The sequence below is a fragment of the Deltaproteobacteria bacterium genome (assembly GCA_029860075.1).
Classification (GTDB): domain Bacteria; phylum Desulfobacterota; class JADFVX01; order JADFVX01; family JADFVX01; genus JAOUBX01.
Genome location: JAOUBX010000014.1, coordinates 1 through 57,671, shown reverse-complemented (window position 1 = coordinate 57,671; position 57,671 = coordinate 1). Strand labels below are relative to the sequence as shown.

General features: G+C 44.5%; 48 protein-coding genes (1 of these 48 running past the window's edge). 33 read left to right on the top strand and 15 right to left on the bottom strand.

What is annotated here, in order from left to right:
* From OEV42_06520 to OEV42_06455, 14 genes are all read left to right on the top strand, one after another.
* Positions 1-371, top strand: partial view of a TetR/AcrR family transcriptional regulator gene (locus tag OEV42_06520; protein MDH3973917.1) — the 3' portion only. It extends 196 nt beyond the left edge of the window; 371 of the gene's 567 nt are visible here — the last part of the coding sequence; its start codon lies off the left edge, out of view; the stop codon is at positions 369-371.
* A 1-nt stretch (position 372) separates the two neighbouring features.
* Positions 373-2,715, top strand: a complete 2,343-nt coding sequence (locus tag OEV42_06515) for an efflux RND transporter permease subunit (protein ID MDH3973916.1) — start codon at positions 373-375, stop codon at positions 2,713-2,715.
* A 1-nt stretch (position 2,716) separates the two neighbouring features.
* Positions 2,717-3,496, top strand: a complete 780-nt coding sequence (locus OEV42_06510; GenBank protein MDH3973915.1) for an outer membrane lipoprotein-sorting protein — start codon at positions 2,717-2,719, stop codon at positions 3,494-3,496.
* Positions 3,460-4,728 carry a hypothetical protein gene (locus OEV42_06505; protein MDH3973914.1) on the top strand — a complete coding sequence of 423 codons (1,269 nt, stop codon included), beginning with the start codon at positions 3,460-3,462 and terminating at the stop codon, positions 4,726-4,728. Before OEV42_06510 ends, OEV42_06505 begins: the two co-directional genes overlap by 37 nt.
* A gap of 188 nt (positions 4,729-4,916) precedes the next feature.
* The gene (locus OEV42_06500; protein ID MDH3973913.1) at positions 4,917-6,248 is read left to right on the top strand and encodes a TolC family protein; all 1,332 of its coding nucleotides are present in this window, start codon (positions 4,917-4,919) and stop codon (positions 6,246-6,248) included.
* Positions 6,249-6,357: 109 nt separating this feature from the next.
* Complete coding sequence (locus tag OEV42_06495) at positions 6,358-7,425, top strand: efflux RND transporter periplasmic adaptor subunit (protein MDH3973912.1); 1,068 nt, start codon at positions 6,358-6,360, stop codon at positions 7,423-7,425.
* A 10-nt stretch (positions 7,426-7,435) separates the two neighbouring features.
* A complete protein-coding gene (locus OEV42_06490) occupies positions 7,436-10,543 on the top strand; it encodes an efflux RND transporter permease subunit (GenBank protein MDH3973911.1) in 3,108 nt (1,035 codons plus the stop codon).
* A 207-nt stretch (positions 10,544-10,750) separates the two neighbouring features.
* Positions 10,751-10,951 (top strand): 30S ribosomal protein S21, encoded by a 201-nt coding sequence (gene rpsU / locus OEV42_06485; protein ID MDH3973910.1) that lies wholly within the window; start codon positions 10,751-10,753, stop codon positions 10,949-10,951.
* Between the two features lie 11 nt (positions 10,952-10,962).
* Positions 10,963-11,304 (top strand): hypothetical protein, encoded by a 342-nt coding sequence (locus tag OEV42_06480; protein MDH3973909.1) that lies wholly within the window; start codon positions 10,963-10,965, stop codon positions 11,302-11,304.
* A gap of 28 nt (positions 11,305-11,332) precedes the next feature.
* Positions 11,333-14,125, top strand: a complete 2,793-nt coding sequence (gene ileS, locus OEV42_06475) for an isoleucine--tRNA ligase (GenBank protein ID MDH3973908.1) — start codon at positions 11,333-11,335, stop codon at positions 14,123-14,125.
* Positions 14,118-14,621, top strand: coding sequence for a signal peptidase II (lspA, locus tag OEV42_06470; protein ID MDH3973907.1), 504 nt, complete (start codon positions 14,118-14,120; stop codon positions 14,619-14,621). The genes ileS and lspA overlap by 8 nt, the downstream gene beginning before the upstream one ends.
* Positions 14,621-15,403, top strand: a complete 783-nt coding sequence (gene lgt / locus OEV42_06465) for a prolipoprotein diacylglyceryl transferase (protein MDH3973906.1) — start codon at positions 14,621-14,623, stop codon at positions 15,401-15,403. The genes lspA and lgt overlap by 1 nt, the downstream gene beginning before the upstream one ends.
* A 402-nt stretch (positions 15,404-15,805) precedes the next feature.
* On the top strand, positions 15,806-17,200 hold the full coding sequence (locus OEV42_06460) for an alpha/beta hydrolase (protein ID MDH3973905.1): 1,395 nt from the start codon (positions 15,806-15,808) through the stop codon (positions 17,198-17,200).
* A gap of 320 nt (positions 17,201-17,520) precedes the next feature.
* Entirely contained in the window at positions 17,521-18,576 is a 1,056-nt protein-coding gene (locus OEV42_06455) for a hypothetical protein (GenBank protein ID MDH3973904.1), read from the top strand.
* A gap of 349 nt (positions 18,577-18,925) precedes the next feature.
* On the opposite strand, the gene OEV42_06450 is transcribed toward OEV42_06455, so the two are convergent.
* Positions 18,926-19,129 (bottom strand): hypothetical protein, encoded by a 204-nt coding sequence (locus OEV42_06450; GenBank protein ID MDH3973903.1) that lies wholly within the window; start codon positions 19,127-19,129, stop codon positions 18,926-18,928.
* A 162-nt stretch (positions 19,130-19,291) separates the two neighbouring features.
* Complete coding sequence (locus OEV42_06445; GenBank protein MDH3973902.1) at positions 19,292-20,029, bottom strand: hypothetical protein; 738 nt, start codon at positions 20,027-20,029, stop codon at positions 19,292-19,294.
* A gap of 258 nt (positions 20,030-20,287) precedes the next feature.
* Here OEV42_06445 and OEV42_06440 point away from each other — a divergent pair, with 258 nt between their 5' ends.
* From OEV42_06440 to OEV42_06380, 13 genes are all read left to right on the top strand, one after another.
* Positions 20,288-21,127, top strand: coding sequence for an HAD-IIB family hydrolase (locus tag OEV42_06440; protein MDH3973901.1), 840 nt, complete (start codon positions 20,288-20,290; stop codon positions 21,125-21,127).
* A gap of 9 nt (positions 21,128-21,136) precedes the next feature.
* Positions 21,137-22,465, top strand: a complete 1,329-nt coding sequence (locus OEV42_06435) for a hypothetical protein (GenBank protein ID MDH3973900.1) — start codon at positions 21,137-21,139, stop codon at positions 22,463-22,465.
* Between the two features lie 64 nt (positions 22,466-22,529).
* The gene (locus OEV42_06430; GenBank protein MDH3973899.1) at positions 22,530-22,763 is read left to right on the top strand and encodes a glutathione S-transferase N-terminal domain-containing protein; all 234 of its coding nucleotides are present in this window, start codon (positions 22,530-22,532) and stop codon (positions 22,761-22,763) included.
* A gap of 83 nt (positions 22,764-22,846) precedes the next feature.
* Positions 22,847-23,224, top strand: a complete 378-nt coding sequence (locus OEV42_06425) for a diacylglycerol kinase (GenBank protein ID MDH3973898.1) — start codon at positions 22,847-22,849, stop codon at positions 23,222-23,224.
* Positions 23,225-23,232: 8 nt separating this feature from the next.
* Positions 23,233-23,919 carry a uracil-DNA glycosylase gene (locus OEV42_06420; GenBank protein ID MDH3973897.1) on the top strand — a complete coding sequence of 229 codons (687 nt, stop codon included), beginning with the start codon at positions 23,233-23,235 and terminating at the stop codon, positions 23,917-23,919.
* 159 nt (positions 23,920-24,078) lie between these two features.
* Positions 24,079-24,612, top strand: a complete 534-nt coding sequence (locus OEV42_06415) for a hypothetical protein (protein ID MDH3973896.1) — start codon at positions 24,079-24,081, stop codon at positions 24,610-24,612.
* Positions 24,613-25,023: 411 nt separating this feature from the next.
* Positions 25,024-25,683 carry a hypothetical protein gene (locus tag OEV42_06410; GenBank protein ID MDH3973895.1) on the top strand — a complete coding sequence of 220 codons (660 nt, stop codon included), beginning with the start codon at positions 25,024-25,026 and terminating at the stop codon, positions 25,681-25,683.
* A gap of 295 nt (positions 25,684-25,978) precedes the next feature.
* A complete protein-coding gene (locus OEV42_06405) occupies positions 25,979-26,944 on the top strand; it encodes a hypothetical protein (protein MDH3973894.1) in 966 nt (321 codons plus the stop codon).
* Between the two features lie 271 nt (positions 26,945-27,215).
* The gene (locus tag OEV42_06400; protein ID MDH3973893.1) at positions 27,216-28,484 is read left to right on the top strand and encodes a bifunctional folylpolyglutamate synthase/dihydrofolate synthase; all 1,269 of its coding nucleotides are present in this window, start codon (positions 27,216-27,218) and stop codon (positions 28,482-28,484) included.
* A gap of 408 nt (positions 28,485-28,892) precedes the next feature.
* On the top strand, positions 28,893-29,459 hold the full coding sequence (locus OEV42_06395; GenBank protein ID MDH3973892.1) for a M23 family metallopeptidase: 567 nt from the start codon (positions 28,893-28,895) through the stop codon (positions 29,457-29,459).
* Between the two features lie 122 nt (positions 29,460-29,581).
* Positions 29,582-31,102: an SLC13 family permease gene (locus OEV42_06390; protein ID MDH3973891.1), complete on the top strand. Its 1,521-nt coding sequence runs from the start codon at positions 29,582-29,584 to the stop codon at positions 31,100-31,102.
* A gap of 298 nt (positions 31,103-31,400) precedes the next feature.
* The gene (gene proC, locus OEV42_06385; protein MDH3973890.1) at positions 31,401-32,216 is read left to right on the top strand and encodes a pyrroline-5-carboxylate reductase; all 816 of its coding nucleotides are present in this window, start codon (positions 31,401-31,403) and stop codon (positions 32,214-32,216) included.
* A gap of 11 nt (positions 32,217-32,227) precedes the next feature.
* Positions 32,228-34,363 (top strand): acyl-CoA dehydrogenase family protein, encoded by a 2,136-nt coding sequence (locus tag OEV42_06380; protein ID MDH3973889.1) that lies wholly within the window; start codon positions 32,228-32,230, stop codon positions 34,361-34,363.
* Between the two features lie 173 nt (positions 34,364-34,536).
* On the opposite strand, the gene OEV42_06375 is transcribed toward OEV42_06380, so the two are convergent.
* Together OEV42_06375 and OEV42_06370 are read right to left on the bottom strand one after the other, a co-directional pair.
* Positions 34,537-35,076, bottom strand: a complete 540-nt coding sequence (locus OEV42_06375) for a TlpA family protein disulfide reductase (GenBank protein MDH3973888.1) — start codon at positions 35,074-35,076, stop codon at positions 34,537-34,539.
* Between the two features lie 49 nt (positions 35,077-35,125).
* Entirely contained in the window at positions 35,126-35,533 is a 408-nt protein-coding gene (locus OEV42_06370; GenBank protein MDH3973887.1) for a rhodanese-like domain-containing protein, read from the bottom strand.
* 816 nt (positions 35,534-36,349) lie between these two features.
* On the opposite strand from OEV42_06370, the gene OEV42_06365 reads away from it, so the two are divergent.
* From OEV42_06365 to OEV42_06350, 4 genes are all read left to right on the top strand, one after another.
* The gene (locus tag OEV42_06365) at positions 36,350-37,126 is read left to right on the top strand and encodes an AraC family transcriptional regulator (protein MDH3973886.1); all 777 of its coding nucleotides are present in this window, start codon (positions 36,350-36,352) and stop codon (positions 37,124-37,126) included.
* A 516-nt stretch (positions 37,127-37,642) separates the two neighbouring features.
* Positions 37,643-39,211: a hypothetical protein gene (locus tag OEV42_06360; protein MDH3973885.1), complete on the top strand. Its 1,569-nt coding sequence runs from the start codon at positions 37,643-37,645 to the stop codon at positions 39,209-39,211.
* 191 nt (positions 39,212-39,402) lie between these two features.
* Positions 39,403-40,836: a S8 family peptidase gene (locus tag OEV42_06355; protein ID MDH3973884.1), complete on the top strand. Its 1,434-nt coding sequence runs from the start codon at positions 39,403-39,405 to the stop codon at positions 40,834-40,836.
* A gap of 2 nt (positions 40,837-40,838) precedes the next feature.
* The gene (locus OEV42_06350) at positions 40,839-41,885 is read left to right on the top strand and encodes a peptidylprolyl isomerase (protein ID MDH3973883.1); all 1,047 of its coding nucleotides are present in this window, start codon (positions 40,839-40,841) and stop codon (positions 41,883-41,885) included.
* A gap of 9 nt (positions 41,886-41,894) precedes the next feature.
* Here OEV42_06350 and OEV42_06345 read toward each other — a convergent pair whose 3' ends face one another.
* Together OEV42_06345 and OEV42_06340 are read right to left on the bottom strand one after the other, a co-directional pair.
* Positions 41,895-42,233 (bottom strand): transcriptional regulator, encoded by a 339-nt coding sequence (locus OEV42_06345; GenBank protein ID MDH3973882.1) that lies wholly within the window; start codon positions 42,231-42,233, stop codon positions 41,895-41,897.
* Positions 42,234-42,253: 20 nt separating this feature from the next.
* On the bottom strand, positions 42,254-42,433 hold the full coding sequence (locus OEV42_06340) for a hypothetical protein (protein MDH3973881.1): 180 nt from the start codon (positions 42,431-42,433) through the stop codon (positions 42,254-42,256).
* A 239-nt stretch (positions 42,434-42,672) separates the two neighbouring features.
* On the opposite strand from OEV42_06340, the gene OEV42_06335 reads away from it, so the two are divergent.
* On the top strand, positions 42,673-44,814 hold the full coding sequence (locus OEV42_06335) for a TonB-dependent receptor (protein MDH3973880.1): 2,142 nt from the start codon (positions 42,673-42,675) through the stop codon (positions 44,812-44,814).
* A gap of 40 nt (positions 44,815-44,854) precedes the next feature.
* Here OEV42_06335 and OEV42_06330 read toward each other — a convergent pair whose 3' ends face one another.
* From OEV42_06330 to OEV42_06310, 5 genes are all read right to left on the bottom strand, one after another.
* Complete coding sequence (locus tag OEV42_06330) at positions 44,855-46,804, bottom strand: glycosyltransferase family 39 protein (GenBank protein MDH3973879.1); 1,950 nt, start codon at positions 46,802-46,804, stop codon at positions 44,855-44,857.
* A 91-nt stretch (positions 46,805-46,895) separates the two neighbouring features.
* Positions 46,896-47,666 (bottom strand): sulfate transporter CysZ, encoded by a 771-nt coding sequence (gene cysZ, locus OEV42_06325; protein MDH3973878.1) that lies wholly within the window; start codon positions 47,664-47,666, stop codon positions 46,896-46,898.
* Between the two features lie 330 nt (positions 47,667-47,996).
* A complete protein-coding gene (locus tag OEV42_06320; GenBank protein ID MDH3973877.1) occupies positions 47,997-49,343 on the bottom strand; it encodes a sodium:alanine symporter family protein in 1,347 nt (448 codons plus the stop codon).
* A gap of 181 nt (positions 49,344-49,524) precedes the next feature.
* Positions 49,525-50,298 carry an AMP nucleosidase gene (locus OEV42_06315; GenBank protein MDH3973876.1) on the bottom strand — a complete coding sequence of 258 codons (774 nt, stop codon included), beginning with the start codon at positions 50,296-50,298 and terminating at the stop codon, positions 49,525-49,527.
* Between the two features lie 32 nt (positions 50,299-50,330).
* Positions 50,331-50,456, bottom strand: a complete 126-nt coding sequence (locus tag OEV42_06310; GenBank protein ID MDH3973875.1) for a hypothetical protein — start codon at positions 50,454-50,456, stop codon at positions 50,331-50,333.
* Between the two features lie 328 nt (positions 50,457-50,784).
* Between OEV42_06310 and truA the strand changes: the two genes are divergently transcribed.
* A complete protein-coding gene (gene truA, locus OEV42_06305) occupies positions 50,785-51,522 on the top strand; it encodes a tRNA pseudouridine(38-40) synthase TruA (GenBank protein MDH3973874.1) in 738 nt (245 codons plus the stop codon).
* Positions 51,523-51,709: 187 nt separating this feature from the next.
* Here truA and OEV42_06300 read toward each other — a convergent pair whose 3' ends face one another.
* From OEV42_06300 to OEV42_06285, 4 genes are all read right to left on the bottom strand, one after another.
* Positions 51,710-53,779, bottom strand: a complete 2,070-nt coding sequence (locus tag OEV42_06300; protein ID MDH3973873.1) for a hypothetical protein — start codon at positions 53,777-53,779, stop codon at positions 51,710-51,712.
* A 314-nt stretch (positions 53,780-54,093) separates the two neighbouring features.
* Complete coding sequence (locus tag OEV42_06295) at positions 54,094-55,551, bottom strand: ATP-binding protein (GenBank protein ID MDH3973872.1); 1,458 nt, start codon at positions 55,549-55,551, stop codon at positions 54,094-54,096.
* Positions 55,552-55,685: 134 nt separating this feature from the next.
* Complete coding sequence (locus OEV42_06290) at positions 55,686-56,312, bottom strand: MEDS domain-containing protein (protein MDH3973871.1); 627 nt, start codon at positions 56,310-56,312, stop codon at positions 55,686-55,688.
* A 630-nt stretch (positions 56,313-56,942) separates the two neighbouring features.
* A partial coding sequence (locus OEV42_06285; protein MDH3973870.1) for a hypothetical protein occupies positions 56,943-57,671 on the bottom strand: 729 nt, incomplete at its 5' end.

Below are 57,671 nucleotides of genomic sequence, written 5' to 3'. Positions count from 1 at the left end.
AGAAAAAGACCATTTCCGACCCTGTCGAGCGGTTTGAAGTGCTTGTCGTGGAAATCACCCGCCTCCGGTCGTCTATGAATAATCGCTTCCCCGCCGATATCAAACAGGATATTCCCGACTTGTGGCGAGAGATTGAACGATTCCGGCAAGTGCAGATCATGAAAAATATTGCTGAAAATCTGGAAGAGGGAATTAAAAAGGGGAGAATCAGAGAGGGCCTTAATACGCAGATTGCCACCAAGCTTTATCTCGCCGCTATCCAGTCGATTATGCAGCCCGACCTCCTTGAACAAATGAATATTTCCGTAGAAGAGGCGCTTTCAAATATTAGTTCCATTTTTTTAAATGGCGTGAAGAAAAAGGAGACCTAATATGAAAAAAGTAAATCACTGGGTCATTGCGCATCCCAAAACGGTTTTGCTCATGCTCCTCATTTTGACAATCTTCATGGCAAGCCGTCTGCCTGGGCTTCGCAGTGAAACTAACCTTGAAGCCATGTTTCCTGATGATCACCCCACCGTCACTTATAACGACCAGGTAGAAGAGTGGTTCGAGGTAAAAGATTCCATCGTTGTCGGTATTTTTAACAAAGGAAAATCGGGGATTTACAATGGGGAAACCCTTGCTCTTATCAGGGAAATCACCGATGGGTTGCGCGATATGGACGGCATTCTCAATCGTAAGAAGTCCGATGTTGTGAGTCTTGCCTCCCTCGATAATGTTGTGGGTACGGATTTCGGCATGGATGTTACCCCTTTCATGAAGGAAGTTCCCGGGACGGCAGAAGAGATTAGCGCCCTTAGGGCTGCCGTGGAAGACAATGAAATGGTTAACGGCACTATTGTCAGTCGTGACGGTACGGGCGCCATTATTATGGCCATGATCGAACGTGACGACAAACAGGTAGTCATGTACCGCAAGGTAAAGGAACTTATCGGTTCTCTCGACAAGGGTGAAACAGAGGTTGTTCTTGCCGGACGGCCGGTAATAGAAGGGGTTTTTGCCGCAACCATGCAGCATGATATGCCCAAAATGATGAGAATAACCATTCTTGTTATTCTTGGCGTCCTGCTTTTTACCTTCCATACCTTGAGAGGTGTCTTCCTTCCCATTATTCTTGTCATTATTACTCTCCTCTGGACATTCGGCACCATGGCTATCTTTGGAGTGCCCATTTATACGGTTATGACCATGATGCCCGTCATCCTCCTTGCCGTGGGTTGTGCAGATGCCATTCATATTCTCAGCAAATATTATGATGAGGTTATTCATCATCCCCATGAGAGCAAAGTGACTGTTGTCTATAACACCATGGAGGAACTGGCTCCGCCCGTTATTATGACTTCCATAACGACTATGGCCGGATTTCTGTCGCTTCTCTCGTCAGAGCTTATGCCCATGCGTTTTTTCGGTCTCTTTGTTGCAACAGGGATTTTTTATGCCCTCATATTAAGCATTACCTTTCTGCCTGCCACACTTTCCTTGTTGCCGCTTAAAGTAAGCACCAGGAAGAAGCGGCGTTTTGAGGAACATGGATCCTTTACCCATGTGGACTATGCAGGGAAGTTACTGGGTCTGCTGGCCCGAATTATAAACACCAGACCGGGTTTCATGTATGTCGTCACCTTTATTTTTATTGCCCTGGGCGGTTACGGCCTTGCCCAGATAAAGGTTAGCGCTTCTTTGGTGAAACAGTTCAATGAGGAACACCCTGTCCCCCGGGCTGATGAAAAACTCAACAGTCATTTCGGCGGAACCAACCTTCTTAACATTGTTGTTGAGGGGAAAGAGGCCGAAGTCATCAAGAATCCAGCCATACTCAAGGGAATGGACTCACTGCAGGCTTTCATGCTGGAAGATCCGGACATTGGTGAATCGATCTCTATTGCCGAGTATTTAAAGCGCATGAACCGTGTCCTTAATGAAAACAGGAAGGAAATGTTCAAGGTGCCTGAAACCCGTGATCTGGCGGCCCAGTATCTCTTCCTCTATTCCATGTCAGGCGACCCGACGGATTTCGATTCCGTCGTCGATTACAATTATCAGAAGGCCAATATACGTTTCCAGATCAAGACCGATGAGAGCAGCGTCATTAAATCCGTGCTCAACCGTGCCGATGAAGGGATAGCAAAATTCTTTCCCGGAAAAGATGTGACCCTTAAAAAAGCCGGTACCGTTGCTATTAGTGATGCCTTTATAGACCTCATTATCAGCGGACAGATATGGTCCATTTTTCTATCTATAATTCTTATTTTTATTCTTACCGCTATTGAGTTTAAATCAGTTGTTGCCGGGCTTTGCTGTATTATTCCCATATCGGTTTCGGCCTTTTTTAACTTCGGTTTTATGGGGTTTATCGGCATTCCCCTCGATGTCTCCACGGCGCTTACGGCAAGTATGGCTATCGGTATCGGTGTCGATTACGCTATTCATATGGTCAATAAATACCGGCTCGAAGCGAGAGGCGGCAAGTCACCCCACGAGGTGACAAGGACAACGCTTCTCACGGCGGGAAGGGCCATTTGGTATAACGCGCTTGTCGTGGCTCTCGGCTTTCTCGTTCTTCTTTCGGCTAACCTTGTGCCCCAGCAGAAACTCGGCATGATGATATCCTTAACCATGATGACCTGTTTCGGGGGAGCGGCCATGTTTTTGCCCGTTCTTCTTAACCGCTTTAAACCGGCCTTTGTTTATGGTCAAAAAAAGGAGGCATGAAATGAAAAGAATTATTGTTCTCTCCGTCATAGCGTTTTTCCCCCTGACTGCCTGGAGCAGTGAACTTTCGGGGCTTGAAGTCGTCAAAAGGTGGGATGAAAGGGACGAAGGGAAAGACCTTACCTCAAAGTCTACCTTTAAGCTCATTAATTCAAAAGGCCAGGAGCGGATAAGGAAGACGAGGCGCTACTGGATAAATATGAAGGAAAAGGGCGGATTTGAAGAAAAATCGATTATCTTCTTCGACCGGCCCTCGGACGTAAAGGGAACGTCGCTTTTAAACTGGAGTTATCAGGATGCCGGCAAAGATGACGACCAGTGGCTTTACCTTCCGGCGCTCAGGAAAATAAAACGTATCGCCGCTTCAGACAAGGAAAAATCTTTTATGGGAAGTGATCTCACTTTTGACGATATGGGGGACAGGAAAGTTGAGTCCGATGAGCATAAGCTTTTAAGGGAGGAGGCACTTGACGGCAGGCCCTGTTATGTCGTAGAGATGACTCCCGGGAATAAAAAATATATGTACAGCAGGAAGGAAAAGTGGATCGATAAGGAAACCTTTGTTGATTACCGCACGGATTTTTATGATCGTAAGGGACGCTTTTTAAAGAGGCAACGCATTGACTGGAAAAAAATCGGCAATGTATGGGTTGTAACGAAGATCTATGTGAAAAATGAGCAGACCGGTCACAGCACATCCATCGAGATTGAGGATATTAAGTTAAATACGGGCCTCAAAGAGGGGTGGTTTACAAAGAGAAAAATGGAATCGGGCCGGTAGTGAAGAAAGCGTCTTCTATCTTTATTGCATTTGTATTGCTGCTTCCCGCCTCATCGGATGGGGAAACGGAAATATTCGGCCGTGCCAGGTTGGAGGGTGCCTGGGAGACGACATCCGGGACGGTTCAAAAAAATGAGCAGAACATTGATGTGGAGATCAAAAGTTATTTGGGAGAACATATTTCTGTAAAGGCCTTTTTGCGCGGACTTTATGAGACAGAACTTGAAGAGGATATTCATTCCGAAGGGGACGTGAGGGAACTTTATATTGATTATAGTGGTGACAATTTTAAAGCCCGTTTGGGGAGGCAGCAGGTCGTCTGGGGAAAAACGGATGGTCTCAAGTTGCTCGACCTTATCAATCCGCAGGATTTCAGGGAATTTATTCTCGATGATTTTATCGACAGCCGCATTCCTCTCTGGATGGTGAGGGGGGATATTTATGTGGGAGATGATACGCTTCAGTTGCTCATTATTCCTGATTACCGGCCCAATGATATTGCCCGATCAGGTGATCGCTTCGAGCCTGCCTATTTGAAGTCGATACGCGCGCTGCCTCTTATTCACGCCGAAGAAGAAGAGCCGGGGGGGACTTTAGCTGACAGGGAGTACGGGATTCGATACAGCGGTTTTGCCCGGGGATGGGATTACACGCTTAACTACTTCCATTCATGGGAAGATAACCCTCTCTTTTTTCGTGAAACTATTGGCGGTAATCCTGCTATTGTCAGGCGCTATAAAGAGAGCGATATGTATGGCGGTTCCTTCTCTAATGCTTTTGGCAGTTTTGTCATTCGTGGAGAATCAGCCTATAACAGGGGCAGGTATTTTTCAACGGCAGATCCTCTCGATGCAGACGGACAGGTGAAGAAAGACGAGGTACGGGGTGCTATCGGTATTGATTATACGAAGGGAGACTGGCTCATATCGGGGCAAGTCTTTGAAAGTTATATCCGGGACTATGATGACGGTATTGTCTTCGATGAAGCTTCAACGACGCTTTCCCTGCTTGTGAATGTAAAATTTCTCAATGAAATGCTGGAGCTTAAACTGCTTGATATTTACGGAACAAAGGACAAAGATAATCTGGCAAGGTTGAGCGCTGTTTATTCTCTGACGGACAGGTGGAAGGTACATCTTGGTGGAGCTGTCTTCAGCGGACCTGATGATTCCTTCCTGGGGCAGTTTGATGAGGCCGACAGGGCGGAGCTGGAGATTACCTGCAATTATTAAGTTTTAAAATCTATTTGCAACGCAGAGAAGGCAGAGGGTGCGGAGAAAAGTAAAAAGAGCGTAAAAAAATTAAGTCACAGACTCCTGATTAGCAGGTATTGTTGAATTAACATTAGTTTTTTTGTTGTTCTTCGCCAAGTCCGCCGATTCTGCCGTTAAACTGCTGTTTTCAGGAATAGAGGTTCCCATTGGCACCATTTGTCAAATCATCAAAAGCGCTCACGCTTTGTTTTATTCTGGCGATTTCTTCTTTGGTCCCTTCTCCTGCAAAAGGTGAAGGGCCCATCGTCTTTGACCTTGGAGACTGTATTGCCAGGGCCCTTGAACATAACCGTAAAGTGGAAGCAGGGCATGAAACAGTGAAAAAAGCCTTTGCCCGGATAAAGGAGACAAAGGCGCTTGCCTGGCCGGAAGTAAAGGCCAATGCCGATTATACCTATGTAGGTGATGTTAAGAATTATGCCTTCGGCCCCAATGCCTTTGCCATGGAACAGGATAATTACCGGCTGGGTCTTACTCTTGACCAGAAACTTTACGCTCCCGAAGTTTTTGAGGCCGTCAAGGCGTCAAAGAGTTATGCCGGCCAGGCTGAAATGGAGTTTGAAATTATCAGGGCCGATGTAGTGACGGAGGTGAAGAAGGCCTATTATTACTACCTTTATACAAAGACCATGATCGTTGTCACTGAAGAATCGGTAGCCCAGCTTGAGCGGCATGCAAGCGATGTTAAGACCCGTTACGAAGTGGGACTGGCTACTGATTTCGATGTGTTGAGGGCAGAAGTGCAGCTTGCCAATTCCATTCCGGCGCTGACGCGAAATAAAAATGCCTTTGTTCTGGCTGAAAAGAACCTCAAATCTCAACTGGCCATGGAAAAGGAGGAAACTGTTCTCATTGAGGGCGCGCTTCAGTACGCTTCCATGGAAATAACTATTGATGAGGCGCTGGAGCTTGCTTTTTCAAAAAGGCCGGAAATTGCCTTCCTCGATTATTCCATAAAAAATCTCGAACAGAGCGTTGAAGTAAGCCGCAAGGAGGCCTACCCCTCTCTCTCCATGAACGGCTCCTACAGTTACGCCAATGATGATATGGACATAAGGGGAGAGGCCCAATGGGGAACGAGCTGGACTGTCGGGCTCAGTCTTAAGGCAACCCTTTTTGACGGTTGGGGCAATAAGGCGAGGATTGCACAGAAAAGCAGTGATGTTAAAAGGGGAAAGATAGAAAAAAATGAACTCATGAGCACTATCGACATTGAAGTGAGAACAGCGCTGAGTCGTATGGCGGAAGTGAGGGAATTGATTCAGTCACAGGAAAAAAACATTGAAAATGCCGCCAGGGCCTTTGAAATTGCCGAGACAGGTAATCTCAATGGTGTTGTTAGTGAACTTGAAGTTCTTGATGCGCAACTGGCGCTGACACAGGCGAGAAGCAATTACAAAGAGGCCGTTTATGACTGGCTTATAGCACGGACGGAGCTGGAAAGGGCCATGGGGACGGTTTTGTTAAATTGGCAATAGATCTTGAATAATTAAAGATAAACAGCCCCCGCCTGAGTTTCCCTTGCAAAGGGAGAAAGAGGATGTCAAATTTGGGGGGACAGGTAATGCCGGAAAAGGAGAAAAACTTATGTTCTTTACCCTGAATGATAAATATAAATTCCTGCTGGCAGGAATTTTTCTCTTCAGCATGGTTGGCTGCAAGGGGGATGACGGAGAAAAGAGCGCAGCCCCTGAGGAGGAAAAGGAAAAAAAGGCGCCTCTTGTAAAAGTGCTTACCGTCGGGGCGGCAGACTTTATAAAGAAGGTTGAATTTGTCGGTTCCTGTCGGGCAAAGACTGTGGTGATGGTAAGTTCCGAAGAACCGGGGCTTGTCAAGAGGACCTACTTCGATAAGGGAGAGAAGGTAAAAAAGGGGGCCATCCTTATTGGCCTCGATGATGCGTTGCTTAAGGCATCACTCAAGGAACTTGAAGCTTCCTATGAAATAGAGCGCCTTAACCACGAAAAGCTGCTCGCTTTAAAAAAGGGGAGAGGGGCGGTAACCGACTTTGATCTGCGAAATGCGCTTCTCAAAACGGACATGGCCGGAGCAAGAGTTGAAAATCTCAAGGCCCAGCTTAAAAAGAAAAAAATCTTCAGCCCCATTGAGGGGGTGGTTGAAGTGAAGCATGTAGAGGAAGGGGAATATGTAACACCGGGCAAGGCCGTTGCAACCCTTGCCGACCTTTCAACGGTCAAGGTCGAAGTGGCTATTGCCGAAAAGGACCTTTCCTATTTTACCGTCGGTACTGTAGCTGAAGTTGTTTTTAATGCCTATGGGGGGGAGGTCTTTAAAGGAACCATCGACTATATTTCTCCCCAGGTAGAAAGAAAGGCCGGTACTTTCCTCGTTGAAATAACGCTCAAAAATGACAAAAACCGTTTCAAGCCGGGCATGATGGCCCGGGTAAAGCTCGTCAAGGAGCGCTGTGAAGATTGTCTCCTTGTTCCCCAGGATGCTATTTTGGACGATGTGAAAGGGAGGTCCCTCTTTATTGTTACGAAAGAGGGCGTTGCTGAACGAAGGCCTGTTCTTCTTGGAGAGATGGAAAACGAGCGTATTGTCGTTATTTCCGGTGTAAGTGAGGGAGAGAGGGTCGTCGTTGTTGGCCAGCGCAATCTTCTCCCCGGCGAAAAGGTTAGTATCGTCCAATAGAGGGTGTGAATTGTTTATAACCGATATTTCCATAAAACGTTCGACGGCCGTCTTTGTCATGGTTTTCATCATTATTGTGACAGGAAGTTCGTCTTATATGAGTCTGCCCAGGGAAGCTTCGCCGGACATAACCATTCCCGTTATTATTGTATCGACGCCTTATTTTGGCGTATCTCCTTCCGATATGGAGACGCTTGTTACTCAACCCATCGAACAGGAACTCAAAAACATTGGCGATGTGAAGGAGATCACTTCCTCCTCCAGTGAAGGCATATCGTCTATTACCATCGAATTTGAACCGAATACGGATATTGACAGCGCCCTGCAAAAAGTCCGGGACAAGGTGGATGTGGCAAAAACGGAGCTTCCTGATGATGCGGAAGAGCCCGTCATCCAGGAAATCAACTTCTCCGATTTTCCCGTTATGATTGTCAATATTTCCGGTGATTACGGGCTTGAGAGACTAAAGGGGATTGCTGAAGACCTTGAGGACAAGATTGAAGGCATTACCGGTGTTCTCAGTGTAACTGTAACGGGAGGCCTTGAAAGGGAAGTCAAGGTTAATCTGGATCCTGAAAAACTTCGCTATTATAACCTGTCGGTGAAAGATGTTATCGACACCATCAAAGATGAAAACCTGACTATCCCCGGCGGCAGTATCGATATTGGAAGCTATAAATACCTCGTCAGGGTTCCGGGAGAGTTTGAAGCGACAAGCATCATCGAAAATCTTATTCTTAAAAGTATCGATGGCCGTCCCATTTATATGCGGGATGTGGCTCATGTAATGTACGGATTCAAAGAACCGACCAGTCATGCAAGATTAAATGGAATTCAGTGCGTTTCCCTTTCCATTACAAAAAGGAGTGGCGAAAACCTTATCCGTATGGCTGATGAGATCAAGGAACTGCTTGAAACTGAAAAAGAGAAGTATCCTTCGGGCGTCACCTTCTCCATTACGGCCGATGCGTCTAACGATATACGCAAAATGGTCGATGATCTGGAAAATAATATTATTTCCGGCCTCATTCTCGTATTGCTTGTTCTTCTTGCCTTCCTGGGGTTCAGGACCTCTCTCTTTGTCGCTCTGGCGATTCCCTTTTCCATGTTGATTTCCTTTTTTGTCCTTCAGTCACTTGGCTTTACTCTTAACATGGTTGTCCTCTTCAGTCTCATCCTGGCGCTGGGAATGCTTGTCGATAATGCCATCGTTATCGTAGAGAATATCTACCGTCACGGGGAAGAGGGGCTTGACATGACAATGGCGGCAAAAAGGGGGACTTCGGAAGTGGCCATGCCTGTCATTATCGCCACTATTACCACGTTGTGCGCCTTTTTTCCCATGATTTTCTGGCCCGGTATTATGGGAGAGTTTATGAATTATCTGCCCAAAACCCTTATCGTTACCTTGTCGGCATCACTCTTTGTGGCCCTTGTCATTAATCCTGTTTTTTGTGCCAAGCTGCTCAGGGTAAAAAAACGTGAAGGTTCCATCGGTGACCGGTCTGATCATAAGGTCCTTGTCCGCTGGTATAAGGTATCTATCACCTATGCTCTCAAGTACCCCCTTGTCACTCTCCTTGTTTCCGTCATGACCCTTGTTGTCGTAGTCATCCTTTATATATTTCTCGGCAAGGGGGTAGAATTTTTCCCTGATACGGACCCAAGCAAGATATTTATAGAGATTGAAGCGCCGCTGGGCACGAGGCTCGATGTGACCAATGAAATAACGAGATCGGCTGAAAAAGGTGTCGGCAACTATCCCGATATTAAACATTATGTGGCCAACAGCGGCGTTTCTACAGGAAAGTTCGACATGGGGGGAAGCAGTGACGGGGGGCCTGCCAACAAGGCAAGGATTTCCGTTGACTTTGTCGATATGGAAAAAAGGAGCAGGTCTTCCGAGCTTACTTCCGACGATATCCGGAAAAATGTGATGAAAATTTCCGGCGCCCTTATTAAGGTGCAAAAAGAGAGGCACGGTCCGCCCACGGGCGCTCCCGTAAATATAGAAATTTCGGGTGATAATTATGAAAAGCTCGGTCAATTGTCTGAATCGGCCATGAAAATAATTGAGAACGTTGCCGGTGTTGTTGATTTAGATGATGATTACAAGGTAGGGAACCCCGAAGTAAAGATCTGGATAGATAGGGAAAAAGCGGCCCTTTATGACCTGACGACGAGGAAAATTGCCAATACGATCCGCACGGCCATCAGGGGAACAGAGGCTTCTACGTACCGTGAATTTGAAAATGAGTACGATATTACGGTCCGTTTCAGGGAGGAAAAACGTTCCTCAATACAGGATATTAAAGATATCGTCATTGCACATGAAGGCAGGCAGGTTCCACTTTCCAATATAGCGAATATTGAGCTTTCCAGCGGTCCCGGAAGCATTATGCGAAAAGACCTGAAACGGGTGGTCACAGTGACGGCTGATGTTGAAGGACGCCTCAAAACGAAGGCTTTGGCCGAAGTGCAGGAGAAGCTAAAGAAACTTGGCCTTCCGGCCGGTTATTCTATTGACTATACGGGGGAGCAGGAAGAACAGAAAAAGGCGGAAGATTTTCTAAAAAGGGCCTTTGTTCTTGCCGTCCTCATGATTGCCTTCATGCTGGTCCTCGAATTTAATTCCCTTGTTACCTCAAGCATCATCATGTTTTCCGTTATCCTTTCCATGATAGGTGTTTTTGTGGGGCTCATTATTACGCAGACTCCTTTCGGTATTATTATGACCGGTATCGGTGTTATTAGTCTGGCGGGGGTAGTCGTAAATAATGCCATTGTTCTCCTCGATTATGTGATTCAGTTGAGAGAGCGGGGAATTGAAAAAATGGATGCCATTATAACAGCGGGTATGACGAGGTTGAGACCGGTCCTGCTTACGGCTGTCACAACCATATTGGGGCTTATTCCCATGGCGACGGGTTTTTATTTTGATTTTAAAAAGATGCACTGGATAACAGGGAGTGAAAGTGCGCAGTGGTGGGGGCCCATGGCTGTGGCCGTCATTTTTGGCCTCGCCTTTGCCACAGTGCTTACCCTTCTTGTTGTACCTGTTCTCTATCTTGTCCTCGATAATTTATCGGAAAAAATGAAGAAAATGCTCAAACCATGATAAAGTAGTACAAAAATAATTGATAAATGTGAATATCTTCCTTGACAAGAGGAGCGCTGATCAGTATAGTACTCTTTTGTTTTGTTTATAAGGGGACTGGTTTGTCTTTAATCCCCGGGGTGAGAAGGTCGGGAATTTTCCTTTCAGTTTCTATGTTTAGCTAAATAGTAAAACGATCAATTATCTGGGAAAGTAGGTGAGGTATTTTTGGAAGTAAGGGTACAGGATAATCAGCTCGAAAGAGCTTTAAAAGATCTTAAGCGTAAATTGGCCAAGGAAGGCGTTATGAAAGAACTCAAGAAAAGACGCTTTTATGAGAAGCCTTCAGTAAAAAAGAAGAGAAAGCAGAAAGAAGCAAGAAAAAGAAGGCTCAAGACGACCTACCGTCCGTCATTTAATAACAGATAGTTTTCTTTTTTATGAAAAATACCGAAAAGGGCAGAGTTAATCTCTGCCCTTTTCTTTTAAGGGGAAAAGTTGTTTTTGACTTATGGTTTGCAATTACCTTGAAAATAGCCACTTTGTTGAAGGTCGGCTTTGGTTCAAGGGTAATATGTCTCATTACAAGCCCATCCAATCTCCCCTTTGGTAAATGGGAGGAGCAACGTTCCCTCTCTTTACCAAAGGGGGGATTAGGAGGCGTTGGCTTTGCCACCGGGTTATTGACTTTTACATGTTTTGAAAGGATAACCTTATTAAGCTTGAATGAGCCGCTATTTATCTTGACAAATTCGCTCGTTATGTTACTTTTAGTGGTTTAAATTCCAGTCGTTACGGAGGTATTTTTTTTTGGATTACAAAGAGACTCTCAATCTTCCCGGGACAGACTTCCCTATGAAGGCAAACCTTGCCAACAAGGAGCCTCTTACACAGGAGAAGTGGGAAAGTATCGATATATACCAAAAACTGAGGGAGAGCTCGAAAGGAAGGAAGAAATATGTCCTTCACGATGGCCCGCCTTATGCCAATGGAAATATTCACATTGGTCATGCAGTAAATAAAATCCTCAAAGACATCATTGTCAAGTCGAGACAGATGGAGGGCTATGATGCGCCCTATATTCCCGGTTGGGACTGTCACGGTCTTCCCATTGAGTTGCAGGTAGAAAAAAAGCTGGGCAAGAAAAAGCATGATGTCACCAAGAGTGAGGCAAGAAAGCTCTGTCGCGATTATGCCGAAAAGTATGTAGGTATCCAGCGTGAAGATTTTAAACGTCTCGGCGTTTTTGGTGAGTGGGATGCGCCTTATCTCACCATGAGCTATGACTATGAAGCAACTATCGTGAGAGAACTTGGAAAGTTCATGGAAAGCGGCTCTCTCTATAAAGGGAAAAAGCCTGTTCACTGGTGCGCTTCCTGCCGGACGGCGCTGGCCGAGGCGGAAGTCGAATATGACGACCATGAGTCACCTTCTATCTTTGTAAAGTTTCCTGTAAAATCTGATATTTCAGCCAAAGTGCCTGAACTAAAGGGGAAAAAGGTATCCATCGTTATATGGACGACAACACCCTGGACCATTCCTGCCAACATGGCAGTTTGTCTCCACCCTGATTTTAACTATGCTGCTGTGGAAGTTGCAGGTGAAGTCCTTGTCGTTGCAGAAGACCTGGTTGAAAAGTGTATGGCTGATTTCGGTATGGAAGGCTATTTGACGGTAACGGCCTTCAGGGGGAGCGAAATTGAGAATGAAGTCTGCAATCATCCCTTCCTGGAAAGGGATTCCCTTGTAGTCAGTGGGAATCACGTTACTCTCGAGGCCGGTACAGGCTGTGTTCATACAGCGCCGGGTCATGGTCATGATGACTATGTGGTGGGCCTCAAATACGGCCTCGATATATATAATCCTGTCGGGAATAACGGTGTTTACAAGGATGACGTTCAATTTTTTGCCGGTGAACATGTATTCAAGGCCAATCCGCTTGTGGTGGAAAAGCTGAAAGAGGTGGGAGCCCTTATTTGTGTTAACAAGCTGTCTCACTCCTATCCGCACTGCTGGCGATGCAAAAAACCGATACTCTTCAGAGCAACCGACCAGTGGTTTATTTCTATGGAGAAAAATGATCTCCGTAAAAAAGCGCTTCATGAAATCAACAAGGTTGAGTGGATTCCTTCCTGGGGAAAGGGGAGGATTTACGGTATGGTGGAAAACCGGCCCGACTGGTGTCTCTCAAGGCAAAGGGCCTGGGGTGTGCCTATTACTGCTTTCAGGTGCAAAGCTTGTGAAGAGATGATCATGGATAAAGAAGTTATCGGGCATATTGCCCAAATGGTAGAGAAAGAGAGCGCCGACGTCTGGTTTGACAAAGAAGTTGCCGAACTTCTTCCTGCCGGCTACAAATGCCCTTCATGCAGCGCGACAGATTTTGAAAAGGAAGAAGATATTCTCGATGTCTGGTTTGACTCCGGTGTGAGCCACAGTGTCGTTCTTGAACAGCGGGAAGGCCATAGCTGGCCGGCCGACCTTTATCTTGAAGGGAGCGATCAGCACAGGGGATGGTTCCATTCATCGCTGCTGGCCTCTGTCGGCACGAGAGGAAAAGCGCCCTACAAAGCGGTCCTTACCCATGGTTTTGTCGTTGACGGCGCGGGCAAGAAAATGTCCAAATCCTTCGGGAACGTTATTGCGCCTCAGGAGGTAATCAAGAAGTACGGCGCCGATATTTTGAGGCTCTGGGTGGCGGCGGAAGATTACCGTGATGACATCAGGATTTCCGAAGAGATCCTCAAACGTTGCTCCGAAGCCTACCGCAGGATAAGAAACACGGCGAGATACATACTGGGCAACATCGATGATTTTGACAATACTAAAGATATGCTTCCCTATTCAGAGCTTGAAGCGCTTGACAGGTGGGCCCTGCATAGACTGAACCTGCTTACGGGGAAAGTTCTTAATTCTTACGAGACCTTCGAGTTTCACCAGATCTATCACTCGGTGCATAACTTCTGCTCCATCGATATGAGCGCCTTCTACCTCGATATACTGAAAGACAGGCTCTATACATCGGGCAAAAGATCGAAGGGTCGGCGTTCGGCCCAGACCGTCCTCTTTGAGATACTTAACGCCATTGCAAGGCTTATTGCGCCTGTTCTTGGTTTTACATCGGAAGAGATCTGGTCCTATATACCTGACTATGAGGGCAAGGAAGAATCAATTCATCTTGCAGCCTTTCCGCAAGTCAAAGAGGCGTGGAACGATGAAGCCCTGGGTGAAAAGTGGGAGCGTCTTATCGGTATCAGGAGTGATGTTTCCAAGGCCCTCGAACTGGCAAGACGGGAGAAGGTTATTGGTCACTCTCTCGATGCCGCTGTGCTCATTGATGCAGATGAAGAGACTTTAAGCTTTATTAAAGGTTTCGAACCCGAGCTTAACAGGATATTTATCGTTTCAGCAGCTTCGGCAGGAATCGGGGAAGGTGAGCCCACTTACGTAAGTGAAGAGATTGACGGATTAGAAGTCTACGTCTCTTCCGCTTCCGGTGAGAAATGTGAGCGCTGCTGGAACTATGATGATCAAACGGGGTCTAACGAAAAAGGGTTGAACGTTTGTCCCAGATGCTACGAGGTTGTCGAAGGGATTGGATAAAAAATATATACCGCTCTTTACCTTTGCGCCGGTTATTATTATTCTGGACCAGTTGGTAAAGATCTACGTCGATAAAACGATGCACCTCTATCAGTCCATCGAGGTGCTGGAGAATTTTTTTCATATTACCTACATCAGGAATAAGGGGGCGGCTTTCGGTATTCTTTCAGGAGCAAACGAGAGTTTGAGGGTTCCCTTTTTCCTCACTGTTTCAGCCATTGCCGTTGTGGTCATTATTTACACAATTTATACTTACAGGGAAGAGTCACCGCTCTTCCCCTTTGCCATGGCAATGATTCTCGGTGGTGCTATAGGAAATGTGATAGATCGCATCAGGCTCGGTGAGGTTATCGACTATATTGACGTTCACTGGTATACCCACCACTGGCCTGCCTTTAACGTTGCCGATTCGGCCATTACCGCAGGTGTAGTGCTGTTAATCATTAGCATGCTTTTTGAACATAAAAAGGCGGAAAGTGAAGAGGAGAATAGCTGATGCAGCCTATCATATTCCAGATTGGTGATTTTGCCGTCAGGGGATACGGCCTCATGGCGGCCCTTGGTTTCATGGCCGGTATATGGATCGCTTCCCGTGAAGCCCAAAGGCTCGGTGAAAATAAGGAGCGCATCATGGACATGGCCTTTTACATGGTCCTGGCTGCCATCATCGGTTCCAGGGTGCTTCACGTTATGGTCGAGTGGAAATATTTTTTACAACATCCCGGGGAGATTGTAAAGATATGGGAAGGGGGGCTTGTTTTTTACGGTGGTCTCGTCGGCGCCGTCATGGTTGGCTCTTACTATATCCGGAAGCATTCCATGGCTTTCTGGAAAACAGCTGACATTTTTGCCGTCGGTATTCCGCTTGGTCATGCCTTTGGTCGATTCGGCTGTTTTATGGCTGGTTGCTGCTACGGTTACGCAACCGATCTTCCCTGGGCTGTCGAATTTAGCGATACCAATTCTCTGGCGCCTCTTCATGAGCATCTGCATCCAACCCAGTTGTACAGTTCACTTAATAACCTCACTATTTTTGCCCTTATCTTTCTCATGAGAAAAAGCAAAAAAATTGACGGACAACTTGCCCTCACCTATGTTTTCCTTTATTCTGTTACGAGAGGAATTATCGAGTTATTCCGCGGTGACGACAGAGGAACGATTTATGGAGGCTACATTTCCACGGCACAGGGGATAGGCATTGTACTGGCGATTTCGGCCATTGTTGCAATGGTCTATCTCGGTAAAAAGGCCGCTGTAAAGAAGAGCTCATCTGCATAATATTTATTGTCCCCACCGTTTACTGAGTTCGTCGAAAACCTTGTGTTCCTTTGACCCTGTTTCTTCGAGCGCCTTTGCGAGTCCTCACAGGGATAACAAGCTCAGCTACTCTCGACATTGTCGAGTATTCACAATTACTGCGGGCGTAGGGGGAGAAATCTTTAAGATCTCTCATTACATTCGAGACAAGAATTTCTCATTTTATCCCGAGGGCACTTGTCACTTTGTTCGGGCGCACTCGAAATGACGGCGCCTGATGATTAATATATACTGGAAAGAGCAGTCGGGCATGAATTTATAGTGTAACCTGTTGCTTGCCCGGCGCTCAAATAACCTTAGCTTAAGCAACAGGTTAAGAGGGCATTTTATAGTGATTTGTAACTGCTTAATAAAGGGTCCAGATTGAGACTGACAATACTCTCTACTATAATCTTTTTCTTTTTGACTGCTCTTGTTTCCCTGGCCCAATCCCCCTCTGCCCCTATTCCGGTGGAAAAACCGGGGTCCGCCATTAAAAAAACTTACGTCACCGAACCTGTCTTTAACGGCCGGGTTTTCATGGTGGAGGCAGGAAAAAAAGGGAATGAAACCATCGTCCTTATTCACGGTATCGGTGATGAAGGGGCGCGCAACTGGGAAAAGATCATTCCTGTCCTTGCGCCGCATTATCATGTTGTTGCCTTCGACCTCCCCGGTTTGGGACGTTCTGAAAAAAATAACCGCCTCTATTCACCAAAAAATTACGCCAACTTTGTCAAATGGGTTATCGATACCTATGCCGATGGTTCCGTTATCCTCCTTGGCCATTCTATGGGGGGCGGTATTGCGCTCCGCTTTGCCGCCGATTACCCGGAGAGCCTCTCCCGCCTTGTACTCGTCGATGCGGCAGGGATCCTCCACAGGTCGGTCATGACAAAATATATGGCTGGATTTTCTCCTAAAAATGGTTGGCAGCAGCTCTTTTCAGAGCCATTTAACGTATTAAATGAGGCCATAGACAATGCTTTTGACCGGCTCGAAGCAGACGGTCTTCCTGTCGATCTGAATTTCATATTGAATAATTCCGTTCTCAGAAAAGTTTTTTTCCAGTCCAACCCCAAGACTATTGCCGCTCTGGCTCTTGTGCAGGAAGATTTCAGCGCTGCACTTGATTCAATAAAAACACCGACTAATATTATATGGGGCCAGGAGGACCAGATAGCGCCGCTAAGAACGGCAAAGCTCCTGGCTGCCAAAATCCCTGGTTCGCAACTCGATGTTATCGGCGGGGCCGGCCATGTTCTGATAGTTAATAAAAGTGATCTCTTTAACAGGGTGTTGCTTGATGCCCTCTCTCATCCCGTCATGGCAAGTGAATATTCAAAAGCGTTTCCACAGCCGGGAGGTAGAAATGGCTGGTGCGAGGATGGGAGAGGGACCGTTTTTTCCGGCCCCTATGACCGGATAGAGATAAAAGGTTGTAAAGAGGTCAGCCTCGATGGTGTTTCTGTGAAAGAACTTTATATAGAAGATTCCAGGGTAACCATTGAAAACAGCCTTGTTAAAAGTAAAGGCACAGCTATTACCGTGAAAAATTCAAAAGTGACGGCAACTGCTCTGACTATCGAGGGAGAGCTTGCCATCGACGCCTCCGGCAGTAATCTTGACCTTGCCGGCGTAACTATCACTGCCGGAAAGTATGCCGTAAAAACAAGGAACGTCTCTTTTATTCTTTTTTCCGTGAGCTATATTTCAAGTCCCCCTTCAAGTGGATATATGCACGGCCGCCAGGTGGTAACGCCTGACAATCCGTTGTGATTTTTTCCGCAAAGCAGCCGGGAGCACAAAGGAAGGCTGCAAGAATGCAGGGTAGAATAAACAAAGCATTTCCCCCTTTGAGCTAAATAATCCCTCCTGTAAAGATGTTCCGGCAGGACGCCTCCATAATCTGTAGCGCAATAATAAATGCTATATCAGGCAAAAATTGTTTACATAGAAACCCGGTTGCGGTATAAAATGTAACGAATGTTTTGAGGGGGTAATAAAATGGGTGAAAAAAATATTGCCTGAACAATAAAAAGTTTGGACCGGTAACGGTTTCGGGCTTTTTGGGTGTTTAAACAGCAGCCACTAACCCTATGGATATTTTTGACCTTATTAAGGAACTTCGCAAAGGCGAGCCCAATATTGAGAAAGCCGCAAAGGTAATGAAAGTATTGGGGGGGATTTGTGTCGGTGGGGCCCTATGTAATTATACGTTTTACTACATTGGGCCATTTGAAGAGAGTCCCTTTAATTTCTCCCCCCTTTTTCCTTACCTGGCTTTAACCGGTTTATTGTTTCTTGGCGGTCTTTTCCTTTATTCCTCCAAAGCGATAAAAGCGCTGGATCCACAGGGCAAAAGGGTTGGCCAAGTGGCCGTTATTTTATTGCTTGCCCTTTTTATCGGGTTTATGTTTTTTGCTTTTCCCCTGGATCAACTTCCTTTGGATCATGAAGGTGTGTCACTGTTTTTTACAGTTTTTGTGGTCATCTTTATTGTTCAGTTCGGAGTGCCTGCCTACTATGGCGTTCGTTATCTGGGGCGTCTCCCGACCAGTAAAAGCCGCTTTGGTACAGATGGTTTAGGAAGCGGCCATATTGACAGTACAGTTGAAGAGGAAAGTCTTCGCAGCTCTTCAAAATCGAAAGAAAAATATTGTGATGCCCTCTTGCCCTTTGGTGTTCCCGGTACTTTTGCTTTAATTATTGCTGTTCCCTTTATCTCAGTGTTTGCAATTGAAAGGCATAGCGGTTTGCAGCAAATGCCGATTATGATTGTGCCTGCTGTCTTTTTTATTTTATTTATATCAATAATCTATAATTTTTTCCCTTCACCCTTTCAAAAGAAAAGAGATAAGATTGCATCATTTACCGGTGGTGGCTCGATATTTTTATTTAACGGCAGTTGGCCCTTTTTCAGGCTTTTGATCTATCATGATGGCCTTGAAATACGCGTAATGTTTCACAGGTTTTTCATACCCTATGACAAAATAGAAGCGATGCCGGAAAAAACAGGTTTTTTCAGCAGGGGCATACTGATAAAATCAAATCTGCCCGACCTTCCCTCGGGTATTCGTTATCAGGGTTTTGGAATGAAAAAAGTAGTACAGCTAATTGCTGAAAAGCGGTGTAAATTTAAAAGTGAAGATTAGCCGGGTAAGGCGTGCTTTGTGCATTAATAAAAGTAGGCTCTGAACAGGCTTTACCCGGTTTTGTTTTAAAAAAAGATCAATATTCTCCTGGAATACTTCCCCCAATTCGGTGCTGTTTTGAGTGTTTGCTTTGTTTAGCCCGGAAAGTCGGCAGAGTGCGCGCTGATGCCTGTCTGTTGAACAATAAAATTTACACCGGCTCCTCTCGTGGGTGCCTGCTTTTCTCCTCCGGCAGATCAAGCATGCACAATACAGGATATCAATAGGTGTCATTATTCTTTACACTTGCCTTTGATTCTTCTTTCAACGTGTCAACAGGGGGCGTCATACTGCGAAAAGTATTATAAATTCAGTCAGTTAAGCCATTTAGCGCTTTTGGCATGCTAAGTGCAATTCTAACTTGGTAAAACTTGATGATCTGCTTAAGAGGTATATGAAAAAGCTTATCCAACATCACCTGAATTCCATGCATGTCTATTGCCTTCTCATCAAAATCGGCATAAACAGGAAGCAAGCATTGATGACGGCCAAAAGATGGGAAAAGGCCTTTCATAATTTCATTTATTAAGATCAGTTTCCCGCCTTAAATTTATAATTGTTTATAGCAATAAATTCTCTCGGCGATCACTTGTTTTATGGCCAGCCCCATAAACACCGGGGTTGTTGATGGTGGAGCGGGCCGGAGAGATAAGGTTTTGCAAATGGTGAAAAAAGGTTATCCATTTTTTACTGCCTTTAATTCTCGTTTGAATTCATCAACAGAGATATGCCCTTTTTTTACAAGCACCCTGATAAGCGCCAGCAGGTCCTTGCTTTTTCCGAGCTCCTTTGATGTCTCTTCAGCTTCCATTGTTTCTTTGGGAGCGCTTTCGTTAACGATGACCATTTCTTCCTGTTTTAAGGTTTTTACTCTGGAAGACAGGGGCTTGATCTCTACCCAGTTTCTTTCAAAATAGTACCTGTCTATGGCGGCTGCAATTTGTGAATCCGTTCCGATGACGGGATTCACCCTGTAGCCTGTAAGGAAGGATATTTCATCAATAACGATAGTATTGGTTGGGTCGGACATGGCAAGAAAGAGGATGTTTGCCTTATCATTCGTTCTTTTTTCAATGGGAATGACGTGGTATTGTTTGGCAATTTCCAGCGTTATTATTGAATAAACGTTTTTATCAAACTTTATTTTTGTCAGATCCGTACAGGGGAGTTCAAGTTGCCGTCCCAGAAATTTAAGGAGCGTTACTTCAGTGATATAGTTCAATTTTACAAGGTTTGCGCCCAGCCTTCCACCCCATTGCTTCTGCTTTTTAATGGCCGCTTCAAGTTGGCTCTCATTGATGAGGCCTTTTTCAATGAGCATTTCTCCCAATCTTTTTTTGCCTGATAAATACCCCCTGTTTTCATTAGGAGCAGTCCATTGGGTTTTTTCTTCCTTTTTGTTCTCTTCCGACATTACTTCTCCATATTGTTATTTTTCCCGGGGAGATATTTTAAAATATACTTTATAAAGCCCCTAAAGTAAAAGGAACAAAAGTATTCATTTCCTGCAATCCGGACAATATTATGAGGAAGCAGCCCGTTCCCGGCGCTTTCATCAATCATTCCGGATTCGGCTTTTAACTCCTGCTCCTTAAGTAATTGTTTATCTATTTAATTTTGTTATCTTTCTTCAAATTGACATCTATGAGTTATTGATATATGTTAGTAAACAATGAAACTGATAATAACAGATCTTGACGGGACCCTTCTCGATCATAATACCTACTCTTTTGAAGCCGCCCGGACGGCGCTTGACAGGGTAAAGCAACTTTCCGTGCCCCTCATTTTGTGCAGCAGTAAAACGCGGGACGAAATAGTGCTTTACTGTAATAAACTCGGGATGAAGCTGCCCTTCATTTCTGAAAACGGCGGCGGCATTTACCTGCCCAAGGGTTTTTTGTCGGTGGAGTTTGAAGAACGCATTCAATATTCTTCAAAAGATAAAGAGTATTTGCTTATTGAAATGGGGACGGGCAGGGATGAACTGAGAAAGGTTTTTCTCCATGTGAGGGAAGCAACGGGCATTGATGTGAGGTCTTTTAGTGATATGACTGTCGATGAAGTGATGGGGCTTACCTCACTCCCGGAAAATGAAGCCGTCCTTGCCATGGAGAGAAGTTTTACAGAACCTTTTATCTTTTCTTCCGGTGATGATACCCTGATAGGGGAGCTTGTTGCCCGGTTTAACGGCAGGGGGCTTACTGTCGTTAAAGGGGGCCGCTTTTATCACCTCATGGGGAACACTGCTGATAAAGGAACTGCCGTAAAAAAGATCAAAGGAATTTTTTCTAAAATCGCCAGGGGCAAGGTTATGACAATGGGCCTTGGAGACAGTGAAAATGATCTTTCAATGTTAAGCGCCGTTGAAAGGCCTGTCATTGTGAGGAAATGGGATGGAAGCTGGATGGAGGCTGAGGGGACGGAGAACTTTGTAAAAACAGAGGGAATTGGTCCCGTCGGCTGGAATGATGCGGTTCTCAAGTTTCTCGATGGTAATTATTTATCAGCCTAGAGGGCCCTTTTGATTGATTATGAAAAAGAGATAGGCCATCATTTTGATATCATCAGACAATGTCTGTATAAAAATGATGAAAAGGGCCACAAGGTACTTATGGCGACAACACCCGGTTCGAGGTATCCCTATTTTTATCCTCGGGACGGGGCCTGTGCAACTCACCTGTTCAATAAATTATCGGGTTCTCATTTTTCATTTGCCGACGAGTCTTTTGAACTGCTCAAGGGCGTCGCCTCATTTACCCTTCATATACAGCGTGATGACGGCTACTGGGGACAACGCTATGATCCTGACGGCACCGACAAAGGGCTGTATATCCAGGAAGACAATGTTGCCCATGGCATGATTATTCTTGCCAACTATGTTCTTGCCTCTCTCGACAGGGGAGAGAAAATCAAGAGTTTAAAGAATATTACCGATGCCATCAACAAGGCGGCCCTCTTTGCGCTCAAAAATTATTTCAGACGTGAAATCAATCTCTTCTTTTCCACAACATCCATCCATGAATCAGCCATTGAAAGGGGATATTCACTTTGGGTAAATTTTTCCTATCTCAGGGCCTTTCATCTTGCAGAAGTTATTCACGAGCATATAGGGAAGACGAATATTTCCAAAGAAATCCTCGACTTTGTTCCCTACTTCGAGAGAAATATTCACAAACTTCTTATTCATAACGACCGCTACATAAGAAGGATCACGCCGGAAGGAGATTATGACTACAAACCTGATATAACACTCATGAGTCCCTATTATTTCGGATTTCATAAAGAGAACAGTAAAGTGCTCAAAAATACCATTGAATTCATGGCCAACCATCTCTGGGACCCTGAACTCGGTATGCTTCAACGCTATCTTCCCTTTACGGAAGACGTTCACACACATATACATGCAGGTAACGGGCCCTGGCTGCAGTATACGGCCATGCTTGCCAGGTATTACTTCAGGGTTGGAGAGGCCGCTCTTGCCGACAAGATACTCAATGAGATTGATAACTACAAAACGAAAGAGGGATTTATTCCGGAACATTTGAGCACCTATCAGCGCTTTGAGGAATTCATGGCGCTCGAATGGGAGACGGGTCTTGATTTCGATAAGGAATTTTACAGGGAAATTATGGTACCCAATGTTCCCTTTGATTATATCCTTGAAGAGCTGAATAATATGAAAGGGAGCTATGGCCGGATCAGAGAGCGGAAAAAAAAACAGCCTCATGACAAGCATATCGTCTTTGCCGTTCCTCTTATGTGGTCTCATGTGGAATATGCCAAGGCTCTCTACACGAGAATGGAAGTTGAATCGCACGGAACCTACTGGTCCAGGGAGTCTTCCAAATAAAGCTGAATCCTCGTGGAACCCGCTTTATCCAATAAAAAAAGAGATTAAATATGGGAGGTTTATTATGTCAATGATTCTGTATCACTTTGAAAGCTGTCCTTATTGCGCCAGGGTGAGGAGCGCCGTTAAGGAACTTGGTATTGAGCTTGAAATGAGGGACACAAGGGAAAATGATGCTTACAGGGAGGAACTTATGGAACTTGCCGGGCGCACACAGGTGCCCTGTCTTGTCGTTGACGGCAAGCCGATGCATGAATCAGATGATATTGTCCATTACCTGAAAAAAAATTTCGGTTGAGTTTCTAATGGCATTACTATAAATATAAAGGGCTCGCTTTTTTTTGCCGGGCCTTTATTTTTTTTTATCAACGGAATTTATTGATGCATAAGGGGAAAGCTGAAAACAGGGGACTCAAAAGGCCTCTTCTTGCCACGCGCTATACCATGGCAGGGCTAAAGGCGGCATGGAAGCATGAAGAGGCCTTTCGCCTTGAATTGGCAGCGGCTGCCCTCATGGTTCCTTCCGCCTTCTGGTTAGGGCAGACGGCGGTCGAAAGATCGCTCCTCATCGGTTCCTGCCTCATTGTCCTTATTACGGAACTGCTCAATTCTTCTATCGAGGCTGTTGTCGACAGGGTAGGGACAGAGCATCATGAACTTTCAGGCAGGGCAAAGGACCTCGGTTCAGCCGCCGTTTTTTGCAGCCTTGTCATGACGGTTTTTATCTGGTTAATGATTAGTGTTGAGCGGTTCTTTTAATTACTCAAATGAAAGCAAAAAGAGACCACTTTATTAATCTCCTGAAAGATTTCTCCTCCCCCGGGGTTTTTAACCCCTGGAATGATGTGGATGCCGAAAACGATATTAGTGGTGAATCCCCGTTGATCAGAACCGGTCATCTCCATGCCTATCTCACGGAACGGACAGGAAAAGCGAAATACATCCTCATGGGAGAGGCCATTGGTTACCAGGGGGGGCATTTTAGCGGCATAGCCATGACTTCTGAACGGATACTTCTCGGTCACATGAAAGGAAAGGGGATTGGGGCGGAAGACGTCTTTACTTCCATTTCTCCAAGACGAACGAGCAGGGAGTCTGTCCGTCCCAACGGTTTTACGGAACCGACGGCATCCATCGTCTGGGGTTCTCTTTTAAACATGGGTGTTGCACCGGCAGATTTTGTCATCTGGAACACTTTTGCCTGGCACCCCTACAATCCGGCAAAAGGAATGCTTAGCAACCGAAAACCGACTGATGATGAGCTGGCTTCAGGGATTCCTGTCCTTAAGGCTTTCCTTTCCGTTTTTCCTGAAGCAAAGGTTATTGCCGTGGGTAAGGTGGCGGAAAAAGAGCTTGAGAGCCTGGCTATCGATTGTCTTGAAGTAAGGCACCCGGCAAACGGTGGCGCAGGTAAATTCAGGCAGCAGATCGGGAAGATTGTCTCGGGGAAATAAATAGTAATAAAATATTGCTTCTGTCCTGGAATTATCTTTCTTGACATTTTTTCTCTTTCTTTTATACTTTTTTATAAAAATGTGGGCTTGTTTTGTTTGCATTGAGTAAGATAAGGCTGTTTAATATCTTCAATGGATTCTGAATTAAGGGGGAAAAGGATGACTCGTTTTTTTGCATTGCTCCATAAGTATCATCAATGTTTTGTTTCCGAATGTGCAAAATGGATCAGAGGCTTTCCTCCCTGGATGGTCCGCTCTCTCCTTGCTTTTGATATTGTCATGGCTTTTTTTAACCCTTTCTGGGGGTGGTGGCTTTTGTACCGCTGTACGGGAGAGCGCTATTCGCTTCGAAGGTATATTCCTGTTTACATCAACTATGTCAGGTATTGCTGGCAGCATATTACGCATGGAGATAAAGATACGGGTTTTTTCAAGACAGACTGGTTTGCAGAGCCGAGAAGTGAACCGCTCTTAGCGGGAGCAATGGCTTTGACGAGGGAGAATCCCTGCGCAACGTGTATTAATTGCTGTACCACTCATTGGGCCAAAAAACCGGCTCGCTGCCCATTCCTGTCTGCTGATGGTTTCGGGTGCCGTGTTTATAAGTCAAATTTCTGGGACTATACAAACTGTGGCCGCTTTCCCCATTCACAGGGGGCGATTGAAGCCTATCAATGCCCCAGGTATTCCTGACAGCTGATGTGTAAAGATTATCTCATAAGGTGAATTTTTTGATTGATCTTTTTGACCTTAATTGGCGGCTGCGTTTTTTCCGGGGGCAAAAGTTTATTTCCCCTATTGTTTCCTTGGAAGGGAGATGCTGCTTTCTTTCTTTTATTCAACCTCGTTATTGATGGTTTTTGGTGCACTGATGGAGAGATTTGAGGGCATCCCCCTTTTTGCCTTAAGGGGCTCATTATTAACAGAAAAACGATGGAAGATCTTCAGGATCAAAGGGATGTGTAAGGAAAGCCGGCTATATTCAGCACTGACCTGGGGGCGTTGCTGAATCCTGCAAGTTATTTTGATAAAGTCAAAAATAATGATTGCACTATCAGTCATTATCGGTTATGTTAGCGCATACTAACTTAACGGGGTGTTGGAATGAAGTTTTCACTATTTAACAGGTCTCTTCTTTTTCTTACTTTAAGTTTTGTCATCCTTTTTGCCTGTGGCCCTCGCCATTATACGCAGGAGGACTTAAAGGAACTCAATACAAAAGAAGTTCAGGGAATCATTGTAGAGCAGAAGCGCGGCTATTTTGTATTGAAGGATGAAGCCGGTCAGGAAAAAATATACAGAACGGGACGTGTAACACAGTATATTCCCCGGAACTATGTTCCGCAGGCAGGGGATAGCGTCAGGGCTTCAATACAGGAAGTGTTGAAGTACCTCGAACGCCCCCAGGTTGACAAACGGGTGGTTTATCAGGTGGAGGCCTTGCAGGTAGCGGAAGAAAACAAAGCCATACCAAACCCTATTAAGGGCAGAATTACAGGTTTTGCTCCTGATGCGGGGGGCTACTCCAGAAGTCTGTTTTTGGATATATCGGCGGAAAGCCCGTTAATTATGCATATTTCTTCCTGGGAAACGGAAGTGGATGTTTATGGCAGGACGGGCTTTGCAAAAAATATAAACTGGAAGGCATCCATTGATAAAGACGTCGAAATTATTGCCAAAAGAGAACCTGCCAGGTGGCGTAGCGGGTATATTTATGTCGCTGAAAAAGTAAGTTTTTTAAATGTCGATGATCAACCTGAATGATGCTTAATCAAATGCTATTTTTCCTCTCTCAGGATAATATCATTGTCTGACGTCGCTTTGCAATTGTAAGATAAATAATCCAAAAAACGGTCATTTCGACCGGGAGGCCTCTGAGAGGCACGAGGAGATATCCTTAAGATCTCTCACTGCATTGAAGACAAGGATTTCTCCTTTCACTACAGGGGGCGATTTGCTGCAATTGCCTGATCGGAGAGCGCTGATTCTTAACATGTTTATCTGAAATTACATACTCCCCTCCTTTTATCAATTTCAAATCTATGTTATAAATATACCCATGAAAGGGATTTCGAATAATATCCTGAAGGGCGCTGCCATTTTTTTTCTTGTCATTTTTATCGTCCTTTCCGGAACGGGGCATTCGGACCGGCTTATAGGAAAGCTAGGCATGGAGCGGCTCAATGCTGCTAATGAAGCCTATCTCCAAAACTCTTTTGACAGAGCGCTTAAGGGGTTTATGGCGCTGTCGGCCCTTAAGATGGGGCTGGCTGTTATCAAGGACAGCGAGGCGGGGATTTCTATCGGTGTGAGCACACAGCTCAGGATAGGGGGACTGGTCCAGTCTGCTTATGATTATGTGGATATTGCCTGGAAGACGCTTCTTGCCGGGACGGGGGTACTGCTTGGAATGGGCTATATTCTCGATGCGCTGGCAATTATTGACGGCCCCTTTTTGACGGTGACCCTCTTTATTTTGCTTGTTACGCTTCTATTCAAGTGGTTTTTGCCGACTGCCGTCAGGTCATACCGCTTTTCAAGGGATATGGCCCTCGTTATGACCGTTATTACTCTCTCATTATATCTTGTTGTTCCTTTTTCCCTTTCAGGCGCCGCCCTTCTTTCCACTTACATTACGGCCCCTTCCATAAATGAGGCACAGGCCAACATGGATCTTATGAAGAAAGAGCTTTTCCCTGAAAATGTGCCTGCTTCTGATAAAGGACTTTATGAAAGACTGAAAGGGGCCAAGGAAAGGCTGGAAGAAGTGGCCTCCTATTTGAAAACCAGGGCGAAAGAGATGACAGTATGGGTTATCAAAATTATTACGGGTTATATTTTTGACTGCATTGTTTTTCCCTTACTGCTCTTTATCGTTCTTTTCAAACTCGTGAAGTCAGTTGCCCTTTATGGCTTTGGCGTCAACAGGGAGGAAGATTTCAGGCAAGATCTTTATGATATGCTTGAGCAGCATTATGTGAAGAGGGGAGCGGGTGGGCAGCTTCAGTCAATCGATACGGATTGATAGAGGTTTCTCGGGTTTTTAACGATAAATACTTTATTCGAGTTTCGCACAACCTTGAAATATAAACTGTCCGGAATGCATATTTTTAATTAAGAAACGTATTTTCTTGCAAAGTCCCTTCCCGCTTTTACTTATGAGGGCCATAAAGCCTTTGGCAAAGGGGCGTTGTAAGGACTCTTTCTTACCTGCTGCAAAGAAAATCCTCTATCTTCTCATTAAGCGTTTATGTCAAAATAAATAAAATACTCACATGAAACAGGCAATGAAAAAAATGGCTATAGACAAGATGGACCAGATGCAGGTAGATCTCGGTCTGGAGAGAATGTATCAAATCATGAAACGCCTTGGCAATCCTCACAGGCAATTCAGATCTGTCCATATTGCCGGGACTAACGGTAAAGGGTCGACAGCTGCTTTTATTGCCAATACATTGAAAGAAGGGGGCTATAAAACAGGCTTTTACACATCGCCTCATCTGGAGCGATTTAATGAAAGGGTGCAAATCAGCGGGGATTTAATTTCTGATGATGAAGTAGAAACAATCTCTGCCGAGATTAAAAATGCGGGTAAAGGAGTCCCTGGCGGAGAACCTACCTGTTTTGAATTTATGACGGCCCTGGCTTTCCTCTACTTTGCGAGAAGAAAGGTGGATATAGCCGTTATCGAAGTAGGGCTCGGCGGGAGACTTGATGCGACAAATATAATCACTCCCCTTCTATCTGTTATAACGCCTGTTGCCCTCGATCATGCCGACTATCTTGGGAGTGACCTGCAGACCGTAGCCGCTGAAAAAGGGGGGGTTATTAAAAAGGGGGCGCCCCTTATTATGGGGAGGCAGGAGAGGGAGGTGGAAGAGGTACTCAGAAAGATTGCCGCCAAAAATGATTCAGAGGCCTTTGTTCTTCATTCCGACTTTGATTTCAGGGTATCGGAAAATGAGGAATTTGATTTCAGGGGGATAGATCGGAATATTAACGGCTTTCAAATCTCGCTCTATGGCAGGCATCAGGTGGAAAATGCGGCCCTTGCCCTTGCAGCTCTGCAACTTCTTTCCCGTTACGGTTACCCCAGTAATGAGAAGACATTGAAAAGAGGCATGAAAGAGACTTTCTGGCCGGGAAGATTTGAGGTGCTGTCATCTAATCCTGCTGTTATTCTGGATGGCGCTCATAATCCTGCCGGGGCGGCAAGACTGGCAGAGGCGCTCAGTGAAAAGTTCGGGGGGGATAAAGGGGTGCTTGTAGCCGGTTTTATGGATGACAAGGATTATTACGGTATGTTGACGGAACTTGTCCCCCTGGCATGGGACATAATACTTACAAGGCCCGATCAGAAAAGGTCCTTTGATCCAGAGGCGGGGATAGACAGGGTGAGGGGAATTGCCGGGATTTCGCGTGTACAGGTTATTCCTGCTATGAAAGATGCAATAAATAAAGGAATTATGCTTGCAAAAGATAAGAGGTTTATTATAATTACAGGCTCGCTTTATGGTGTGGGAGAAGCAAGAGGGATACTTAAAGAAGCGTATTTTCCTGTTTAGGAAAATAAAAAACATAAGGAGCATATTTTGAATTTTAATAAAACAACCTTGATTTCCCTCTTTTTACCGGCAGTAATATTCTTTATTATTTCGCCGGCTCATTCGGCTGCTTTTGATGTCAAGGGTCTTGAAAATGGTGTCAGGCCCGGCGATGTTACTCTTGTTACCGTTAGAAGTTCCAGTGAACTCGACTGGGTGACGGGAAGGCTTGAAGGAAAAAAGCTTTACTTTAAAAAGGAGGGTCCTTTTATTTTTACCACTCTCATTGCTTTTCCCATGGATAAAAAAAGGGGGGAATACAAGCTTTACCTGAGAGCATCCGGTAAGGAGGCCGAGCTGGCAAAAACTGTTATGCTTAATGTCATGAAGAGAGACTACAGGCTGGAAAGATTAAAGCTTCCCAAAAATATGGTAGAGCCCGGTGAAAAGCAGCTCGAAAGAATCAGGCGGGAAAACCGAGCCCTTTTTAGTGTTAAAAGATATATCAGCAAAAAAAGGTACTGGGAGGGTGATTTTATTCGCCCCGTTAAAGGAAAGATTGCCGGCAACTTTGGCGTAAGACGTATCCTTAACGGCGTCAGCAAGAGCCCCCATTCAGGGAATGACGTAAGGGCCCCTGCCGGCTCGAAGATCAAAAGTCCCAATGACGGCAGGGTCATTTATGTGGATAACATGTATTATGGCGGCAAGACGATCGTTATCGATCACGGCCATGGTCTTTCAACGCTCTATATGCATCTTTCCAAAATATTCGTTAATCATGGCCAGGAAATTAAAAAAGGGCAGATCATCGGTCTTGTCGGGAGTACGGGCAGGTCTACGGGACCTCACCTTCACTGGGGGGCTTACCTCTACGGAGAGAAGGTCGACCCTGCTTCTCTCCTTGGCCTTAGTGTTGATGAGGTTATAACAGCCGAATTTCCTGTTCCCGGGAAAAGAGAAAGGCTTTCCCATGAACAGCTTGGGGGGAACTGAGAGGCTGCCATACTTTTCCTTGTTGGTCTTTATGCCCTTGAGGGCAAAACAAAGCCACGTTATTAAGGCGTGGGTTCTTTATTTTATTTAGATGTTAATTTGGGGAGGAGAGCGGTAAGGTGTTGTCTGTTAATGAGAAGACGGTAAAAAAGGTATTCCTTGTTGGCGGGCTCCTTGCCTCCCTGGCCCTTCTCTTCCGGGGAGACCTCGATCCCGGGCATCCCGAAATAACAAAAATGGCTGCCGTTGCCCTTCTGATGGCTATCTGGTGGATATCAGAGGCCATCCCGCTGGCGGCAACGGCCCTTGTTCCTGTTGCTCTCTTTCCTCTTCTGGGCATTCTGCCCGGCAAGAAAACAGCGGCCCTTTATTTTAACGATGTTATATTTCTCTTCATTGGCGGTTTCATTGTAGCCCTTGCCATGCAAAAATGGAACCTTCATAAAAGAATAGCCCTGAAACTCATTCTTTTTATCGGACTTAGCCCCAGGCGGATTGTGCTGGGCTTTATGGTTGCAACGGCTTTTCTCTCCATGTGGATATCCAATACGGCCACGACAATGATGATGGTGCCTATTGCGGCAGCCATTATTCTTAAACTGGAAGACAACCTGAGCAGTAAGGAGGTACGCAATTTTTCCCTTGCTCTTTTGCTTGGTATTGCCTATTCGGCATCTATCGGGGGATTGGCAACGCTCATCGGCACACCGCCCAACCTTTCATTTGCCAGGATCTACAGCATCAATTTTCCTAATGCGCCGGAAGTGACCTTTGCCGCATGGTTTTTCTTTGCCCTTCCTCTTTCTCTCCTCTTTTTTGCTGTTGTCTGGACCTTTCTCGTTTCACTTTTTTGCAGGTCTGGAACTTCACTTGAAGTCGATAAAAACATACTCCATGAAGAGTACAAAAAGCTTGGTCCCGCCGGTTTTGAAGAAAAGGTGATTTTCACTGTCTTTCTTACCATGGCCTTTCTATGGCTAACAAGAAAGGGGATAAATTTAGGTGAATTTTCTTTACCCGGCTGGAGTCTTTTTGTTCCTGAGCCCAAGTTTATTGATGACGGTACGGTGGCCATCTTTATGGCCCTTCTCCTTTTTATTATCCCGTCCAGGAAAGAGGAGGGCGGCGGCATAATGGACTGGGGGGCGGCAAGGGACCTTCCCTGGGGGATTGTGCTCCTTTTCGGAGGAGGCTTTGCGCTGGCAGGCGGCTTTAAGGAGTCAGGCCTTTCCCTGTGGCTGGGGAATGCCCTGGCGGGACTTGAGGCGCTCAATCCCATTATCCTTGTCATGATTATATGCCTTGCCGTTACCTTTCTTACAGAGCTTACTTCCAATACGGCAACAACGGAGATGATTCTTCCCATCCTTGCCGGTGTTGCAGTCGCAATAGAAATTAATCCCCTTCTGCTCATGATTCCTGCAACACTTTCCGCTTCATGCGCTTTTATGCTTCCCGTCGCCACGCCTCCCAATGCTATCGTTTTCGGCACAGGACGGATAAAGATCTATGAAATGGCCAGAGTTGGATTAATACTTAACCTTATCGGTGTCATACTCATTACTATTGCCATATTCACAACAGGCAAGGCCGTTTTCGGTATCGACCCGGCTGTGTTTCCCCAGTGCTGTTATACAAAATAATGCCTTAATGGGAATGCAGCCATGTACTGATTTACACAGATAGATTATGATCAATAGAGATTTAAATTGCAGTGAAAAATACCAATCCGATTCGTTTAAAGGGCAGGAATAGATAGAGAGTGTTAATTTATTAATAATTTTTGAAGAACGTCTTTTTCTGATCTTCTTTATGCTCTTTACTTCTTTGCAGTAATTCCGGATTTTAATAAATAAAATTTTTTTAATTGAAAGGGCATTTTCCAGAAGGTATAGTTGAATTTATAAATTAATGGTTTTTATATAGAGGAGAGACGTTTAGATGCTTCAGGGAAAGAGATTGGGATTTATAGGCGCAGGTAATATGGCTGAGGCCATTATGCGGGGTGTCCTCGATTCGGGCAAGGTAAAGGCCGCTGAGATAACGGCCGGTGACAGCAATTTCGAGCGGCTCAATGTTATTGTCGAAGGCTTTGGCATAGAAGGGCACAACAAAAATTTTGAAGTTGCAAAAAAAGCGGACATTATTATTCTTGCCGTAAAACCACAGGTCATGGATAAAGTCCTTGCTGACATCAAGAATGAAATATCGGGTGACAAACTTGTTATCAGTATCGCCGCAGGCGTCAAGCTTAAAACGCTGGCAGCGGGACTTAAAAAGGGTGCAAAAATAGTGAGAGTCATGCCCAATACACCGGCCCTTGTTCTGGCAGGCATTTCCGCCATATGCCCCGGCGAGGGCATCGATGACGCGGATAAAAAAGCCCTCTTTGCCATCTTCGATGCTATCGGAGAGTCAGTCCTTCTCGATAATGAGGGCCTTATGGATGCCGTAACAGGGCTTAGCGGCAGTGGTCCCGCATTTGTTTATACCTTTATTGAGGCCCTTTCTGACGCAGGGGTCAAGGTGGGTCTGCCGAGGGATATTTCAACTCGCCTTGCGATGCAGACCGTTTACGGTTCAGCAAAGGTGGTAAAAGAACTGGAAAGGCACCCTGCCGAATTGAGAGATATGGTGACTTCCCCCGGCGGGACGACTATTGCAGGTATGGGCGCACTGGAAGAAAAAGGTTTTCGGGCGGCAGTAATATCAGCTGTTGAAGCTGCAACAAAAAGGTCTAAGGAACTTGGAGAATAGGAGAGGCTGTTATGGTGGAAGAAAAAGATAGCGAGATTTCTGAGGCTGAAGAAAGAAGGGCCCTTGAAGTAACGGAAGAGGCGCGGGAAGAGGAGTGGGCCAATCCGAGCTTTGTTGGTGATCTTTTTATGGGAAAGCTCAATATGGATGCCATTATGCCTTTCCCCGAACAGAGTGAAGAAGACAAAAAGGCCGGTGATGAGTTAATTGCAAAGCTTAAACCCTTTCTTGCAAAGGAACTCGATGCTGATGAGGTCGACAGGACGGGGGAAATACCCTCCAAAGTGCTTGAAGGCTTTAAAAAGCTGGGACTTTTCGGTATCAAGATCCCCGTGGAATATGGAGGTCTTGGTCTTGGCCAGTATAATTACGGAAGAATTATCGAACTTATCTCAAGCCATTGTGGCTCGACGGCTGTCTTTCTCTCGGCCCATCAGAGTATCGGTGTGCCCCAGCCTCTCAAGATGTTCGGTACGGATGAGCAGAAGAAAAAGTTTCTTCCCAGACTTGCAAAGGGGGCAATTTCGGCCTTTGCCCTGACCGAACCCGGCGTGGGATCAGATCCTTCCAAAATGACGACGACAGCAACGCCCACCAGGGACGGAAAGCATTTTCTCATTAAGGGCCAAAAACTCTGGATATCGAACGGTCCCATAGCGGATATTCTGATTGTCATGGCCCGCACGCCTACTGACAATCCTGAAAAAACGAAGATTACGGCATTTATCGTTGAAAAGGGGATGGAAGGTTTTTCGGTCAAACATCGCTGCTCTTTCCTCGGTCTTAACGGTCTTAATAACGGCTTGCTTGAATTTCAGGATGTCAGGGTTCCCCGGGAAAATATTATTATGGGAGAAGGAAAGGGGCTCAAGCTCGCCCTTATGACCCTCAATACGGGGAGGCTCACACTCCCTGCCGGAAGTTCGGGAGTGGCAAAACAGTGCCTTGCTATCGCCAGGAAATGGGCCAATGAACGTCATCAGTGGGGTGCACCAATTGGCAGGCATGAGGCTGTTGCTGAAAAGATTACTGCTATTGCTTCTGATACATTTGCTATCGAATCGGTGGCCTGGTTAACATCCGCCATGGCTGACAAGGGTGTGGCCGATATCAGGCTGGAAGCGGCCATGGCGAAGCTTTTCAGCACGGAACGCCTCTGGTCGATTATCGATGAGACACTCCAGGTTCGGGGTGGTCGCGGTTATGAGACGGCCGATTCCCTTCGCGGCAGGGGGGAAGAGCCCATGCCTGTGGAACGCATGCTAAGAGATGCAAGAATAAATACCATTATCGAGGGGACGACGGATATTATGCATCTCTTTATTGCAAGAGAGGCCCTCGATCCCCATATGAAGATAGCCAGGCTTTCACCCCTTACCGGCAAGATGGATATGGTTGCAGCGGCAAAGTATTACGTCAAGTGGTACCCCCGGCTCTGGGCGGTAAGAAACCATGTTCCCGAAAAGCACATGATGGCAGGCTTGCTCTACCCCCACCTTAAATACGTGGAAAGGGCCACAAGGCGTCTTGCCAGGACCCTTTTTCATGTCATGATGCGCTACCAGGCAAAGCTTGAGAAAAAGCAGCGTGTTCTTGGCAGGATTGTCGATATGGGAACAGAGATTTTTGCCATGGCTGCCGCCATATCGAGGGCGCAGATGCTTTACAGCAGAAACAGGAGCGACAGAACACCCCTTGAACTGGCCGATGCCTTTTGCAAACGGTCAAGAAGGCGCATCAGATCTCTCCATATGGCCGTTTATTGCAATGATGACGCATCGGAATACGAACTTGCAAAGAAGTTTCTCCATGGTGAATTCAGCTGGCTTGAAGAGGGGATAGTATCTACATGGCGCAGTGAAGTAGAAGAGAAGAAAGCTGAAGCAAAAGCGGCAGCTGCAAAGAGTGTAAAAAAGATGACTGTAAAAGGCGCCGTCAAGGAAGAAGCCCTTAAAAAGCAATCTGACACAAGGAAGACAAAAAAAGAGACGGCCAAAAAGGCGGCTCCCAAGATGGGTGAAAAAAAAGGGACTGTTAAAAAGAAGCCTGCCGCGCCGAAGTCAAAAAAGGCTCCTGTCAAAAAGGCGAGTAAAGAGCCTGCCACCGGTAAAAAATCGGTTGAAGAGGGGGAGAAGAAGGAAGGCTAAGGCTTTTTTCTGAAGTAGAGGTTATACATTAAAAAAGGCCCGGTGGCGCTTGATTACCGGGTCTTTTTCTGTTGCTGACAGGCTAACCCGCAGGATTCATATTCCCTTATTTAAAATCTCCCTTCCCTTCCTGGATTTTAGACGTCCTCTCTGGAAAGGGGGCTTTAGGGACTTTAGAGCAACTTTTCTATCCTCGCCAGATTTTCAGGACTCATAAGGTCTTCCTTGTCGTAGGCTATGTAGTTTATGATGCCCTGCCTGTCGATGAGGAAGGTAATGGGAATATTAATGACTTTATAACGTTCGATACCCTGGTTCTGGTCATCGAGCAGAACGGGGTAAGTGATTCCTTTTTCTTTGACAAAGTCGATAATCTTGCCCGATGGAACGTAATTGAGGTTATCTGCATTAAGGGCCACGGAAGTAAAACCTCTGCCTTTGTATTTCTCATGTATCTTCTCAAGGGTCACCATATTTTGTACGCAGGCGGCGCTCTTTTTTTTCCAGACCGTCATGAAGATCACATTGCCCCTGTATTTAGAAAATGAGATGAACCTGTTTTCCATCGTCCTTGCTTCGAAGTTTGCTGCCCGGGCGCCGGGAAGAAGATAGGGTTTTAAGTGGTCATAATTTTTACTCTCCCTTTTTTCCCCGCAGGCAAATAAGAGGGGAAAAAGAAGCATTAATGCAGATAGTACTCTGACGGTTTTCATTGCTTGCTTTCGTTTTTATGTTTTTTAAATCAGAGTAAGGAAGAAGAGGCTACTCAACTTCATAACCGAGTCGTTTCCACTCCCTTATTCCGCCTGTCATGTTATGGATTTTCTTGAAACCCTGGCCTGTCAGGTAATTGCTGACTCTGCTGCTTCTGCCACCTACCTTGCAGTAGACGATTACATTCTTTTCACGATAGGCCTCAATCTCGCTGATTCTGGCTTCAATGACGCTGATAGGGATGAGTACAGAATTTTTTATATGTTTGTCCTTTTTATATTCACCGGCTGTTCTCACATCGAGAATGAGCAGGCTTTCTTGTCCCGAATTAATCATTTTCCTTGCTTCGGTGGGTGAAATATTCTTATATCCTCCGGCCATGCATGCAGTTCCCGTCATTACAAAAGCGATAACCAGCAGCGTGAACCCTATTGGCTGACAAGGTCTATTGATCATGACTTTCTCCTTCTTAAAAGTGATTAAACTATTGTACTAAATGACTCCAGGAAGTCAATTGAATAAAAAATGATTGCCGGGATTTTGTTCTTCTTTTATAAATGGGGGAAAGCATATATTTACTGGCTGAAGAAGGTGATAGTGAAAGATTAGTCATTGCAAAAGTGTTGCAAACGGCAAGATATGTCTTGACAAAATTGTTTTTCTGGAGGTATGTTCTTTTCAAATAGCGAGATTTTTTTTATTTGAATTTGTAAAAAAAGTTTTGAGAAAAGAGGACTTTCCGGTGACTGTCCCTGCTTTGCCTCTGACTCTGCACCTGGAAATAGTAAGGTTCTTCTTTTTGTTGAAAAGGGGCTGGTGGCGGGGAATATCAGGCTAAGTGGAAGTTTTGGCAGACATGGAAGCGCGTGACGGTTGTGCACCTGTAATTTAGTAAAGGGGCCGGCCGCTGGATACCGGTTCAGGCACATGCTATAATAAATATATATTGTCTTGACAGGGGCGCATTCACTTTGGCATACGGTGCATGTGACTCTCAAAGAGCGGCAAATATAAGCGTCCCTGCTGTGAGACCAGGCTATAATTTTTTAGGGGGGGGTACCTTCCCTCCCCTTTTTTTCGCTCTTTCTATGGATACATCTGGAACATTAAGGAGTATTTTGTTTCCCTTTGTTGCAACTATAGTTTATTTTTGCGCATTCTGCTTAGGTATTGATTGTGGCAATATTCTTCTTAAAAAGCAGTATGTGGCAAGAATTGTTGTTTTAAGTGTGGAATACTTTGGTATGAACCCGGAAAAAATATAAGGATTTAGTGGAAAATAACTTTTATTTCTGGAATAGCTCTATGGAAGATGCTTCGAAAACGGCTTTGCTGATAGGTTCGGATATTAAAATAAAGTTCGAAGGCCTGGATATCGCATTATGTGATTTCAATATGATTTTTGTGTCTGAACAGATTGAAGCCAGAGATCTCTTCGTGCTAAATGAAATTGATGTCGTATTGCTTGATCATGATGGTGATCAAAAGTCAACCGATTTACTCCGCTTTTTCAAGTCCATCAAACCTTCAGTTCCTGTTATTGTTACGACAGATCAGGGGAGTGAGTCTCTGGCAATCACAGTTTTCAGGAGTGGCGCCTGGGATTATTTTAATAATCCTCTCGATGCGGACTGTTTGAATGAAAGTGTTAACACCGTGCTGGACTTGAAAAAAGGGCGCGCCAAAAAAAAGGTATATAAAGGCCTTGATGGCCTTGACAGAGCAATTAGTTACATCAATGACAACTATAAATCAAACCTTACATTAACCCGTGTTGCAAGGGAAGCCGGCATGAGCACTTCACACTTTGAGCGGGTATTCAAAGCAAGAATGGATATGACCTTTGTGTCCTATGTGAATGATTTACGAATAATTATGGCCAAGGACCTTTTAGGGCATGAAAGTTTCTCTATGAGTGAAATTGCTTTTGCCTGCGGTTTTACCAACCAGTATCATTTTACACGGACATTCAAGAAGATCGCAAAGCAAACACCTTCCTCGTTCAGGAAATCTCTCAAAAAAAAGATTCAAGGCCCTGCCGTTAAATAGTGTCAATTTGTCAAGGGTGCGCAAACTCTAAGTCAATCTTCAGGCTTACTTGTCTGACACAGAGCGCGCTTTTCCCTGTAAATTTTTGAAGAATGGTTCTGTGCAGAATATTGTCAATACCTGCTTTGTTGAGATTGCAAGAACCCCCTTTTCCCCTGAATGTGAAGGGATCCCTGTTCATCATCCTTTTTGAATGGGTATTTTATGGGTAGTAATAATATTGATCAAAAAAAAAGCAGAAACGGTCAAGAAATTTACTCTGAAGAATGATATATGTTTGTAAACGTCAATATTACGCTGGTAATTGACAGGCAGAACTGTGTTATGTACTTTTCTCGCTGAAGGCACAAATAGCCATTTCAATTACTTGCTAATAATATAAAAAAACTATAAAAGGAGGTGGTGGAAATAGTAATGCCTTTCTCCGGTGCGAGGAGAATATCAACAAAGGCATTTGCAATTATCGCACTTAACTTGTTTTTTTATTTTTTTAACTCTAGAAAGGAGCAACAAACTATGAAAAATATTATTTTGGCAATTTTGGCGATTGCTATGCTCGCGGCAGCATCCGTGTCTTATGCTGATATTCCGCCGCCGCCTGTTAACCAGGACCTGGGTCTTCCCGATGGTAACTTTGACAACCTCGTTGAGGCGCAGTGCGAGGCCTGTCATGTCGATAGGGCGTTAAGTAATTTCAGCTCATTTGACCAGCTCGACGTTCCTTCAAGGCACCACGCCACTATTGCAAGGGATAATAACGAGTGTATGGATTGTCATGATCTTGTTTACAATCCTGTCACCATGTCGACGGAACTTGATATTTTCAGGGATTGCCAGCACTGCCATATAGATGGTAGGCCCGGTCTGGATGGTGTTATCGGCAATTATTCAACCTGGATACTCGTTCCCGGTTCGCCTCACCACAGGACACCCTTTGCCAAAGCCAAGCAGTGCTATCGCTGTCATGGAAGCACCGTTAACAATGCGGAAACGATCACCCATGATATTCCGACTTACGCCAAGACGATGGTTACACCCAATACATGCAGGGATAACCTGGGTCAACCGGGGATTGAGCAGTGTAGTCAAACGGAAATAGATAATCATGATTATAACAGCTGTCCCATTAAAGATCCTGTGACCGGTCAGTGTATCGGTGGCTGTCAGTCATGTCATAAGGCGGGTACTGTAGCCGGCTATGTTATCGGTGAGAATGATTCAAACCACCATAATACGACCCTTGGTATCAATGATGACAATGAATGTAAATTCTGTCATGGTAACGCGCTTCTCGGGGAAGATATCCTCGATATTAGAAAGTGTGAAGAGTGCCACGGTATCTCTACACTGCATAATATCATGGTTAATTACACCGGTAACGCGGGTAGTCATGGTTACGGACATGTCGGTACGAGCCAGGATTGCGCCGGATGTCATGGCTACTTTGCCCAGTACGATATCGCTCCCGGGGCGGGCGCTTATGTGCCTCAAATCAATACTGTCAGCAATTTACGATTTGCTGTCGGAGTGGCGGCGTCCATAACCATCGAAGGGCTTGGCTTCATCAATGACCTCGATTTATCCGAATTTGGTGGTCCTGTGGTAAACTTCTCTTCCGACGTAGTTATCGATGATTTGGCCGGCAATGCAATTACCATTGCGCCTGACAGCATAACGAATACCGTCATAACAGCGACGGTTCCCGGTACGCTTGCTGCAGGTACTTACTACCTGTACCTCAGCAAAGCTGACAAGGTAAGTGGTATGTATGCCATCACTGTCGATGAACCTGTTGTCGTGACCAGCGCAACGCAAAGTGGTTCGGACATTATCATCACCGGTTCAAATTTCGGTCCGGCGCCTGAGCAGGGTTATGTTTCTGCTATAGGTGTCTATGTAACAAAAGATGGTGTTACTGAAAAGGCCGATATTGTTTCATGGACTGCAACAGAGATCATTGCAAGGTCAACTCTTGGTTGTGGTGATATTACAGTACAAACCGTTCTTGGTACGGCAACAGGCACTGCTGCTTGTGAAACCAAAGGTAATAAAGGCAAGGGAAAAGGTAACGGCAAGAATAAGTAAGTTTTAGTTGTTGTCGATGCTTTAGTATCTTACTTTGTTCTTATGTGATCTACTTTTAGTGTGGGGAGGCCTGTCCGGCTCCCCACCCATTTTTTTAAATCAAACATATCTTTGCATTACAGGAAAGGCAAAAGGTTTTTCTTATGAGAAATTATAATAACAAAAAAAAGTATTTCTTTTTGACAGTTATTTTGTTTCAATTTGTTTCTATGCTTTTCTCTCCCTCTCTTTTTGCCGGCGAAAAACCGGTAATCGTTGTTTTTAAAGATAAGCCCGGATTAAAGGAAACCGGTAAAATCAAAAATCATAACGGCAAGATCAAGCGCATTCATTCCTTTGTAAAGGCTGTTTCTGCAACCTTGCCGGAAGCAGAGATCTCAAAACTTAAAGATGATCCCCTTATTGCCTATATACAAGAAGATGTCCTGCTTTCACTGGTTTCTCCCCTGTCGGGAGATGAGCTTGGGAATTCATGGGGGGCAGAGCATATAGGCGCATTTGCAGTTCATGATAACGGTGTCAGGGGCAAAGGGGTTAAAATTGCGGTCCTCGATTCAGGGATAGATTATATGCATGCAGAATTGGCCGGTAATTATAAGGGAGGTTATGATTTCGTCTTTGATGATAATGACCCTTATGATGATGGTTATAACAGTCACGGGACCCATGTGTCGGGGATCATTGCTGCTGCCGCTAACGGTACAGGCATTGTTGGTGTCGCTCCCGAGACATCGCTTTATGCCGTAAAGGTACTTGATGGCGCTGGTTTTGCGTCGCTTAGTAATATTCTGGCAGGAATTGAATGGGCCATAATGAATGGAATGGATATTATTAGCATGAGCTTCGGCACTACTTTTCAGGTTCAATTGCTTGAAGAGGCCTGTAACAGCGCCTATGAAAAGGGTGTGCTTCTCGTTGCTGCAGCAGGTAATAACAGGGGTGGGGCCGTTAGTTATCCCGCTAGTTATGCCTCTGTGGTGGCTGTTTCGGCCATTGATATTGATCATAATATTTCCAGTTGGTCTGCTATCGGTCCCGAAGTGGAACTGGTTGCACCGGGCATAAATATCCTGTCAACAATGACAGCTGAAAAAGGGAATTATGGTTATCTTCATGGCTCTTCTCAAGCGGCCCCTTATGTGACAGGCGCCGCTGCTTTACTTATTTCTTCCGGAACCCTGGAAGATATGAATGGAGACGGATTAAAAGACAACAGGGATGTGAGGTTAGCATTGATTGCCCATGCCATGGACCTGGGTGGGCCCGGTTTTGATGAACTCTATGGAAACGGTATGGTTCGGGTTTCGGGGTATGGCGCTATTGAAAAGATCTCCCTTGTTACAGAAAGAGAAAAAAAGATGGTCATAAACGGCCGCGAAATTAACCTGGACTCAGGAACCTATCGCATTAATATTAAAAATAATGATTTATTGTTCCTTAGAGTTGCCTTGACGGAGAAGATGTATGGTGAAATAGTGGAAAAAAAATTACATCTTTTTAACTTTATTAAGGATGGTGACGACTTGAGTTTGTCTGTGGACTTATCCAATAAAGAGGGTCACATGGTATTCTATCCTCATGGCAGAGCGGGAACATCTGCAGAGATAACGGTGTATAGGGATTAAAAATGAAAACTAAAGAAAACCTGCTCTTTAAAGGAAGAAGTCGAAATCTTGCTTCATTTATCTTTCTTGCTGTGGTCTTGCTATTTATCTTGCCAACGCCGGTTCTCTCCAAAGAGAGCGGAAAATCAGGCAATTTGAAAGAGACCGGGATTATTATTGCCACTATTAATGGGGAACCGATCTATAAAGAACAGATGGTTCCTCTTGTCGATCAGCAACTTAAGATATATGAAAAAAAGGGGAGTAAACGATCTTATCCAGGTCTCATTGAAAAAATTTATGAGAGAGAGCTTGAAAAAATAATCGGTCATCAATTACTGGTTCAGGCCAGCAGGAGTTTAAAGGTTAAAGACCTGGAAAAAAAAGTTAATTCTGAAATGGAAATGCTCAAAAAAAGATACCCATCTGAGGAATTGTTTAATGTTTATATTATGAACAGATACAAAACAGATGAAAAATTGAGGAAATTTCTTGCTCAGGACCTTACCCTGAAAAAATATCTGAATAAAAAGGGTTTGATCAACCCGGAGGTGCCGGAGAAAGATATCCGGGATTTATATGAAAGAAAAAAGCCGAGCTTTATCACCGAAAAATCAGTTAAGGTGAGTCACATAATAATTCGCACAGAAAAAGATGCCACTCCCGAAGATCTGGAAAAAGCTAAAGCAAAGGCGGAGATGGTTTTTGAAAAGCTAAAAAAGGGAGGTAACTTCGAGGAGTTGGCTGTCAAGCATTCGGAAGATGATTTTGCCGCTAAGGGGGGCGATCTTGGGTTTATAGTAAAAGGTTACCTGCCTCTTGAGGCCGAGGAGTTTGCTTTTTCAATGGAACCCGGTAAAGTCAGTGATATTATAAAAACTTCTGTTGGCTATCAGATAGTCAAGGTTGTTGAAAAAAAAGCAGAGGAGCAGTTGTCTTTTGAAAAAGTCCGAAATTTTTTGGTTAAATATCTTCAACCGAAAATCTCAAAAGAAAAGATTGCCTCACATATAAGCGAATTAAGAGAAAAGGCAAAAATTGAGTTTCATCGTGAGAATTTTAAGCTCTAGCAAGATATCTTATGGTCTAGTTTTTGGGTTTCCGCTCCTGATAGCGTAGAGCGGTGCTTCAATTGATTGATTATGACAAACCGGGCATTTGCCCGGTTTTTTTATCTTTTCCCTTTTATCGAAAATAAAATTGCATTTCCTGCATCTGGCGGGGGTGACAATGAATGCTTTGCCTGCCGATTTACGTATATGTTCGAGATGTTCATAAACCTCTTTTTCCCTTATTCCCACTTCTGCCGATATATCTTTTCCAGAGTATTCATCATGCTCCAATAGAGCAATCATGCTCTGTCTTATTGTTTTGCTTCTCTGTGCGGAAATATATGGTTCTTTAGGCCTTTTTTTCACTCGTCCTCAGGTCTTCTTTTTTATTCAATAATCGGTTCAAGGTAATAAATGGATATGGAAAGAGACCATTTTTCTTTGTCGGCATAAGATTCAGTCTGCTTGATATGATGAATTGAAATGCCATGGTTCTCATCAAGCCATTCATCTATTTTTGCTTCAACGTTTATAGGTTCATGAAAGTGGAAAAACTTAATTTTCACAGGATCACCTCCTTTTCAACAGCAGTCATCCTTATCTAATAAATAACGTTAACATAAAATTTAAAGATTGCAAGGGAACATAATTCGGGTAATTGACTTGACATATCTACTTTAAATTAGGCAAAATGTTAGATCAGCAATATATGTCGCATGACATAGCAATATGTGTCGTGTGGGTTGCAGTAAATAGAAATTAATTTTGCCCGATTCCTTTTTTCCACTTGTTGAGGTAATCCAGTATGAAACGATCTTTCATTCTTTTTATAATAATTTTCTTTCTGCTGACTGCATTATCTTCAGTTGCTTCAGTCGCTTCAGTGGCAAGTACCATGCCTGCCAGCATCGAAATTATTGATTCCCATAAAAAAGTTGAACCGATTCACTATGCAGGTTCAATGGAGGAGATGCTTCTTTTTTTTGACGAAAGGGAACTCATTATAACGGCGACAAAACAGCCTCAAAACGTTGCTGATGCACCGGCAATTGCCACTATCATAACGGCAGAGGATATCCGTCGTATGGGTGCGAGGGATATTATGGATGTACTTAACCGGGTGCCCGGTATGCATGTTTTCAGGGGATATTACGGCAAGGAAAATATTGAAGTGAGAGGTATTGTGACGATTAATTCGGAAAAGGTCAAAATAATGATCGATGGCCACTCACTTAATAATCTTTTACTTGGTGGGACCACCTATGCCTTTGATAGCCTCAGTGTAGACAATGTAAAAAGAATAGAGGTCGTTCGAGGTCCCGGTTCTGCTCTTTATGGAAGCAATGCCTTTTCAGCGGTTATTAATATTATCACCAAAGATGGTAAAGACATGGATGGTGTTATTTTTACAGCGGCCGGTGGCAGTTATGATACAGGGAAAGTTAACCTCCAGGCTGGTAAGAAGTGGGATGAGCTTGATATAGCATCGTCGGTTGATTATTACTCTACCTATGGCGCCCGCTTGAACGTGGATAGTGATATCCTTGGAAACTCAGGGAAGACGAGAGATGGAGAGCGTAAACTTGAAGCCGCATTTAAGGCAAAGTATAAAGGTATTAGTTTTAACTCGAAATACGTCACTAAAAGAGAGGAAAGTTATATTGGTGTTGGAAATGCCCTGAATGATGAAACGGAGGAAAGGATAGATCAATTCTTTGGGGAACTGGTTTATGGTCAGGATTTCTCGCTTGGAAAAATCACTTCCAGGCTCTACTGGGATGAATTTCATTTTAAGGTGATATGGGAAATTTACCCTGAAGGGGCAAATGTTCCCAACCTTGGTATCTTTCCCTACGGTATGATTGGCGTTCCCAGTTTAAAATCAAGGACAAAAGGCGCAGAACTGCAATTTGACTTTGACCTGACCGATTCAAATATACTGACCCTTGGAGGACTTTGGGAAAATTACGAGGCTTATGACCTTGAACATCATGCCAACTATAATCCGGCTGCATGGACATATTATACCGATGGTAACGTAAGAGATGTAGGGGATATTCGCCAGTGGAACCAGGAGAAAAAGAGGTATATAGGCGCTGCTTATTTACAGGATGTATGGGATATTACTGCTCATGTAAATGTGACAGCAGGCATCAGGTATGATGACTATTCTGATGTTGGCAGCACAAGTAATCCCAGGGCTGCATTTGTCTGGAGATTAACCGAAAAGTGGCACTTGAAACTGCTTTATGGGTCGGCTTTCAGGGCGCCGAGTTTTGAAGAGTTGCATAATATCAATAATCCTGTTGTTTTGGGGAATTCAAATCTTGCCCCGGAAAAGATGACTACCTATGAAGTGAGTTTTGTTCGTGTTTCAAAGGAGACTTCCACTGCAACACTGACATACTTCCATAACAGATTCAGGGACAGAATCCAGCTTGTACCCCAGTCCATTCCAAGCCAGTTCGCATTTGAAAATAGGGGTGGAGCCACAATACAGGGTATCGAATTTGAGTATAAGAGAGATCTTTCAAAAGGCTTTTCCGCCTATCTTAACTACACCCATCAAGATTCAGAGGATAACGAAAGCAAGAGAAACATTGCCAATATCGCTTACAATAAGGGAAATATCGGTTTCAATGCTAAAGCAGGCAATTACATAGACGTAAATACAAATATTTTCGTAAGCGGCAAGCGCTCGCGGCATGTGCGTGACGGGCGTTCAGAGCTTCCCGAATATGCCCTGGTAGACCTGGCAGTCATTGGAAAAAATTTCATCGAGAACTTTGAACTTAGACTGTCTGTTCACAATCTTCTTGGTAAAAAATATGAAGATCCGGCGCCAATCTATTATGATGATATTGCTGGTGAATGGAAACCGACAATTCGCGATGATTATCCAAGAGAAGGAATGAGCGCCCTAATTGAAGGAAGGTATAAGTTTTAATCAATCACTCTAACAGCGCTGTTAGCCCCCCTTAATTATCTTACACTGGAAAATAAGCGGCAAAAGCAAAAATACCCCACCAGGATATTAGCCCCACGACTGCTGACCGTAAGATAACTCCCCGTGAAAGCAACTCCAGTCCGAAACCGCAGAGGATTGCATAGCAGGGGATGAGCCCCAGTGTATAAGATGCCTTGGCAGTGCTATAGATGGGGAGTTGAATGTAGAGATAGATAATTGCTCCAAAGTACAGTATTAGTAAGAGAGTAGAGATCAAGAGTATGAATTGATCTTCTCGCTCACGTTTTTTCATAATAGAAAAGAAACCTGTAAGCATAGCAATTGTGGGCAGAAGGGAGAGCCATGACAGGGTAAGGACAAATGAATAATTCCAGGGTGGTTTTCCGCGGTAGTCTGCCACAGAACCGAGGAAACCGTCCAGCCAAAGGGTAGAATAAATTGCATCCCACAGACCTGATGTTCCTGAAAAAACAGGATAAGCCAGCGCTGTGCCGAAAGTTGTCAAATCACTGATAATTCTGTATCCCGGGTCTTGCCACCAACTGATTCCCCTTGCAGGGTCCCAGCCGCCGATGAATGGCTTGCCAAGCAAAACCATGTTTCTCACATAGTACCATCCGGCAATAATAAATAGAGGCATTATGATGTTCAATGCAGTCCAAAGGGATTTTTTAAGATTCCCTCTCCCTTTTTGAATGTTTAACCCTAAAAATACGAGCAAAACAGGTACCGGTAAAAGTAGGGCTGAAACTTTTGTCAGTATAGCAAGGCCGAGGAAGAGGCCCGTAAGCAACTGATGTTTTGGCGATTGGGCCTTCCATGGATTTCGAATGGATTGAAGAATCAGTAAAATGACAAGGGAAGAAAAAAGTGCGGCCATGGGTTCGTTGCCTATATATTGCGACATATAGAGATTCATCGGCATGAGGGAGCCCACAATTAGACCTGTTGCCTGGACGTATTTCTTTTTGGGAAAGGTAATCTTCATCGTGCGGTAAACAACTTCTACCTGTATGAGCCCGCACAGGAGAGGAATGACTTTTAATAATTGGTAGCTTGTTGCTTCACTGAAAAAAGAGAGGCAAATTTTGAGAAAAAGGGAACTGATTATGTAATAGAGAGGTGACTGAAACATTTGCCATCCTTCTGAAGCCAGTGGGATGGACCACTTTGAAGCAACATAATTAATATAGTCAATGTGCGCAGGGTAGTCAAAACCGGCAAGAGGGTATTTGATAAGGCTGCTTATGGATAAAGTGATCCAGGCAATAATTAAAAGCCATCTCAGCTTTGAAAGGGAAAGGGCCTTTTCAAAGTAAGAAAACCCGGGCAGTTGACGATAATAGTATGCCACTGAAAATATAAATGAGGTAATAAATATGACGAGTCCATAAGGGAGCGTTTCCCAAAACGCGTTTTTTACCGGAGAAAATTGTTTTGAAATAGAGGCGGACCGGTTTTCCTCAATGAGGACAGCAGGCTGCCATGAATTGTCAGGTCGCATCGTTTCCCAGCTTCTATCGGTAAAGAGCTTAAAATTTTCCGAATAGGCCAGCAGGAGCGGCGGACCGTCCTGGTTTGATATAAAGGCATGAAGGGTATGTTTCCCGGAAGTTATTTTTTCTATTTTAAGGCTTTGTGTTTTTCTCCAGTTACTATAATTGATCGGTGTTTCATAAATTAACTGCCCGTCGAGAAAGAGCCGGGCAGACTTTAATGCCCTCAGTTTGAGCTTGATATGACTTATCTCTTTGTTAAGCGTGAAATTTTTCCTGAAAATGACGAGTTGTTCTTCATGTCTGTGGCTTCCCAGCCAGTAAGGACGGTCATACTTTATCCAGTGCGCTCCCTTTTCAGGTGAAAGAAATATGACTTTTTTATGGTGATTTATTTGAAGATAAATAGCTCCTGCTGCGATAAAAAGAAGTAAAGGAAAGATAAAGTAAGTTATTTTTGAAGTTGTTTTCATTTTATCATGGCAATTATCGGGAGGGAGAAATTTAAGGAGGAATTATGTCTCTCCTTATTGTTAAGTTTGGTCATCAGCTTTACCTGCTACTTCAGGATTTATCTTCCCGTCTGTTTTTAAGGTCACAAAAAAGCAGTGTTGCCCCTGTCACACAGACAGGTATGGCCGCCAGGTTAAGCACAGGAACCATGAGGGCAAGTGCGGCGCCTGCGCCAAAGGTAATGAGTGTCAGACCGTTGCGTATGTTAAATTTCAGCTTTTTCCTGAAGGGAAACTTGTTACGCTCAAGAGAATAGTCAAAATATTCCCAACCGATGAAGTACATAGTGAAAAGGGTGATCGCTACGCCGTAAATTGCCGTCCCTATGGGAGGAAAGAGGTTGAGGGCAAGCAGCAGGGCCAGGCCGGACAGATAGATGGCTATGCGACCCAGTTCCGCTTTGACGGACCGTGCCATATCCTTGAATATCCCTTTCAGGCGAAATGGCTCATGGGCAGTGCCACCCGAGTAAAGGGTGTCCACCTTTTCCGAAAGAAGATCATTAAAGGGTGAGAGAATGAGGCTCCCTGCGATAGTAAAAGTATAAACGACAAGTACCAGAATCAGCAGGGCTGCAACGATCATGGCAAGATAAAAAAGTATAGCCCAGTACCATTCTTCACCCCTGTAGATTAATGATTCAATCCAACGGTGAATTCTTGTTGATGTATACCAGAGAAAGAGAGAATATAGCAGTGTGTTGATGACTGCCGGGATGGCCACATAAGAAAGTAGTCCGGGATTACGGATAATGAACATGAACCCTTTATAAGGGTAGAAGAATCCCTGTAATATGCCTGGTGTTGATCGTGGTTTGTCCATATTATTCCTAATTAATAAAGTATACAAGATCCCAATTACTGGGTCAGTTCAAAATAAGATTTCATCTCTATAGAGATCATACTTTTCTTTGGTGGCATTTATGCCCCTTGAGGGTAAAGAAAAGTATGCAAAAGAAAGCCACCCTAAAATTTGGCCGACCGCTTCCCTCGCTTATGCTATTGCCTGCAGCGGCTACAAAAACTCGCTACGCTCAGACAGTTTGTAGCCTTTATTCCGCCGGCAATAGCAACACTCGGCTTTGTTTAATGGGAAAAAATATTAGTTCATCCTTTCAGGATAAAGATATTCTGTCTCTTTATCAGAGACTATTTACCTTACCGGTTTAACCCTTTTGGGATCTGCAAAATATTCCTTCGTCGTTCTCAGTATTACCCCACTTAGTAGAATAAGGCCGATCAGATTCGGCCAGGCCATTAGCGCATTGAAAATATCCGATATGGTCCAAACTGTACTTAGCTCTATGGTCGCTCCGACAGGGAGAAGCATGCAATAGATGATGCGGTAAGGCATAATTACCTTTGGGCCAAAAAGATATTCAACTGACCTGTCGCCATAATAGGACCAGCTGATAGCAGTTGAAAAAGCGAAGATAATAAGACCGATAGCTACGATATTACCACCTTTAATAGGAAGGCCTATATTAAAGGCCCTAGTTGTTAACTCAGCGCCTGTCAAGCCTGATGTGTAAGCACCGGAGAGAACAATGATTAATCCTGTCATAGTACAAATTACAATTGTGTCGATAAAGGGGCCCAGCATGGCAACAAGCCCTTCACGGACAGGCTCCTTTGTCTGGGCAGCACCGTGGGCAATGGGAGCGCTACCAAGACCTGCCTCATTAGAGAACAGTCCCCTTGCTACACCCATTTGAATTGTTTGAGCAATAACAGCACCTGTGAAGCCACCTGCGGCTGCCGCTCCATTAAAAGCATCATGAAAAATAGTGGCAAATGCAGCGGGTACTGCTCCAATATTTGTAATGATAATTATCAAGGCTCCCAGTATGTAAAAGGCCGCCATAAAGGGTACTAACTTGGCAGCCACTTGGCCAATCCGCTTGATACCTCCGATAATGACGGCAAAAACGAGAAAACCGATAACAAGTCCTGTGATAATTTTGGGGATGCCAAAGAGAGCTTGTACTGGTTCGGCTACTGAGTTAGCCTGAGCCATATTGCCGATGCCAAACGAAGCGATGGATGCAAAAAGCGCAAAGAGGAACCCCAGCCATTTATGACCCAAGCCTTTTTCAAGGTAGTACATGGGGCCGGCACTGATTGAGCCGTCTTCATGAATAACCCTATATTTTAGGGAAAGAAGGCACTCACCGTATTTAAGGGCCATACCGAAAAAGGCTGTTATCCACATCCAGAAGAGTGCTCCGGGCCCGCCGACAGCAATTGCTATACCCACACCGGCAATATTTCCTGTCCCGATAGTAGCCGACAGTGCAGCACTTAGTGCCTGAAAGTGCGTAATCTCACCGGCATCATCGGGATTGTCATACTTACCTGAAATAAGGCGCCAGGCGTAGGGAAACTTCCTTATCTGGATGGCGCTTACCAGTATGGTCATGAAAACGCCTGTTCCGAGAAGCATGATGATGGTGACAGGGCCCCAGAGGAAACCGTCTATGGTATCAAGTATTTCTTTCATAGATTGTTAAGGAGTTATTACAAAGTTTATTTTTATATAGACAGTTTTATATATTACATATCTGATGCTGATAAACCCCTCCTAACCTCCCCTTGTAAAGGGGAGGAATCATTATCCCCTCCTTGCCAAGGAGGGGACGAAGGGGAGGTTAATAACATCAAGTTCCAGCAGGTTTCAATTCCTAATACCTGAAATGCTTAATCTGCTCTCCTTTTTCTCCGATCTCCATCATCGATTCGATACCGATGTGGAGATGCAGATCGGCCCATTTTCTTGTCACTTCTTCATCCATTTCCTCTGTCTTTACACCCTCCGGCGACAGGGGAACATCGGAAACGAGGAGCAGAGCGCCACGAGCTATTTCGTTATAATGGCCTACAATGAAGAAAGTGGCCGTCTCCATATCGATAGCCAGGCAGGTGAGCTGTTTAAGCCTCTCCCTGAAACGCTCGTCATGCTCCCAAACACGCCTGTTTGTCGTATAGACAACGCCTGTCCGGTAATCATGACCATGTTCGACTATCTTTTCGGATATGAATTTATGCATCTTAAAGGAAGGCATTGCCGGGACTGTAGGGGGGTAGTAATCGTCGCTCGTTCCATCGCCCCTTATGGCGGCATTGGGAAGAACAAAATGGCCGATCTCCGTAGATGCTTTGAGACCGCCGCACTTGCCTAGAAATAAAACTGCCCTGGGGTGCCTGGCGCTCAAAAGGTCCATAATGGTTGCCGTATTAGATGACCCGATACCGAAGTTAATCATCGTCAGACCTGACGCATTGGTGGCTGCTTGCATGGGTCTGTCTTCACCGTAAATATTACAGTTGAATTCATCGGCAAATTTGGTCATATAATTATGAAAGTTGGTGAGCAGCACATAATCACCGAACTCATCAAGGGGCATGCCCGTATACCGTGGCAGCCAGTTTTTCGCAATGGACAATTTGTCTAACATAGGGGCGCCTCTTTTTTAGAAGTCATCATTGATCACCGCGCAAGCGCTGAGGATGCAAAAAAAATCAGGGAAACGGTGACTATACCGGGAAAGCTCATAAGCTCTGCCGCCATTGCATAAGTCGGGCATAAAGCCTTTGCCGTGACAACAATCTTCATCCTGTTTATTCCTCGGTGTTGCAATTATTGAATAGATGCTCTATTTTGTCAAGGTGAGAAGTCAGGGTGTAAATGTGTAAATCAATAAAGAATTTATTCTCCCTTCATGGGGAGCCTGGCAGGCCCTTGTGGCGTAAAGGATTTAAAAGAAAGGTGGATGTAAAGAGGTCAATATTTTATTCCAGATAATCATTGATCAATTAAACCTTTTTGGCCCTCCTCTAACTCTTTATGCTATTGGCAAGGAGGGGCGCTTAAGTTCTTCCGGCGCCTGATATGCAGGTCTCGCCGGATATATAGAAACGTATAGAATGAAGAGGACTGTCTTTTGCGAAACATAAAACTTATCCTGGAATATGACGGTACCGCCTATCACGGCTGGCAGGTACAGAAGAATGCCCGATCCATACAGTCAATTGTCGAAAAGGCGCTTTTTACCCTGTTAAGGGAAAAGGTAAAGGCTATTGCATCAGGCAGGACAGATGCCGGTGTCCATGCCATGAACCAGCCTGTCAGTTTCAAGACGGGCAGCGCCATGGAAACAAGACGCTTGCTGAGGGGATTGAATGGCATCCTGCCTAAGGATATTGTCGTAAAATCGGTGGAAGAGATTTCATCTGATTTTGATGCGCGAAGAAGTTCAAAGAAAAAGACCTACCGCTATGTGATCCTCAATCGTGAAGCGCCCTCGGCGCTCGACAGGGAGAGATGTTGGCATATAAGGCCGTCGCTCGATCTTGAAGTCATGGAAAAAGGGGCGAAGATGTTGCTTGGTAAACATGATTTTTCCTCCTTCAGGGCCTCCGGATGTGGGGCGGAGCATGCCGTCAGGCGGGTGCTGAATGTTGCCTTTGAGGAAAAAGGGGAGGGTTGCATTCATTTCGAGATTACGGCCTATGCCTTTCTCAAGCAGATGGTTCGTAATATTGTGGGCACACTCGTTGCTCTCGGTCTCGGCAAGATGACCATTGAAGAGTTCAGCCGATTACTGGAGGCAAAAGACAGGACAAAGGCGGGAGCGACTGCGCCACCGCAGGGGCTCTTTTTGATTAAGGTTGAATATTGAAATAATACTTCTATAGAGATACAGAGCGTCTCATTTATCGTAAAAAAAAGCTGTTGATCAATTGACTGTTAAAAGATAATGAGCGTTATTTTTTCCCATGTCTATGGGAAGGCCTTCACATAGATTTTCCGACAACACTGCAACAAAGAAGCTTATTCCAATAGCTACAGGCCTGTTGACCTTCAAATCATGCACTTTGCTTCTTAAAATTCTTTTTAAAATAATATAGCTTTGCTGACATGGCAGATAAAATTATTAATAAAGACAAGAAAAGCATTGCAGGCATTTTAAGAGAGAGCCAGGCAAAACCGATTAAAGGCATAAGCATAATTCTGACAAGCGACTTTAGCCATTCTCTTTCGGAAATAAAATCCGCCATATCGGGACTTATGCGGTAATATAAATTGACAAAACGGCGGCCGGGAACATTCGTAAGCAGGAACTGATCTCTAAATTCTCTTAGCAGCATAACATGAGGCTCATCATAATAACCGTAGGCGGCAGTAGCTATAAAACAGCTGCCCCCGCTGCCTTCCCCCCCCCCGGTGCTCCAGTTGCTGTCAGTGCCGCTTATACCTATACCGGTGACTCCACCACTGCTTCCACCACCTCCACTTATGACACCATCATTATTTGTAAATTCATCCAGAGGGAGTGGAGGAGGACCGGGGCAATCTTCGCAAGCGTGGTAAGCATAAGGTACTCCATCAGGGTAATCAGAGTACCAGAGGTAAGAATCTTCCAATGGAGTGATTCCTGTTGGGGATAATACTGTGGCTACAAGATAGATATCGCCATAGTTTCCATAATTCTTAATCGTAGCATAACCATTTTGCTGGTCAGGGTCGAGAGGTATTTTAACGGTCGAATAACCTGTCATAGTGCTTAGAACAATATTTGCACCCCATTCAATATCTCTCCTCCTGTAGTATTGGTCACCGTCAAAAGTGATGGTCAAATCAGTTCCTGATGCAGGAAGAAAGTGGATATAGTTCGTTCCAAGGTAGTCAGGGCTTTTACCAATAAAGTCCATGCTGTTACGAGAAGCAGGGTAGAAGGAATGACTGCTATGCGTAATCATCTTGCCATAACCGTTCCCTTCACTGTAATTCATGAATATATTCTTAGCGGCAAATTTTTGGAACTCCTCCTTTAGCGATGTAGAGTTAGCCATGAAAAAAGAATTAATGGCACTAAGAGCATTGGGTCCCCCGGTTTGGCAATTATCCCAGATTGATTTTATCGCCTGCACTCCACCCCAGCTTTCGGAAAGATATTTCCCCCAAATGGCGCTCCCGTATTCATGGCTCCCGTTGAAAAGTTGTAAAGAAACATTGGGATGCTTTGTCCATCCATCGTCCCTGTTAATAAAATGAAAATAGTCATTAACTTCATCAAAAACCTCATCTTCTATCCAGGTGGCTGTCGCCTCCATCCACCAGGAATCTTCCCGGTCGTCAATAGCAAACTGTACAATATGGAAATATTCATGGGCCGCCGTTACTTTCATTGCTCCTATTGCCCGATTCTCAGGGTCATCATTGGGATATACCCAACTATATTCATGATTAACAACCATATAAGGAACATGTATATTACCGTAGTAGGTAACGTAACCGTAAATGTAAGGATAGATAGGCGCCTGGCTATAGTTTGCGTTTATATGATCTGTGGCCCCAATATAAACATCCAACAGGTTATCAGGTAAAGGGTCCTTATAGCCCTGGCCGGTAATGATATTTGTCCATGAGTCTTCCAGGTATTGGGCCAAATTTGCCACATAGTCAGGGTTTACTTTTATAGCGCTGCCCCACTGTATTTTAAAATTGTCGGTTACCGTATAATTATCAAATCCAAAACCTCCGGTTGTGGCGATTTTGGAGGCGCCGTTCCTGCCATAGTAAGCGCTTTCCTGCGGAAAATAGCTTGTCCCTTTTGATTTGAAGAGATAAGGTCTCAGTGTTTCTTTTGTTTGAGGTAAGAAAGAGTTAAAATCTCTTTTTAAATTCCTGATAATGAGGGTGGCATTTTTTACAGGGGTGGCAGGGCCTTCCCCGAGAAACCTGGCGGGCAGCCTGCTCCGGTCAAAGAGGAAAAAGGTTTTGTACATGGCGGCATCATCCCGGGAAATTTCCTTTCCGGCAAGAGATGCCTCGATTTTAGTCATGATGCTTTTAGATGGTTCGGAAAAGCTGCTCGCAGGGAACATGACAATTATTATAAAAAAAGACAAGCTAATTGATTTAATAGCGTTCATTTTTTCCTCTCTTTATATTCCTGAGACCGATAGCATTGTTTTAATGCTCTTGTCTTTGCGGATAATGTGTTGCATGTTTTGAAAGTTTGAAGTTTTATCCAAAAGTAAACCACCCTTATAACACTTATAATAATTTTTAAGTGTATCAACTTAAAATAAAGTAATCAGGCTATATGTGTCAATGAAAATAAATTAAAAAATAAACGGGAGATAATACTTTTTAACTGGAAGGGCCCTTTTTGATTAAAGTTGAATATGAGCTTTCAGTCTGTGAATCTCTTCTTGTATATTTCTTACTCAAATTCATTCTATGCTTACTGAAGTGGAAGGGTGATGGTTACCGCTGTTCCCTTACCTACCTTACTTTCAACAATCACCTTGCCATTATGAAGGTCTACAAAATCTTTCAAAATGGTCATGCCAAGGCCTGTTCCTTCCCTTTTCGTAGTAAAGAAGGGGACAAAGATGTTGTCCAGGTCTTTTTTTTTAATGCCCACCCCTGTATCGGAAATAGTTATGATCAGGCTTCCTTCTGTTTCTTTAGTTGATAAGCTAAGGGTCCCCCCATCGGGCATGGACTGGATGGCATTGTTTAATGTGTTAATAATGATCTGATGTACTTTTACGTGGTCGGCTTTTAAAGGGCTGCATTTTTCCGGAAATTTTCTGACAACTTTAATGCCGGCAGAGGCCATCTTTTTATCGAGTTCAGTGAGAAGGCTGTTCATAACACTTAAATAATTAAATTCCTCCTTTTTCAACTCTTTTCTTTTGCTATACTCGAGAAGGTCTGTTGAAACTGAAACAAGTTTTTCCAGCCCATTACCCATAAAGAGGAGCGCTTCCCTGTCTTTTCCTTTTATGGACTCAGAATTTTTAAGCAGATCGTAACTGAGGCACAGATTATTCAGCGGACTTTTGATCTCGTGCGCTACATATGCGGACATCTCACCAATTGTTGCTAATTTTCTCTTCTGTTTTATTTCCTCTTCCGCCTGCTTTTGCTCCGTAATATCATTAATAAGAACAAAAAATCCCTTAACCTTTCCTTGCTCTGATATATCCGGAATATAGCTGCCACTCAGATAATGTTCACTGCCGTCATTGAAGCGGGCGGGACTTTCAAAGCTGATAATTTTTCCCGATAATACGGTGTCGAATTTAGGTTTCTGTTGTTTGTAAGTTGCTTCTCCGAGTATTTCCCTGGCATGCATTTCGTAAAGTTCTTCCGGTGATTTGCCAAACCACTTCTCATAGCTCTTGTTATTGAAACGGTAACGCAGGTCTGAATCGATATAAGCAATAAATGCCGGCAGGTTATCAGTGATGGTGCGAAGGTCCTCTTCACTTTTTCTTAAGGCTTCAGTCGTTTCTTCAATTTTGCATGTTCGTTCTTTTACCCGTTCTTCAAGCTGATCACGGTGTATTTGCAGCTCTTTATAGACCTTTTCCAGTTCTGTCTTCTGCCGCATTTTTTCGATTATAATGGCAGTAGAATTTGCAATATTTTTAAAAAAAGGTTCATAAAATTCGTACTTCTTTTTATCTTCCACCTCCAAAATCAGATATCCATAAAAGCCGTCTATTGTTTCCATTGGGAAAACATGAATGTTGTTTTTGCTTGCCAGTTCACATTCAAAGTAACTTTTTGGATCGGCGCTATTTGCGCCTTTTTGACAACTCTTACAGCTTGTCTTACCCAAATTACCTATCGGTTTAGGAAATCCGGCACTGCACATTCCGCTTGAAATGACAGCTTCGATTCTTTTCATTGATTGCGCGACAAACTGGGCGATTTTTTCTTCCGATGGAAAGATATGCAATACATTAAACATGGAGATAAATTGCCCAAGGATTTTTATTTGATCCTCTTTAACAAATTTTTTATCCACTGCCATATTATTGATCATCTGCCGCTATACTCATTAAGAAAATCCTGAGGTTTCATGTAGTAGGGATTCTGCACTATCTGACCATGAACGATCATCATAGGATGAACGTTAAGGACATCGAGGATTGTGGCACCGTCAAACTTGTTTGCATCGTACTGGCATATAGCGGTAACGGGATGAGACTTGAGCACATCATTAACGAGCGCTTCATATTCCATGAGACGTTCAGAGCCTGGAATGTCTTTCAATGCCCATGACATTTCACCGCTCACACGGGCGCCGCCGTAGCCTTCATCGAGGGCCTGTTTATAATACTTCTTCAGATTGTCAAGCATTCGTTGCGGAATAAAAGTGCCTTCCGGGCAGTAGGTGTTTTCTGCATCCCTAATAGCGAACTGTTCCGAATTTCCCCCCTTTGGAAGAACTATATCCATGGCTATCAGCCAATCCCGCACTTCTGCAGGAGTCATCATGTCGGCAAAGTAGCCGACTTTTTCACCTGATAAAATGCCGCTCTCCAGGAATTTGCCGATAAGCTTTTTACGCTCTGACTCACTATTGTAAATTAAACACATATGAGTACCGGCAGGGAAGGCCTCCCTTGTAAAACCCATTGGGACTTTCTCATGACTATTGCACATAGTAATGATCCCCCTCTTTTTATATTTAAATGATCTGTTTAAGTCGGGACATTGCACGTCTGTGCTGTAAATAATAAGACAGGTTGTTTGATGCTCATCACTTGCCCCCTTCCGCTATGTTAAGTATATCATAAAGTGTTGTTGCAAGGACGGCAGGCTGCGGGGGCGGGCATGTTGTAAGGTGTGTATTGAAAGTTGATTATTGAATCCACTCTATGCAAATGTTGGGTAGAATAAAGAAAGTGTTTTTACTATTTAGCCATAGTTGAAATATAATGGGGAGTTTGATTGGGTGGCCATGTCCAGGTTTGTTTAAAATGATATTTAGATTATCACCCTTAAATTATTCTTTGAAAATCTCCATGAGGTAACTGATCAAAAAAATTAAAAGATCAAAAGCTGATTTTAGACGGGATTTACAGGATTAACAGGATAAAAAAAGATTCTAAAATCCGGTCAATCCTGTAAATCCCGTCAGAAAAAAGCTTTTAACAAAAAGGAAATTAAATAGACTCCGGATTCCGCTTAACTCCATTGGGGCTGTCGGCTGGTGGTATTCATCGATAAGCCTGTCCTGAGTAAGATCGAAGGATTCAGTGCGCAGGTTGTTTTTTAATAGTTCCTGACCCTTTACTTCAAGTGTTCTTCCGTATAAATCGTTAGCTCCACCATCCGCTCAAGCAGTTTATCCGGTGCTTCGCCGGGGAAATTGGCAAGCACCAGTTCCTTGGCAAAGAGACGGCAAATGTAGCGCAGCTTTCTTGCCCGTGTTTGGGATGCGTAGACGAAGTCCCGGTGGCCATTGTTGATAACGATGACGTTCTGCTTATCATCGTACTTTGAACGCCAGAGCTCTCCCGGTGCTCGCCGGAAAGTATAGCCGGGGAGTCCCTTCGTTCGATCACTCCTATCTTCCGATCTGGGCAGCAGTGAGTCGGTAACGGTAACCAGCGCTTCTGCCTGGGTGGAGATATCACCCTGGGAGACGGTCACTTTCAGTCGTGTCAGGCAGGGTTCTTCCGGGGCGGTAAAGATTGCCGTTTCTCCCATGCTTTCATCAAGGGAGCCGCCACCTTCCATAATTTCCCAGTGAAAAACGAGATCCCTGTCGACGGTCCTTTTGTTCCTGTCTCTTGCAATGGCCCTAAATTCTTTCGTCTTGCCTACGGAGACGACAGTCGATGAGGGGGATATGCGTACACTGAAGAGAGGTCCGGCAAATTCGAAAAACCGGCGCTGGCTCTCCTCCTCTGTAGCAATACCTTTAGCACCGCTCCCCTCATCTCCCTCTTCCAGGAAAGAGGACGGTTCCGATGGTGAAGGTTTTTTCCTGCCCTGGCCTTCCCTGTGAATATCGAA

Bases quoted from the DNA above. Each gene is read 5' to 3' on its own strand.
- OEV42_06515 (MDH3973916.1), top strand. From the start codon at position 373: ATGAAAAAAGTAAATCACTGGGTCATTGCGCATCCCAAAACGGTTTTG.
- OEV42_06510 (MDH3973915.1), top strand. From the start codon at position 2,717: ATGAAAAGAATTATTGTTCTCTCCGTCATAGCGTTTTTCCCCCTGACT.
- OEV42_06495 (MDH3973912.1), top strand. From the start codon at position 6,358: ATGTTCTTTACCCTGAATGATAAATATAAATTCCTGCTGGCAGGAATT.
- OEV42_06480 (MDH3973909.1), top strand. From the start codon at position 10,963: ATGAAAAATACCGAAAAGGGCAGAGTTAATCTCTGCCCTTTTCTTTTA.
- lgt (MDH3973906.1), top strand. From the start codon at position 14,621: ATGCAGCCTATCATATTCCAGATTGGTGATTTTGCCGTCAGGGGATAC.
- OEV42_06455 (MDH3973904.1), top strand. From the start codon at position 17,521: ATGGATATTTTTGACCTTATTAAGGAACTTCGCAAAGGCGAGCCCAAT.
- OEV42_06450 (MDH3973903.1), bottom strand. From the start codon at position 19,129: ATGAAAGGCCTTTTCCCATCTTTTGGCCGTCATCAATGCTTGCTTCCT.
- OEV42_06445 (MDH3973902.1), bottom strand. From the start codon at position 20,029: ATGTCGGAAGAGAACAAAAAGGAAGAAAAAACCCAATGGACTGCTCCT.
- OEV42_06440 (MDH3973901.1), top strand. From the start codon at position 20,288: ATGAAACTGATAATAACAGATCTTGACGGGACCCTTCTCGATCATAAT.
- OEV42_06430 (MDH3973899.1), top strand. From the start codon at position 22,530: ATGTCAATGATTCTGTATCACTTTGAAAGCTGTCCTTATTGCGCCAGG.
- OEV42_06425 (MDH3973898.1), top strand. From the start codon at position 22,847: ATGCATAAGGGGAAAGCTGAAAACAGGGGACTCAAAAGGCCTCTTCTT.
- OEV42_06420 (MDH3973897.1), top strand. From the start codon at position 23,233: ATGAAAGCAAAAAGAGACCACTTTATTAATCTCCTGAAAGATTTCTCC.
- OEV42_06415 (MDH3973896.1), top strand. From the start codon at position 24,079: ATGACTCGTTTTTTTGCATTGCTCCATAAGTATCATCAATGTTTTGTT.
- OEV42_06410 (MDH3973895.1), top strand. From the start codon at position 25,024: ATGAAGTTTTCACTATTTAACAGGTCTCTTCTTTTTCTTACTTTAAGT.
- OEV42_06405 (MDH3973894.1), top strand. From the start codon at position 25,979: ATGAAAGGGATTTCGAATAATATCCTGAAGGGCGCTGCCATTTTTTTT.
- OEV42_06400 (MDH3973893.1), top strand. From the start codon at position 27,216: ATGGCTATAGACAAGATGGACCAGATGCAGGTAGATCTCGGTCTGGAG.
- OEV42_06395 (MDH3973892.1), top strand. From the start codon at position 28,893: ATGGTAGAGCCCGGTGAAAAGCAGCTCGAAAGAATCAGGCGGGAAAAC.
- proC (MDH3973890.1), top strand. From the start codon at position 31,401: ATGCTTCAGGGAAAGAGATTGGGATTTATAGGCGCAGGTAATATGGCT.
- OEV42_06380 (MDH3973889.1), top strand. From the start codon at position 32,228: ATGGTGGAAGAAAAAGATAGCGAGATTTCTGAGGCTGAAGAAAGAAGG.
- OEV42_06375 (MDH3973888.1), bottom strand. From the start codon at position 35,076: ATGAAAACCGTCAGAGTACTATCTGCATTAATGCTTCTTTTTCCCCTC.
- OEV42_06370 (MDH3973887.1), bottom strand. From the start codon at position 35,533: ATGATCAATAGACCTTGTCAGCCAATAGGGTTCACGCTGCTGGTTATC.
- OEV42_06360 (MDH3973885.1), top strand. From the start codon at position 37,643: ATGAAAAATATTATTTTGGCAATTTTGGCGATTGCTATGCTCGCGGCA.
- OEV42_06350 (MDH3973883.1), top strand. From the start codon at position 40,839: ATGAAAACTAAAGAAAACCTGCTCTTTAAAGGAAGAAGTCGAAATCTT.
- OEV42_06335 (MDH3973880.1), top strand. From the start codon at position 42,673: ATGAAACGATCTTTCATTCTTTTTATAATAATTTTCTTTCTGCTGACT.
- OEV42_06330 (MDH3973879.1), bottom strand. From the start codon at position 46,804: ATGAAAACAACTTCAAAAATAACTTACTTTATCTTTCCTTTACTTCTT.
- cysZ (MDH3973878.1), bottom strand. From the start codon at position 47,666: ATGGACAAACCACGATCAACACCAGGCATATTACAGGGATTCTTCTAC.
- OEV42_06320 (MDH3973877.1), bottom strand. From the start codon at position 49,343: ATGAAAGAAATACTTGATACCATAGACGGTTTCCTCTGGGGCCCTGTC.
- OEV42_06315 (MDH3973876.1), bottom strand. From the start codon at position 50,298: ATGTTAGACAAATTGTCCATTGCGAAAAACTGGCTGCCACGGTATACG.
- OEV42_06310 (MDH3973875.1), bottom strand. From the start codon at position 50,456: ATGAAGATTGTTGTCACGGCAAAGGCTTTATGCCCGACTTATGCAATG.
- OEV42_06300 (MDH3973873.1), bottom strand. From the start codon at position 53,779: ATGAACGCTATTAAATCAATTAGCTTGTCTTTTTTTATAATAATTGTC.
- OEV42_06295 (MDH3973872.1), bottom strand. From the start codon at position 55,551: ATGAAAAGAATCGAAGCTGTCATTTCAAGCGGAATGTGCAGTGCCGGA.
- OEV42_06290 (MDH3973871.1), bottom strand. From the start codon at position 56,312: ATGTGCAATAGTCATGAGAAAGTCCCAATGGGTTTTACAAGGGAGGCC.